Source organism: Chryseobacterium sp., assembly GCF_019236175.1.
Classification (GTDB): domain Bacteria; phylum Bacteroidota; class Bacteroidia; order Flavobacteriales; family Weeksellaceae; genus Chryseobacterium.
The window spans coordinates 115,344-173,014 of record NZ_JAFAJM010000001.1; the positions used below are offsets into that span (position 1 = coordinate 115,344).

Here is a 57,671-nt window from a genome sequence, read left to right on the forward strand (position 1 = left end):
TGGTTAGTCTGGCTGCTTGCATAAGTTTTAATAATCTGAGCATGGGATAGGCTATTCATCACGAATACTAATAATGTCAGTATTATCGTTTTTAGTCCGTTCGGATTTGTTGATACATTTATTTTCATGGATTAAAGTTTTTTTAATGGGTGTTCTTTGTATACCTGGCAGATTCAAAGAAGAAATGAGATCTGTTTTTAATAATAAAAAAACAGCAGACGATAATAGGTCTGCTGTTTTTGTAAGTTATCTGACAAGGATTTTCTTAGAATATGTTTTTCCTTCTTTAGTTTGAATATTGAGAATGTAAACCCCTTCTGTCTGACCGGACTCAAATGAGTTTGATCTCAGCTTTGAGCGGTAGACTTCTTTTCCTGAAGTATTGGTTAATGTAATTTCAGATCCCTCTAAAGGAATATTGCCTCCTAAAGTAATCTGTCCGTCTTTGCTGTGAGCGGTAAGGGTAATCAATGGATCCTGATATGCATAATATATTCTGAACCCGCCGCCAAGACTAAGAACTCCGCCGGTTAGGCCAATTCTTATGCCATCATAAGGTTTTGCCGGTTTAAATTCTACAGTTCCTCTATTGGGTGTTGCTCCCAGCTTAAGAAGGCTTACATCGATAGTTCGGCGGTCATCATTAGAGCTGCCCCCGTTCATGGTTTCCAACGTTACACCACTTAATAGCTGTACAGATAAAGGAATGTTATCTGTTCCGATTCCTACAACCAGTCTTGTGTCTGATCTTAAATCAGGAAAGCTTAGCGTTTGCTGAATTCCGCCTAATAAAACTGTACCTAAAACCAGTGTTGAATAATCGTCTTCATTGTCACCAATTGCGTTTTGTGGGTTATCCACACGGCAACCCAGACATGCTACACCAAATACCCCTGAACTTTGGGCGTGAGCATATATTCTGCTTTGTCCAAAAGAAAGTGTATGGGCTGCAAATAAAATTAAAGCTGTTAAAACAGTTTGGAATGAGAATCGATTTCCCGGGAGTAAATTAAGTTTCATATGATTGATGTTTAGATGAATAATAGTTTTTTCAAATGTAAGCATTAATCACAAAAGTAGGAAATAATATTTCTATTATTGGTGATATTTCCAATATGATATATTATTAAGGTAAATGAGGTACGAATAAATAAAATTTTAATATTTTATTTGATTTTAAAGTAAAGATTATAGGGTTTTATTGCGCCTGCAAAGTATAAAGTAAATGTAGGGAGTAAAATGTACGATATTATATACGAATGCATCAGAATGGGAGAGAGCTAATGAGTGATGAAGTATATAAACAAAAAAAAGGACTTTCGAAAAAGTCCTTTGGTAGCCCGTAGGGGAATCGAACCCCTCTTACCAGAATGAAAATCTGAGGTCCTAACCGATAGACGAACGGGCCCTCTATCTTCCACTACCGAAGTAATGTGTTAGTTTTTGTTTTTATAAGTGTCAACTCTTAGTGTTTGTAGCCCGTAGGGGAATCGAACCCCTCTTACCAGAATGAAAATCTGAGGTCCTAACCGATAGACGAACGGGCCTACTATATAATTACGCTAACTTGTTAACGTGCTTAGTTAATTTGCTTTTTAAGTTAGCAGCTTTGTTTTTGTGGATAATATTTTTCTTAGCTAATTTATCCAATAAAGCGATAACTTTTGGCAGTTGCTCTGTCGCAGCAGCTTTGTTTCCCTCATTTCTTAAGGCTTTCAATGCTGTTCTAGCAGTCTTGTGGTAATATCTGTTACGAAGTCTTCTAGTTTCGTTTTGTCTGATTCTCTTTAGTGCTGATTTATGATTTGCCATATCGTTCAAATGTGAGTGCAAAACTATAAACTTTTTTTTAAACTACCAAATTTATTTTCAAAAATTTTTAATTTTCTTCTGAAAGGTATTTTCTAAGTTTATTTATTGCCTGTTCTATTTTTAAATTTTCTTGTTCCTTTTCTAATTTCTTGATTGTGTTTCCCAACATAATCATCGCATTGTTCCATTCTCCAGTCGTATTGGTGAAAGTGAATTCATCTATTGTTACTTCAAAAGCAACCCTTTCTCCGGTCCGGTAAAGTCTGAAACTTATCTTATCATCCCTGCCTGCAATCCCGTCTTCATTGATTTTTAAATCATAACTTTTTGGGTTAGAGTGGATTTTCTTAAAAAGCAATTTTGCTTCTTGTATTTTTAAATCCGGCATGATATCAAATTTGGTAGCCTATAGGGGAATCGAACCCCTGTTGCAAGAATGAAAATCTTGAGTCCTAACCACTAGACGAATAGGCCAAATTTTGAGGTTGCAAAAGTAATAATTAACTTTTAAACTTCAAAATTATTTTTTAAAATTATTTGTAGATTTTTTGTATAACCGTGTTTTTGATGCCTTTAGCTTCAAGATCTTTTTGAAGTTTGACAGCATCTTCCAGGGTATATACCTTCCCATAGGTGTAATAAAATACTCCGTTGTCTTTTTCTCTTTCTACGTCTTTCAGATTTTGAAGGATATAAGAATTTCCGTTCAATTTATCTCCGGTATACACTTCTATCGTATAATATCCCATGCTGATTTTCTGATTAGGCATAAATCCTACAGCAAAAGCATTCCTAAATCCTGCGTCTTTAGCAGTTTTAAGATTGATATCTTTTACAGAAGCCATGTTGGTTACTGCATAGTAGTATTTGTACTGTCCGTTTTCTTTAAGCGTCAGAATATAATTCAGGCCTTTTAAAGCAGGATCTCCATCGTTATATTTGGTAGGGGAACTCATTAGTAATATCCTGAAATCGTTTTTCAGAGGTACCTCTGCAGGTTTTTCCGGTTCAGGCTTTTTAAACGCACTGGATCCGCCTGTCTTTCTGTCAATCGCTTTCTTATAGTCAATGATAGCATCATAAATACTTTCGGCAATTTCATTTTGTCCTTTATCGGAAGCTATATAATGGCTTTCTTCAGGGTGATTGATAAATCCGGTTTCAATAAGTACCGAAGGCATGGCATTCATACGAAGAACGTGAAGGTTTTTCTGAAATACCCCTCTTGAAGATCTTTTGTCCTTATTGACAAAGTTGTCCTCTACCAGTCCTCCTAAAAGAAGACTGGATTCCAGATATTTACTTTGCTGAAGTTTGAGTGCAATTAATGATTCCGGAGAATCGGGGTTATACGAACCAAAGGTTTGCTTATCCTTTTCATCAAGGAAAATTACGTCGTTTTCTCTTTTAGCGACTTCCAGGTTTTCATTGTTCTGGTTGGGACCTTGTACATAGGTTTCGGTACCATAAGCCGTAGGTCTTTGAGAAGAATTACAGTGAATCGATATAAAAAGGTCCGCCTTACTTCTGTTAGCCAGGTTGGTTCTGTCAGATAACGACGGGTATTCATCAATTTTACGGGTGTAAATCACTTTGAAATCTCTGTTTTTCTCAAGCATTGCTCCCAACTTTAGGGTGATGGCAAGTGTTATATCTTTTTCGGCTACTCTTCCAATGTCTGCATATGACCTGTTAGCTCCATGATCACTCCCTCCGTGTCCCGCATCCAGAACGATTGTAAACTTCTTTTGAGAGAAAAAAAGGTTGCTGGTGAGGATAAGGAGAAATGATAAAATTATTTTAAAATTTTGTTTGTGCATCTTACAGTTATAAAAATTATATTAATTTTGGGCCTTAATATATAGAATAAAATTGGCCAAAACCGTCTCCAAAAATATACTACAAATTTTAATTATCCTAATTTTTAACAATTTTTTAGCACAGAAAACTCCTGAAAAATTGCCTAAAAATGCGGTTAATGATACTATTTCCAAAAAGGATACCATAGTTGCAAAAAAAGAAGCTTTGGATGATATTCTTCGTACAAAAGCCGACGATCAGAGAAGAGATATTCCTAAAAAGATGACATTCCTGAACAAGAATGCCCAGGTGAAGTACCAGGATATGGAAATTAATGCAGATTATATTTCTATTGATGATGATAAGCATCTGATCTACGCTCGTGGAAAACAAGACTCATTAGGGAAAATTATTGAGCCTGTGATTACTATGCAGGGTGGTAAAAAGTACGAAACCAACGAATTTAGTTATAATACAAAAACTAAACAGGCCATTGCTTTCAATGCCAGAACCGAAGAAAGTGAAGGGGTAATCATCGCTCAGAAAACCAAAAAGTACAGTGATACTGTCTACGCGATGAGAAGAGCCGATTATACTACTGATGATTATTTCATCAAGAAAAAAGATACGGCTGCGGATTATTTTATGCGTGCCGCTTATATTAAGCTGATTAAAACTAAAAATAAATCACAGATTGTAACAGGGCCAATACAAATGTATATCGAGCAGGTTCCTACACCACTTATCATGCCTTTTGCCGTTCTTCCGTTTTCAGCTAAAAGAGCAGCCGGTATTCTGATCCCGAGCTTCGGAGAAAGAGAGGATGTAGGATTTTTCCTGAATGGAGTAGGATATTATCAGCCGATCGGAGAACACTTTGATCTTAAACTGCTTGCAGATGTTTACACAAAAGGAAGCTGGAACATTCGTCCACAGATGAATTACCAGAAGAAATACCGCTACTCGGGAAGCTTTAATGCGGATGTAGGAACTATGGTAAGAGGAATTAAAGGCCTGGATGATTACACTAAAAACAGTACCTATAGAATTAACTGGACCCATACACAGGATTCAAAAGCAAATCCATTCCTTACGTTTAGTGCTTCCGTAGATATTACAAGTACAAAATTCTATAACAATACGTTGAACAATAATTATATTTTCAACCAAAACGTCCTGAATACCCAGCAGAATTCAACGGTAACCCTTACCAAAAGATTTCTGAAACTTCCGGTGACTATTACCGGAACGGCATCTTATTCCCAAAACTTTGCGACCGGATCGTCAGATCTTCGACTTCCGCAAATGAACGTGGCTATCAATCAGTTTTATCTGTTCAAATCTAAAACAGGAGTAAGACAGGGACTTCTTGAGAATATTACAGTGAATACCGGGTTTAACCTTACCAATTTTGTTTCTACACAGGAAAGCGAACTGTTTACAAAAGCGATGTGGGACAAAATGCAGACAGGGCTACAGAATAATATTGCTTTAGCAACAAACACTACTTTGGCAAAGTATTTTACATTCAGTTTAAGTGCAAATGTTAATAATGCTTTTACAACAAAAACCCTGAACAGATACTACGACCCTGTACAAAATATTACCGTAGATCAAATTGACAAGAAATTTGCAGGATATTCTTATTTCTCTACTACAGCCAGTATTCAGACAACGCTTTACGGGATGATGAAATTTAAGAAAGGATCTACTATTGAGGCGATAAGACATATGGTAATACCAAGTATCGGATTTACCTATTCTCCTGATTTTTCAAGCCCCGGTTTCGGATATTATAAAAATTATTATAATGCGACGGGTGCTATTACCCCTTATTCTATTTTTGAGAAAGGAATTGTAGGAAATCCGCCAAGCGGAATGCAAGGATCTTTAGGATTCAATATCGGGAATAATATCGAAATGAAAGTAAAGTCCAAGAAAGACTCAACCGGGGTGAAGAAGTTTAAAATCTTTGAATCTTTAAACCTTTCAGGAAGTTATAACTTTGCAGCAAAAGACCATCCTTGGTCTATTTTATCAATCAACGGACAGTCTTCTTTCTTTAATAATAAGCTTAATGTAAATACCAGTCTTACCCTTGATCCTTATAAAATCGCATTCATTCCGGGGCAGGATACCGGTATCAGAACGGAACAATTAGGCGGATTCAGTGTACAGGGATTCAATATTCAGCTGTCTTATCCTTTAAGCAGTGAGCTCTTTGGTGAAAAAACCGATTATGCTAAAAAATATTCCTCAAAAGGAGAAGTGAGAAATGAGAATTATTATTTTGATGATGATCATTATGCGCATTTCGATCAGAGCTGGACCCTGAATGTGAATGCCAACTATGCCTATTCAAAAGGTCTGAACAGATTCGGCAGTAAAATTGCTTCAATAGGTTTAGACGGAAGTATTAAACTGACCCCTTACTGGAATGTGAACGGAAGTACGCACTATGATATGGTGACCAAACAGCTGGCTTATACCCGAATCGGTTTTTCAAGAGATCAGCGAAGTTTTACCATCAACTTTAACTGGGTTCCTTTCGGACAATACAAAGTATATGACTTCTTTATCGGTATTAAGGCCAATATATTAAGCGATGCTCTGAAATATAAAGACAGAAGTTTTACACAGCCTAATGCTCCTTTCTAATATCAGATTGGCATTTGAGAATATAAATTTTATATTTGCAACCGAAATCAATTCTAATAATATCACTGCCTGAAAAAATTCCGGGCAATAAAAAACAGTATTCAGCGATTGAATATGAAAAAAAATAAATATCCACATATGAAACAAATAATCAACACAGCGAATGCACCTGCAGCTATCGGGCCTTATTCACAAGCTAATATGGCTAACGGAATTTTGTACATTTCCGGACAGATTCCTGTAGATCCTGCAACTGGTAAATTGGTAGAGGGAATCGAAAAAGAAACGCATCAGGTAATGAAAAACCTTGAAGCCATTCTTACAGAAGCAGGAATGACTTTTAAAAACGTTGTAAAAGCTACCATCTTCCTTAAAAGTATGGATGATTTTGCTGTGATGAATGATATTTATGCTTCTTATTTAGATGCAGACAGCTATCCGGCACGTGAAACAGTACAGGTTTCTTGTCTGCCCAAAAATGTAGATATTGAAATTTCTATGATTGCACATCAGGATTAATGAATTTTATAAGAAATACAATTGCGGTGTTGATAGGCCTAGGAATTACAGGGCTTATTATTACTCTTGGTATAAGAGCATTTCCGCAATGGGTTACCTTTGAAGCTTTTGCTCCGTTTGAACATTGGCAAAGGTTCCTTTTCAGTATGAAAGATGATAAGGCTTTCTTCGGCTTTCTTTTGTTTATTTCCGGATTGGGAACAACAATAGGGGGTGTTGCTACGGCAATTATTGTTAAATACGCTAAAGTAGCTTACGCTATTCTTATCGGTTTTATTATGCTGTTTATAGCCATGCTGGATATTATTATATTCCCTTACCATCCTACATTCTATAAGATTTCTATCTTCCTTACCTTTTTTCCGTTTTCCTGGATCGGAGGTAAAATCGTAGAAGTTATTTACGAAAGGAATAAGAAAAAACGGATTGCTGAAAAAATGAATAAACCCAAATAAATAAAAAAGCGCTGCAAATTTTGCAGCGCTTTTTTTGTTGATATGAAAAGACTATTGTCTGTTTTTAATTAAGGCATTTTGAATCCTCTTTGATAATTTCTTCCGTAATCATCCATATATTTTATCTGGCCCGTTCCTGAGAATTTATTTAGTAAGGTTTCCACATCCTTCTGAGAATTTACAGGCTTGCCGTTAATTTCAGTGATGATATAACCTTCTACAATACCGGCTTTAGCTATTTCGCTTCCTTCAATAACATTTTTAGCCATAATTCCACTGGTTAGACCATAATATGCTTTAGTTCTGTCATCCAGACTCTGAAATTCAGCTCCCAGTTTTTCAGTAACACTAAGGTCTGCTTTTGTTCTGGTAGAAGTACCTCCTTTCTGGTCTCTAAGGGTTACATTAGTAGTTCCTTCTTTGCCGTTTCGAGAATAGGTTACCTGAACTTTGTCTCCGGGACGCTTGCTTCCGATAGACATCGATAAATCAGCAAAATCTGAAATGTCATAATTGTCTATTTTGGTAATAACATCTCCTTTTTTCAGTCCTGCATCTTCAGCCCCGCTGTTGTCTCCAAATCCTGTAACATATATTCCGGAACCTGATTTAAGATTGGTTTTGAATTTCTGATTATACATAGCTACCTGCTGGTCATCTGAAAGATCCAATGACTGAACACCTAAGAATCCTCTCTGTACAATTCCGAATTTCTTGATATCTTCAATGATTTTTCTGGCCAGATTTGAAGGAATAGCAAACCCGTACCCCTGATAATATCCCGTGGTAGACTGAATTGCAGAGTTGATCCCGATAAGATCTCCATTGGTGTTAACCAGCGCACCTCCTGAGTTACCCGGATTAATTGCAGCATCCGTCTGGATAAAGCTTTCAATTGGGTTAGCTGCTTTTCCCTGGCTTCCAAGAATACCAATACCTCTTCCTTTTGCTGAAACAATACCCGCAGTTACTGTAGAGTTTAATCCGAGCGGATTCCCTACGGCAAGCACCCATTGTCCTACTTCAATATTGTCTGAATTGGCAAAATTTAAATACGGAAGTCCTTTTTCTTCAATTTTCAATAGAGAAATGTCCGTATTAGGATCAGTTCCTACTAAAGTTGCAATGTATGATTTTTTATTGCTTAATACAACTTCCAGCTTATTGGCACCTGCTACTACGTGGTTGTTGGAAATGATATATCCATCAGGCGAGATGATGACACCGGATCCCATTCCTGAAGGCATATTGTCCGGAGCCTGCTGCTGTTGCTTTTGTCTCTGCTGGCCTCTTCCTCCTCCGAAAGGATCTCCGAAGAAGAAATCAAACAGATCCTGTTCCGATGCTCTGCTGGATGTTTTATTCTGGTAATTCTTAATTGTAACTACAGCCGGTACGGTTGTTTTTGCCGCCTTAACAAAATCATCACCTGCAGCACCAGTATTCATTCCTGCAAATGAGGCGGTGGGTGCTGATGTTGTAAAATAAGACTGATCTCCATTATTGGTACCATGTCCGAAATATTGTATGGCTCCAACGGTAGTAGCTCCTGAGATAACTCCGACTACTGCAAATGGTAATAGTTTTTTTAAAGTACTCTTCATTGTATATCTTTCTTGTTTATTAATTAATTTCTTTTTTATGTTTTTGAGTAAACAAATTTAATGTTAAATAAGTAAGCAATTAGTATGCTATGTTTCACTTTTAACTAAAATTTAACGGGTATTATATCATTTTATATATTATGTCGTAATTGTGAACATTCATATTAACAAAAATTAAAAAATTCTTAAAGAGAATAATGCTTACCGGTATCTTCATACACCGATAAGAATAGCTATTGATGGGTTGTTATCAGATGAGCTCTTCGGCCTTATAAATATACTTAATTAAAAAATGATTACCTTTGCAAAAATTATTTTTCTCACTTAAAACGTTTATAGCATGCAACTGTATAACACCTTAAGCGCAGAAGAAAGAGCTCAACTTATTGAAGAAGCTGGTAAGGAACGCCTTACATTGTCTTTCTATGCGTATGCCAAAATTGAAAATCCCCAACAATTTCGTGACGATTTATTTATAGCCTGGAATGCACTGGATGCACTTGGCCGTATTTATGTTGCCCATGAAGGAATTAATGCTCAGATGAGTGTTCCTGCTGATCAGTTTGAGGCTTTTCGGGATACGCTGGAAGTTTACGATTTTATGAAAGGTATCCGTTTGAATGTAGCGGTAGACCAGGATAATTATTCGTTTTTAAAATTAACAATTAAGGTCAGAAATAAAATTGTTGCAGATGGTCTGAATGATGATACTTTTGATGTGACCAACAAAGGGGTTCACTTAAGAGCCCAGGAGTTCAATGATATGCTCTCTGATCCTAACACCATTGTTGTTGATTTCAGAAATCACTACGAAAGTGAAGTAGGCCATTTTGAAGGGGCTATTACTCCGGATGTGGAAAATTTCAGAGAAAGTTTACCAATTATCAATGACCAGTTACAGGATTTTAAAGAAGATAAAAACCTGTTGATGTATTGTACAGGTGGAATTCGTTGTGAAAAAGCCAGTGCTTATTTTAAACATCAGGGTTTTAAAAATGTTTTTCAGCTGGAAGGGGGAATTATAGAATATACCCGTCAGATTAAAGAAGAGGGAATAAAGAGCAAGTTTATTGGTAAAAATTTTGTATTTGACCACCGTTTAGGAGAACGAATTACAGATGATATTATTTCACAATGCCACCAGTGTGGTAAACCTTGTGACAATCATACGAATTGTTCTAATGATGCCTGTCATTTATTATTTATCCAATGTGATGAATGTAAAGCAGCCATGGAGAACTGTTGTTCTACGGAATGCCTTGAAACTATTCATCTTCCCTGGGACGAACAGGTGAAATTAAGAAAAGGACTTCAGGTTGGAAATAAAGTTTTCAGAAAAGGAAAATCTGATGCTCTGAAGTTTAAGAACTCCGGAGATTTGTCTACTCAGACTTTAGGAAAGGCGGAAACAAAAAATATCCGTCAGAAAATATCCGTTAAAAAAGTTTTAATTGGTAAAGCAGAGCATTATTATTCAAAATCAAAAATCGCACAGTTTTTAATTGAAAATAAAGAGCTTTCATTGGGGGATAAAGTGCTGATTTCTGGGCCTACAACAGGAGAACAGGAAGTTGTCATTACTGAGATGTATGCTAACGGCGGACCTTGTGAAACAGCTAAAGCTGGCGATCAGATTACTTTTGAGCTTCCGTTCAGAGTTCGCTTGTCAGACAAATTATATAAAATTGTACAGCCTGCTGAAAATGCATAATGTAGAAAAGCGGGTTTGATGAAAAATATTTCAGTTAAAAGAAACGCTTATGTTAAAAGCTGAACTTAGAAAAAAATATATGCAAAAAAGAAAAGCCTTGTCTAGCGATGAGGCTTTCTTGTTATCTGAAGAGATTTTAGAACATTTCCTTACTTATTTCCGGCCTTATTCAGGGCAGAAGGTCCATATTTTTATTCCTATTGAGAAGTTTAATGAGGTGGATACCAAAATCTTTATTCAATATTTTTTGGCGCAGAATATCCGTGTATATGTGCCTAAAATAGTGGAGGGCCAATTAATAAGTATTGAGGTGTTTGAAGATACCGTATTTGAACACAACAGCTGGGGAATTTCTGAACCTTTGTCCAATGTGGATTCCGGGGAAAATAATTTCCATTATGTCATTACACCCTTATTGTATTGTGATGGAAAAGGGAATAGAGTAGGCTATGGGAAAGGTTTCTATGACGGTCTTTTTCAAAATATTTCTGCAGAGACAAAAAAAATCGGAGTCAATTATTTTGACCCCGAAGAAAATATTGATGATGTCTGGGAAAATGATATTCCTTTAGACTATTTGGTAACTCCTGCAGACGTGCTGTCTTTCTTTAATGGTCTGGAATAAAAATCCAGAAAATAAAACTTAAATTCTTTTTTCAGTTTTGGGGTAGAGAGAAGAATATACTGAGCGTTTTTTTCAAAGCTTCCCAATGATTTATTCTTGCCGTCAAAATATTCCACATTGAATTTAGCATAATCTAAAGTGTCTTTTTTATAGAACTCTTTATATACATTGAGGTTATTTACTTTCACAGATCTTACTTTCATACTGTCCAGCTCCTTCAGAAGCCTCTTAAACGTTAAAGAGTCCGGTTTGTGGAAATAACTTTGCATCTGTGAATAGATGACAGTGTCGATTTCCGTATTTCTGTTTCCGGATAAATAAAGAGTGGAGAGATCCAGCAATTCCTGAACTTTTTGTTTTGTGATGGAATTAATAGCCTGCATACTGTCCATCTGTACAGCAGGGTAGCTTTTGGTATTATTGCTGTTTCTGAGTTTTTCCAGATCACTTATTTCTGTTTTTTTATTGCAGGCAACAATTGCGAAAAGAAGGACTGCAAAAGCTAAAAAATTATTTATTTTTTTCATCTGTGGTTGCGATTTTAAATTTGATAGATATGATTTTACCATTGGTGTCCTTTTTCATTTCTATTACATTCAGATTTTTTAATGATGTAGTAGGGGTCGTTACCAGGGTGATGTATTTTTGTTTATCCAGTCTTTCTATACCATAAGTGTCATTGTCATAGACCTGGTAAATGATAGCATTATTGCTGATTAAGTTTTCTAATTGATTCCTTTTTTGTTTGATCAGAGCTACCTGCTCTTCCGGATTGCCTCCTTTAATATCTTTAATAGAGAAGTAGTAGGCTGCCATCTTATAATCATCCGGTTTAAGTTCTATTTTCTCTTCTTCAGGGGCGTTTTCCAGGTTTCTGTTAACATCCAGAGGTTCATAGAAAGGAGCTGTAATACGCATCTTCAGATTTTTGTCCTTAGTTGAGTAGAAAAAGCATTCCCCGGGTTTGATTTTATACATAATCGGAGACTCGTTTTCCTTCATGACCATAATATCCAGTGTGTTGATGACATTAACACCTCTGTCTTTATCAATGAAACAATATTTATAAGTCTTTGAGAAAAGTACATCTTTAAATCCCAGAATACCGGTGATGGCTATCAGCACGGAAGTAACAAGAGCCCAGGCATTCTTTTTTACGAAATTTTTCTTTTTAATTTCAGATGATTTTTCAGGTTCAGTTGAAATTGTCGGATTTGTTTTAACTTGCTGATTGTCAGTATTTGATTTTTGTAAATCAATGTTTTCGAGAGCTTTTTGCTCTGCATATTTGACCGTGTTTTCAGTTTTTGGGAGTTCAGGGGCAGAAGCAACCGTTTTCTCAAGTTCACTAATTTCATCTTCTTCTACATCTTCATTCTCCTGTAATAATTCTCCTGCAAAAAGATGCTGTTTTTTGAATTCGTACCAAGAGTCATAACCCGCATAAATACTCAATAAATTGAGCATATCGATTCTGGGTAATTTAGTGACCGGTGATGTTTTGAAATAGGTATAAAATGACTTTTCACTGATGTTTCCTTTTGCTTTTTTGCGAAGGTCTTCCTGAAAATATATAATATCTATACCCTTCCATTTTGAAATATCATCATAGGAAGGGGTGTATTCTTTTAAATATTGACCCTGAACGTCCTTTTTTAGCTGTTCAAAGTGTAGTAGATCTAAATCTGTCAATTTTTTTAAAAATAATTAAATTGTTGATTATCAGCTATGTTTTTTTGTAAAACTATTTTACAAAGGTATTACAATTATTTTTCATAGACAAACTTTCTAACTGCTCTACCTTTGTCTTGTTCAAATAACAGAACAGAAGAAAAATTTTATAAAACAATATTAACAAAATTAAATTTAATTTATTATGAAAAAGTCATTATTCGTAGCTGCTATCGCTGCAATCTCTTTAGTTGCTTGTAAAAAAACTGAAGCTACTTCTACTGAAGGTGCTACTGATTCAGCTGCTGTAACTGCTGATTCTGCTGCTGTTGTAGTTGATTCTGCTGCTAAAGTTGTTGATTCTGCTGCTACTACTGCTGTAGGTGCTGCTAAAGATGCTGCTGCTGCTACTACTGCTGCTGGAGCTGAAGTTGCTAAAGATGCTGCTAAAGGAGCTGCTGATGCTGCTAAAGGAGCTGCTGACGCTGCTAAAGGAGCTGCTGATGCTGCTAAAGACGCTACTAAAGAAGCTGCTAAGAAATAATTTTAGCTTACGCTTAAAAATAAAAGGACCGTTTCACCCAGTGAAACGGTTTTTTTATGCTTTACAGCCGGCAGTGATCTTAGTCTGAAATAAAGTTGCTTCAAAAAGACATGAGGCTGCTGGTGGTATCGTTTATCCTTTTCTTTGCTTTAATGATTCATAGCAGGTAATGGCCACGGCATTACTCAGGTTTAGAGAATCTATACTTCCAGCCATCGGAATCAGGGTGTTTTTTCCTTTCCCTATCCAGAATTCACTTAATCCCGAATGTTCTGTTCCGAACAAAACAGCAGAACGCCGGGTGAAATCTCTTTTATAAAGATCTTCCGCAGTTTCATCCATAAGGGTGGTATATATATTGAATTTATTTTTCTGAAGAAATTCCAGTGTTTCTTCGTTTTCTGCCTGATAAACTTCCATTCCGAAAAGACAACCCACACTGGAACGGATTACATTAGGGTTATAAAAATCCGTTTTTCCGTCGGCGACAATAAGGGCATCAATTCCAAATGCTTCACAGCTTCTTAAGATCGCTCCTAAATTACCGGGTTTTTCGACTCCTTCCACAATAATAACCGTAGCATTTTCCTTAGGGATAAATGAAGATAAAGGAGTTTCCTTAGCCTGATATATCCCGATAATCCCTTCAGAACTGCCTCGGTAAGCTATTTTTTCATATATTTTCTCACTTACATAATGGATTTTCCCTTCAGGGAGCTTTCCTGTAAAGATATTTTCAGAAATAAAGTACTCCAGAGGCTCAAAATGATACCGGGCAGCTCTTTCATTCTCCTGTTGCCCTTCTACAACAAATACGTTTGATTTTTTACGGAATCGGTTGTCAGTAAGAAGTTTAGTGACATTTTTTATTTTATCGTTTTGAAAGCTTTCTATCAACATTCCGCAAAATTATGCAAAATTTATGATTGTATTTGCCTGGTTTTTATAAAAAGGTTTTTCCTGGTAATCTGAAAGGGTTTATTTTTTCTTTTTTTATCATACACCGTTAAGGTAACAATCAATACAAGTGAAATAAGTTTATATAGGTTGCCGTATAGATTTCCCGAAACATTGTCTGAAACATTAAAAAGTTCCCAATAGAGGTTCATAAAGAAATGGATGAATATGGCTGTCCAGATATTGAATTCCTGTTCAGAATATACCCATGCAAAAAATACAGAGCCTAAGAATGTGATCGCAAAGATTTCTGTAAGTTCCATTATATCACGGCTCTGATACAAATGAACCTGAGCAAATAATAAAGATCCTAATACCACGGAAGATAAGAATCCCAGCCTGCTGAATCTGAATAAAATTCCGATCAGATATGCTCTGAAGATAAGTTCTTCAAAAAAAGCAGAAGAAATGGTATTGATGAATAAGGATTCAAAATCTATTTTGGAAATCAGACGAAAATGAATCATATATCCTGTGATCATGGGAAGAGTTCCTGCAAATGCCAGTATGAGTCCTTTTATTAAGGAATTGTTTAAAGAAAACAGATCAAAAATATTTCTTTCAGGAAATAAAATTTTTAAAGCAATGATCAATGGAATTAAAGTAACGGAATAGGCGATAACATGGGCTGCAGCTTTGCTGTGAAATACCGTTTTTGAAAAATTCTGAATGCTTCTGAAACAGAAGAGATCAAAGAAGTAATAGATCAAAAATCCAAAGATGAAAATTGAAAAAAAGAGGATGGGTTTGCTTGATTTAGTCATTTTTCAACAAAAATGCGACTTTAAGAATAAGCTGTCAAATAGAAGTGATGAATGACAAAAAATAGTGACCGGTGACAAATTTTATTTCCTGTATTGTTTTAATTCAGGGATAATTGTCGAAATGAAACTTCGGGAAACCGGCACTTCAATATCATTTTCAGGTAACGTCAGTCTGTAGCCCTGCGCATTTCCTTTACTATGAATTACCTTGTTTAAATTAACAATATAAGAGCGGTGACATTTTTTGATAGCAGGGGATTCAATCTGATCCAGAAGATTTGCAAGGCTGATTCTGATCATATGTTTTTTTATAGTCTGATTTTCTGAAAAGAAAAGTATGCAATAGTTTTCCATAGATTGGGCATAAAGAAAACAATCTTCAGGGATGCTTAATTTTTCATTACCAGCGGAAATAATAACCTGTCTGCTTTCAATGACGGTTGTTTTACCGGAAAGTGGCTGCGGAATATCTTCAGCGGTTTTTTTATGTAGAGTTTTTAAATAAATATATCGTGACAATACATAAATAACAGAAACCGGAATGCCTATTGCCAGACAATAAAACAGCATATAAAAATAGTTTTCAAAACTTAATTTTACATGACTTAAACAGAGCGTATTATAAAAGTATGCTCCAACAGAACCTAACAATAAAACCGTCCATATTTTTACAAGTTCTGAACCAAGATTCCAATTGCTGAATGAGCTTACCATAACATTTATAATAAGAAAAGCAGTACTGAAAATAATAGTATAGGGGAATAACAGCAGATATTTATAAGGATGCTGAAAGCTTTCGGTTCCAAAAGGCTGAAGACTGATCAGCATGAGATAAATTAAAATTCCGGCAGAAAATGAAGATAGTGAAATCTCTTTAAGAGATTCAGATTTCGGATAGGAATAGGAAGTAAAGGAGAATAAATTAGTCATTTTGCGGTTTTTTAAATATTTTAATCTTCTTTATCAATAGCTCTCATCTATTATTTGAAAAGTCTTATGACTGTTTTTGTAAAAGTAAGTAAAATTTGTAACCGAAAACTGAAAGATGGATGTTTTAATTTTTAGAGTGGCAGCTTATAACAAACCATTCATGTATTCGCTTGGAGTAATGCCTTCAAATTGCTTGAAAACCCTGTTGAATGTCACCTGACTGGTGAAACCTGCTTCTGTATAAATATACATTAAAGTGACCTTATTTAAATCTGAGGTCTTCATCAGCGTCTTTACATGCGCAATTCTTAGTGAATTAATATACTGATTAAAATTTTTATATCCTCTGTAGTCTATAGCCCTCGAAAGATAGTTCACATTTGTGTTCAGATCCGAACATAAGCCTGATATTTTAATAGAAGGATTCGTAAAATAATTATTGTTTCTAATGTAGTTGTCCAATTCCAGGAATAAATTCTCAAGCTTATCATGATCGATAGGAACTTCATTTTTTTGCCTGTCAGAAGTATAGGTAGTGTTTTCATCCAATGAAAAATCCTTCCTGTATTTTTGTTTTTCTTTCAGTTTGCTTTTAATATCATATACAAAAGCTCGGGATTCTAGATGACTTATCTTCAGCTTGTAAAATATAAATAAACAAATAAGCGAAAAATTAGCAGCTACAGCGGCAATATTGGTAGAATGAAGGTATTTTTTATCATACGTATAGAAATGATGGTCAAAATATCTCGCATAAATTACGATGAAAACCATCAGAAAAATAGTATAAAACATATAATAAATCACCATTTTTCTTTTTAAAAATACATAGGCACAAACAGGCATGGGGATAAGCCATATAAATCCTACTATGGAATCATCAATAAAATTCAGGATAATAATAGAAATGTGAAGTGAGCTGAAATGTAGATAAGCATTGACTACCCTTGAAATATTAACATTTCTTCTGATCAGTACATAAGAATAAATATAAAAGATTAAAGCGGCCGCAAAATAATAAATAGGAGCGGTGTTTTTCAGCCAGAACAGATAAATATAAATAGAGATGATATGGAAAATAACCAGAATGAATAAATAAGTTTCTATCAGCTGTTTCTTTAACGTATGTATTCTGTTGTTGTAATATTGACTAATTCTCATTGCAGCGTGTGTTCAGTCAGCTTATATCCGCTTATTTACGATGCCGCAAATATAGCGTCTAAATTTTTTTGTACAAAGTAATTAATCATTTTCATAAAATGATTAGTTTAAAAATCTTATAAACAGTATGTTATCTTGGTTTCAGTCATTTTTCCAATATGATTTTACTGTTGATTTGACAACATATATATAAGTTTTAATTTTGCCCATATAAATGATATGAGAGACTTAGAGGAAATGGTTTAAAAAAAGGATCATATACTCTGCTGATTCTGAAAACATACTGATGACTTCCCATCAATGATAATGAGCAACCGGATTATCGTTGATTTATAATCAAATGATGGAAAAAATTTAAACTAATAATCTTCTACGATATAAGACCTGAAAAACTAAAAATTACAAGTACATTTCGAAGTTTTGATTGTTAATTTAATTTTCAATCTTAATGTTGATCCCGGATACGAATAAAACTATTTTTAAAGTGTCCGGGATTTTTAATTTAATGTATTGTTTTAAATTTTTTTCTGAGACCTTAAAGAAACCAGGTTGCCTATGAAAAGAGTCAGGCAACTGGCTACCCAGAGAAAATATCCGGGACCGTAGCCTGTTACAGGAGATTTGTGCCCGGCCTCATCTGTAGTAATTTCCCCGACAGACAGATAACACAGCATAAGGAAAAGACTAAGAAGACTGAGGAGTAAGGATATTTTTGTTTTACGCATTAAAAAGAAAAGTGCTGTAAAAAAAATGAGCGGATTGGCCAGCCAGGCGATACCACCGCCATCCATTTCTGCCCATCCCAATAAAAGACATGCTAAGCCATACATTGAATCATCTTTGACATACACTGCCGGAAAAGGAAGAGATGCAATAAAAAGAATTAAACTGATCAGAAGAATGAAGTAAGGCTTTTTCATGGGAATTAGTTTTCGGTTTCTATAATACCATTGTCAATGAGGCTTGGTGGCAGATCTTTTTTGTTTTTAATGCCGAGTGATTTCAGTTTCTGTGTCTGAATAATCAGGTTGTCATTCCCGGTATGAAGCTGCTTATAGGCATCATTGTAAACATTCTTGGCCTGATCAAGATTTCTTCCTACTTTTTCAAGGTTTTCCACAAAGCCTACAAATTTGTCATAGAGTTTTGCACCACGCTCAGCAATCTCCATAGAATTTCTGTTCTGATATTCACGCTTCCAGAGATCTGCTATAAGTTTGAGTGAAGTGATCAGATTGCTTGGGTTTAATAACAGTATTCTTCTCTCGTAAGCGTAGTTCCAAAGGTTCTGGTCTGCTTGCATGGCCGCAATATAGGCCGGCTCACTTGGGATGAACATCATGACAAAATCAAGTGATTTTCCGTAATCGTCATAAGCTTTCTGACTCAGCTGATTGATATGGTTTTTTATTGAACCCAGATGTTGATTCAATTTGATAATATATACTTCGGGATCGGTTTCGTCTACCAGATCTGTAAAGGCAGTCAGCGAGACTTTAGAATCAATAATGACATTTCTTTCATCAGGGTATTTTACAACAGCATCAGGGCGCATCTTTTTACCTGAAAATTCAGAAAATAAGGCGTTGTTGTCTTCATCACGAAGCTCATGTTCCAGGAAATATTCCCTGCCTTTTACCAGTCCTGATTTTTCGAGGATGCTTTCCAGAATCATTTCTCCCCAGTTTCCCTGGGTTTTGCTCTCGCCTTTTAGAGCACGGGTTAATTTTTTAGCATCCTCAGAGATCTGCTGATTAAGTTCGGCCAGTTCTTTTACTTTTTCAGCCAGAGAAAAACGCTCTTTATTTTCTTTTTCATAAGCTTCATTGACTTTGTTCTTTAATTCAGCAATTTTTTCCTGAAACGGGTCAAGAATATTTTTTAAATTATTTTGATTTAAAGCCGTAAATTTTTCAGTTTTTTCTTCCAGAATTTTATTAGCTAAATTTTCAAACTGTATTTTTGAATCTTCCTGAATCTTTGTAATCTCTTCTTTTTGAATGTTCAGCGACTGTTGAAGGCTTTCATTTCTAGCTGAAAGATCGGCGTTTTTAGCAAAAAGATCCTGTTTTTCTAAAACCAGTGCATCTATATAAGACGCCTGTTTGATGCTGACCTGTTTCAGTTCCTGGAATTGGGTATTTAGCGAGGTGTGTTCTGCGGAGATTTTAGCAAATTCATTTTTCAGATCATTTAATAAGTCCTGATGCAGAAGATTTTGTTCTTTCTCTTTTTCGTTTCCACGATGTAGTTCCTGAATTTTCAGATCGGCATTTTCCAGATCAGAATTGATTTTTATATATGCACTATTTAGCTGATCATAAGAACTTCTCGAAACCATTGATGATTTTAAAGCAAAATATAAAATAACTGCTCCCAGTATTCCGCCGGCAATAAATCCAATAATTAAATATATCATCTCCATTTTTCAAAATTATGAAAAAAGGCTGGAAGTTGGTATCAGGAGATCAATCCCTGAAGGTTATTTCGTTTTTTCCTGAAGCGATGACTTTCTTATGGCAGTCTCTTTCTCTAAAGAATACCTATATTTATAGGAAATTTCAGAGACATATGAATATTTTGTTGGTAGAGGATGATCAGAGAATTAGTAATTTCCTTATAAAAGGGCTTACCGAAACAGGCTACAATATTACCCTTGCCGACTCCGGAGAAAAAGCAAGAGAAATTATTACCACATATGATTTTGACATTATTTTAATGGATATTATGCTTCCCGGACTCGATGGAATGCAGTTGACACAAATTATCAGGTTTAAAGGAAACTATACCCCGATTATCGTTCTCAGTGCATTAAATAGTCCTGATGATAAAATAAAAATGCTGGATCTGGGAGCAGATGATTACTTATCCAAACCTTTTCATTTTGAAGAGCTTATTTCAAGGATTAAAGCTTTAACCAGACGTAATAAACTAAGCTATCAAAAGGAAAATCAGCTTTTGTCATGTGGAAATATTATTGTGGATACAGATCTGCATACGGTGACACAGAATGGTAAAGAAATCGAATTTTCTCCCACAGAGTATAAGCTTTTTACTTTTCTGATGGAAAATAAAAATAAAGTACTGAGCAGAACCCAGATCCTGCATAATGTCTGGGGAATAGATTTTGACAATACCACGAATGTGGTGGATGTATATATTTCCTATATCCGTAATAAAATTGAAGAAAAGGATCAGAAGATTATTCATACCGTAAAAGGGACAGGATATTTAATTAAAGACTGAAAATGACTCTCAGAAACAGATTTACTCTTATTTCAAGCCTTTCATTTGGCATTGTTTCCATCATTACATTTGCCGTGATATTCTTTGCGTATTATGATAGTACCAAGATTTTTTATTTTGAAAAACTGAGGAATACAGCACTTATTTCCGCAATCTATTATCTTGAAAAAGATGAACTTCCGAAAGACAGACATGCTCAGATCAAAAAAGAATATAATCATCTTATCCAGAACAAAAGAGTAGCGGTTTATAATCAGAATAATGAAGTTACTTTCGGGCAGAATCTGAATGATAAAAATATCAAGAAACAGCATCTGCAGACTGTCAGAAATAACAAAGGACTGCAGTTTATGTCTGATAATAACTTTTATTACGGGATCTTTTACCCGGATAATCAGGGCGATTTTGTTGTTTTTGTAAAATCACCAAACGATTCATTTCAGGCTCAGATGATCAGGCTTTCTATTATTATAATTTCTGTACTGATCCTTGGTTTACTGGCTATTTATTTTCTGAGCAGATATCTTTCGAAAATAGTATATAAGCCTATTTCTAATGTAGTAAAGCGCATTAATGCGGTGGATTATCATGACATTTCTACTGCAATTACTTCTACCAATACCAATGATGAAATTGAAGACTTAATCAAATCTTACAATAAATTATTAAGCAGGATTTCCGAAAGCATGCTGTTGCAGCAGAATTTTATTAATTATGTTTCTCATGAATTTAAAACTCCTTTGGCAGCCATTTCAGGAAATCTGGAAGTCTTTGCCCAAAAGGACAGGACACCGGAAGAATACAGAAAAGTAGCCAGAGAATCTCTTGACCATGTATTTGAGATTGAAAATATTCTTAATAACCTTCTGCTGATGTCCGGAATGACTAAACTTGAGTCGTCACATAAGCAGGTAAGGATAGATGAGCTGGTCTGGAAGATTTATGAAAAACTAGAGTCCAAAGCCAAAGAGCAGCATTCTTCTATTAAGATCCAGCTTCAGGTTGCCAATCCGGCATTGTTAGAATTTCCGGGAAATGAAACACTATTGTATCTTGCTTTATACAATATTGTAGAAAATGCCATCAAGTATTCTCATGATAAGCCTGTTATTATTATTCTTTCTGAAAAAAATAATCTGTTGAATATTGAAGTGAAAGATGAAGGAAAGGGAATTCCTGCTGAAGATCTTGTGAAAATTACCGAAACATTCTATAGAGGTAAAAATGTGGATCGTATTAAAGGTAGCGGGATTGGATTATCTCTTTCTAAAAATATTTTCGACCACCATCATATAGCAATGAATATTAATTCCCTGATAAATGTGGGTACCAATGTTCTGCTTGTCTTTCCTCCCAATGTTTAAAAACAATCGTTTAGCATACTGCCGTATGTATTGAAATATATTTTCTTATAAAAATTCAGCTTTAGACCCTGATTCTAATCAAACTCTAATGTTGGACTAATCGAATTTTAATTTTATTCGAAATTGGGTCTAATACTAAGAGAATAGTTTTGTGGTCCTAAAATATGAGACCTTGAAGAAAATTATATTTACCCTATTTTATATTCATTGCTTCAGTTTTTTTTCTGCCCAAATTTCCGATACTGTGAAAATTACCAGAGAAGAAGCCGAAGCTGTTTTTTTGGCTAAAAACCTGGATCTTATTACTCAAAAACTAGAAATTTCTCAGGCAGAAGCACGTGCTGTTCAGGCTAAATACTGGCCTAATCCTAAGCTAACCGTTAATGAAATCAATTTATGGAGAACCTATGATATTGAGGAACAGCCTGCTCTCATCGGAAACTGGGGTAAGAATACTCAGGTTTCAGCAGAAATTGAACAGGTAATCCAGACAGCAGGAAAAAGGAGAAAAAATGTTGAGCTTCAGAAAATAGAAGTAGAAGGAGAGAAATACGAACTACAGGAAGTATTTCGTGAACTTAAAAAGACATTAAGAAATACGATTACCGAGATCCTTTACAATCAGGAACAACAGAAAATTTATCAGGGACAGATTGCTTCCATTGAGAAATTAACAAAATCATATCAAAACCAATTAAATCTAGGAAATATCAGTAAAGCGGAGTATGTCCGCTTAAAAGCACAAGAGATCGAATTCAAGAAAAAACTGATTTCATTGAAACAGGAAATTGAAGATCAACAAGTGGAACTGAAAGCTTTGCTGATGATTCCGGCCCAGTCCTACCTGGTTATCTCGGATCCGTTTACGATGCCGGAAAAACAACTTTCAGAACTGGAGCTTACGCAATGGCTGGAGAAAGCAAAAGAAAACCGGCCGGATATCCTGATGGCTAAAAATAAAGAAAAACACGCTGAAAAAAATCTTGAAATTCAAAACGCTATGAAGACTCCGGATGTAGCTGTTTCTCTAGGCTATGACCGTGGCGGAAATATTATGAAAGATTTCATCGGTCTGGGAGTGTCTTTTGATCTTCCCATTTTTGATCGCAATAAAGGAAATATTCAGGAAGCGAAGCTTGAGATTCAGAAAATGAAAATTGAAACCCGGAAAAATATGCTGAAATCTGAGAATGAGATTGTTTCTGTTTTCAGAAATTACATCAGAACTCAGGAAGTTTCCGGAGAAATTGATGGTGCTTATGAATCTACGCTGGATGGCTTATTAGTAAGTCATGAAAAGAATTTCAGACTGAGAAACATAAGCATGTTAGAATATATGGATTTTTTAGATGCCTATATCAATAATAAGATGATCATTCTGGATACCAAAAAGGAACTTAATCAATATTACGAAAACCTGCAGTATGTTGTAGGACAAGATTTATAAGATATGAACAGAAATACTACCAAATACATTGCAGCAATTTACCTTTCTGCGTTGCTGGCTTTTACGGGTTGTGCCGATAAAAAAGAAAATAATGAAGTATTAAAAGGATACTGTATCAGTAAAGAACTTAAAAAAGATATTAAACTGGTTAAAGCTGAAGTACTGCCTATTGAAGAAAGTATTACTCTTACAGGAGAAGTGGAAAGTAATTCAGATAAAACAGTTCCTTTTGTCAGTCTGGTAGACGGGGTGGTAACAGATACTTATTTTTCCTTAGGTGATTATGTGAAGAAAGGGCAGGTTCTGGCTAGTGTAAAGAGTACGGCTGTTAATGAAATGCAGGATGATACACAGACTTTACAGGCTCAGCTGGCGGTCGCAAAAAGAAAACTTGCTTCTGTAGAAGCCATGTATAAAGATGATATTGCCTCTCAAAAAGATTTACAGGAAGCGAGATCTGAAGTGGCCATACTACAGTCTAATATTTCAAAGACCAGAAAAAATATGCAGCTGTACTCGGCGGGAGGAAATACAATTCAGATAAAGGCACCCGCAGACGGATATGTGATTTCCAAAAATGTTTCCAAAGGAATGCCGGTTACTGCCGGCGGAGATCAGCTTTTTACAATTTCTAATCTGGATAAAGTCTGGGTAATGGCTAATGTATATGCTACCAATATGAGGAATGTTTATGTAGATCAGCCGGTTGTTGTAAAGACACTGGCTTATCCGGATGAAAGTTTCTCGGGGAAAATCAATACGATTTCTCAGGTTTTCAATGAAAATGAAAGGGTATTAAAAGCAAAAATTATTATGGATAATAACGGAATGAAACTAAGACCGGGAATGTCAGCCGATGTTACTTTGCCGATTAATTCACAAAACAGAACAGCACTGGCTATTCCTGCAAAAGCATTGATTTTTGATAATAATCAGAGTTATGTAGTGGTGTACAAAAAAGACTGTGAGCTGGAAATCAGATCCGTGACAGAAGTTGCTTCTAACAGTCAGCATATTTATATAGAAGGCAATTTGAAACCAGGTGAAAATGTCATTGCTTCTAACGGGCTTTTGATCTACGAAAACCTGAAAAACCAATTAAATAATTCTACAAAGTAATGCGAAAATTTGTACAGAATATAGTTTCCTTCTCTCTAAAGAACTCATTGATTGTTCTTCTGGGAACATTCCTGTTATTGGCCGGAGGAATCTATTCCTATATACATACCCCTATCGAAGCATTTCCCGATGTTACCAATACAAGGGTAAGGGTAATTACCCAATGGCCGGGACGAAGTGCTGAGGAAATAGAAAAATTTGTTACCCTTCCCATTTCCAAAGAAATGAATGCCATTCCGAATAAAACTTCGGTACGATCTATTTCTTTATTTGGGCTTTCAGTAGTTACGGTGATTTTTGATGATCATGTGAATGACTTTTATGCCCAGCAATATGCTTCCAATAAACTGGGGAATGTCAATCTCCCCAATGGTGCGGGATACAGTATTGAGCCTCCGTCCGGAGCTACCGGTGAGATTTACAGATATATTATCAAGAGTAAGTTGCCGATCAAAGAAGTTACAGCAATCCAGGACTGGGTGATTGAAAGAGAATTGCTGGCTGTTCCCGGTGTCGCAGACGTAGTGAGTTTCGGAGGAGAAGAAAAAACCTATGAGATCAAAATCAATCCCACGGAATTACAGAACTATGACCTTTCCCCGCTGGATGTTTATGAGGCGGTTTCAAAGTCTAATATCAATGTGGGCGGAGATGTAGTGGCAAAAGGTGATCAGGCTTATGTAGTAAGGGGAATAGGTCTTCTGGAGAAAAAGGAAGATATTGAAAACATCAAAATTGAAGTAAAAGGCTCTACTCCTATTTTGGTAAAGCATGTGGCTGAAGTTAAAGTTTCTGCCAAGCCAAGATTAGGACAGGTAGGGTACAATAAAGAAAATGATGTTGTAGAAGGAATCATTATTATGCTTCGCGGCGAAAATCCAAGTGAAGTTATCGGGAAACTGAAAGAAAGAATAGAACAGCTGAATGGAGGAGAACTTCCCGGCGATGTTCAGATTGTTCCGATCATTGACCGTACGGAGCTGGTGAATACAACCGTTCATACTGTTTCCAAAAACCTGATTGAAGGGGTGATTCTGGTTTCCATTATTGTATTTATTTTCCTGTATAACTGGAGGACGACTTTTATTGTTGCGTCTGTTATTCCGCTGGCGTTCCTTTTTGCTATTATTATGCTGAAGATTCAGGGGCTTCCCGCCAATCTTATTTCTATGGGAGCACTGGATTTCGGATTATTGCTGGAAGGGACACTGGTTATCGTAGAGCATGTTTTTGTTGCTCTCGAACATAAAGCCAAGCAAATCGGACTTAAAAGGTTTAATAAAATTTCCAAGCTGGGAATCATTAAGAGAAGCGCAGGAAGTGTGGCAAGTTATATTTTCTTTGCCCTGCTGATCCTTATCGTGGCCCTGATGCCGATCTTCTCTTTCCAGAAAGTGGAGGGGAAAATGTTTTCCCCGTTGGCATTTACATTAGGATACGCCCTGCTAGGATCGCTGATTCTGAGTCTGACGTATGTACCTGCAATGTGTAAGCTTTTACTGACTAAAAATATTGAAGAAAAAGAAAACTTTATTTCCAGATTCTTCAGAGTAAATATCTACAGAATTTATGAATTCAGTGATCGTTATAAAAAGGGGTTTATCATAGGCTTTATTGCTTTACTGGCAATTTGTGGATGGAGATTCTCCAATTACGGCTCGGAATTTTTACCTAAACTGAATGAAGGAGCGATCTACATTCGTGCTACGCTGCCCAATAGTGTCAATCTGGATGAATCCGTAAGGCTGACCAAAGAAATGAAGGAGATCCTGATGAAATATGATGAAGTCAAATTTGTCATGACACAGACCGGTCGTCCGAATGACGGAACCGATCCTACAGGGTTTTTTAATATTGAATTTAATATCCAGCTGAAACCGGAAAGTGAATGGAAGAAAAAGATTTCCAAAGAAGGACTGCTGGAAGAGATGCGGGTTTCTCTTGAAAAATATCCGGGTATTAATTTTGGATTCAGCCAGCCGATACAGGATAATGTGGAGGAATATGTAGCAGGAGTGAAAGCTCCGTTAGTGATCAAGATTTTTGGAAATAATCTATTTGAACTTGAAAATTATGCCAATAAGGTCGCTAATTCTATCAGAACCGTTCCCGGAATTTCAGATGTTAATGTTTTTAAAAATATAGGACTTCCTGAACTTAGGATTCAGCTTCATGATGCGAAAATGGCAAAATACGGAGTTTCTACAGCAGATGCACAGGCGGTGATTGAAATGACTATCGGAGGGCAGGCCGCCACCAAGTTTTATGAAGACGAAAGAATGTTTGACGTCATGCTCAGATTCGAAAAGCAATACCGTGATACTCCTGAAAAAATGGGGAACATTCTGATTCCTACTCAGGATAATAAAAAAGTGCCTTTAAAAGAAATTGCAACGATTGATTATCATACGGGACCTTCTTTCATCTACCGTGAGGGAAACAGCCGGTATATTGGGGTAGGCTTTAATATTGAAGGCCGCGATTTGGGAAGTACTATTAAAGAAGCTAAAGCTAAAGTAGAAAAAGAAGTACAACTTCCGAAAAGTCATAAAATGACCTGGGCGGGAGAATTTGAAAGTAAAGAAAGAGCCGCTAAGCAGCTTGCTATGGTAGTGCCAATTTCATTAGTTCTTATTCTGATGTTGTTGTATTTCAATTTCGGGAATGTGAAAGATACGCTGATTTCTTCCATTACACTGGCATTTGCTTTTATAGGAGGATTTTTATCACTTTGGTTTACAGGAACAATCTTCGGAATTTCTGCGGGAATAGGCTTTATTATCCTTTTTGGAGTAGCTACTATAGACGGGATTGTCCTGATCGGGGTCATGAAAGAAAATCTTCAGAACAGGATGTCTCTTAAAAAGGCAATCGCAGAAGGTGTTAAAAGCAGAATCCGTCCTGTGGTGATGATTGCCTTAATGGGATCTATGGGATTATTTCCGGCAGCAATGTCCAACGGGATGGGCTCCGAAATTCAAAAACCTTTAGCGATTATGATTGTAGGAGGATTGATCATCTGTATGTTGTTATCCTTTACCATATTACCGATCGTATTTTATTACGCTTATCGTAAAAAACACAGAGAGACCGTATAGTTTCTCGATATTTTGTTCATTTCATTAGTAAGGCCGGGGTTTTGAGGAGAATCCCGGCCTTTTTGTTGAAACCTTATAATATAAAGGATAATCCAAAAAAGAGATCTTTACCTATGCAAAGATCTCTTTTTTTTATTCATGTTTTCAGAATGAAATCAGCGATATGAAATGCTAATCTTTTATTCTTAAAAATTCTTTTGCTAATTCAATCATTTTTGGATCACCGGTGTATTTACCATGTTCATCAGAAAGCTTTACCGTTGGAATCCATTCTTTATTGGGAGCTTGTACACCGATCAGTTTCATTACAATATTCATAGGTTTTAATCCTACATCGTTGGTAAGGTTGGTCCCAATTCCAAAAGATATTCCAATTTTTCCTTTGCAGTAATTGGTGATTTCCTCTACCTTTTCAAGGTTCAGGGCATCGGAGAAAATAATATATTTAAACATTGGATTGATGCCGTTTTTTTGATAGTGTGCAATGGTTTTATCGGCAAATTGGAGTGCATCACCACTGTCATGGCGTACGCCGTCAAAAAGTTTGGCAAATTTCTTATCAAACTGCTGGAAAAAAACATCTGTGGTATACGTGTCAGATAAGGCTACTCCAAGATCACCTCTGTATACATCTACCCAATGCTCCAATGCCAGTTCATTAGCCATTTTGAAACCATATTCTGCCGCGTGGAACATAAACCATTCATGAGCGTGCGTTCCGATAGGTTTAACTCCGTATTTCATAGCAAAATGAACATTAGAACTTCCGATAAATGTAGAGTTTTTGTTCTTCGTCAGAGCTTCCATCACCAGATTCTGTACTTTATAAGAATGTCTTCTCCGGGTTCCAAACTCTGCAAAAGTTACTCCAAGTCTGCCTAATGAATCTGCTTTTTCAATGGTTTTGCTCATAACCACTTCATTGGAATCTCTTTCCATATGATTCATTTCATAATGTAACTCACTGATCAGGGCCAGTAACGGAACTTCCCAAAGAATTGTTCTGTACCAAAGTCCTTCTACTATTACGGAAAGGTCACCTCCTTCCTGATGGATTTTCACTTCAGACGGATCATAGTGGTATCCTTCTAAAAAATCAAGGTAAGGAAGATCAATATAAGGGCATGTTCTGGCCATAAACTTTTTCTCATCTTTAGTAAGTTTAAGTTCTGCCATTTTATTAACAGCTTCTCTTAATGCAGCGTCAAATCCTTCCGGAAAGTGATGTTTGCCTCTGTTGATAAATTCATATTTTACAATTGAACTTGGAAATAGTTTTACCACCGCATTCTGCATGGTTATTTTATAAAAATCATTATCTAGGATAGAGTTCAGTCTTACGTCATTCATAATATGTGTAATTTTAACGCAAATATAAAAAATTAAAATAAAAATCGCCTAAATGTAAGGCGATTTTTTTGAAATATTTCAATGCTTTTAATTGAGTTATTTTCCAAGATAAGAATTGTACATCCAAACTTCTTTCTCCTGTTCCGTGATGTAGTCGCTCATCTGAGAGTTGGTACCTTCGTCTCCTGCTTCATCGGTAATGTCTAAAAGCTCTCTCTGAAGATCAAGTACTACTTTGAATGAACTTAGGATTTGTTCTACACTTTTAGTGCCATCACTTACTTCTTTACTTTCTTTGATGGTGGCCACTTTTAAATAGTCTGAATAATTGTGTGCCGGTGTAGCTCCTAAAGTCAGAATTCTTTCTGCAATTTCGTCTATCTTTAATACTAAGCTGTTATATAATTCTTCAAACTTCGGGTGAAGGGTGAAAAACTGATCTCCTTTGATATTCCAGTGAGAACCTCTTGTATTCTGATAAAATACAGAGTAGTTGGCTAAAAGTACATTTAATTTTTCTGCTATCTTCTTGCAGTCGGCTTCTTTAAGACCGATAATACTCGCGTTTTTCATATGTATATATTTATTATTTAAGGTCATATGTATTCACCATTTTATCTGCTGCGTACCGCGTATTGATTCATAGTGATTTCATCATTATCTTTTGTGTATAACAAATTTAGGAAATATTGTGCCGAACTGTCCCCATTATTAATAGATGATAACTATAAGAAAATTTTTTAAAATAGTTTGGAAGTATTAATATTGCAGAAGATGAGAAATTTTTTAATAACAGCAGGCATTTTTTTTGGGATGTGTTTAGTCTACATCCTCATTATGCTGTCTACCACTGAGAATTATTTTACCTATATTTTGGATGATGCCTACATACATCTTGCCATTGCCAAAAATTTTGCTCAACACGGAGTGTGGGGAATAACGGAATACGGTTTCTCATCATCATCGTCCTCACCGGTTTTTACATGTGTTGTAAGCGTTCTTATTTTTGTTTTTGGAAATCACAGTCTTATCCCTTTGATTTTTAATTGTATTGCCGCAGGATTACTTGTTTTTTATCTTAATCAATACTATGCTTTGTTTTTTAACCGGGACAGGTATATCATATGGGCTTGCCTCTTTACCCTTCTTTTTGCCTTAGTACATGTGCAGATTGTTTCAGGCATGGAGCATGTACTGCATATGCTCATCATTGCAGTCAATATTTATTTTTTTCAAAAATGGTGGAGCAGTGGTTGCAGAGACAAGGTTTCCACTTATGGATTTTATCTGACAATATTATTCTTAGGCCTGATAAGGTTTGAAACCATGTTCTATTTTGTATCTCTTGCTTTTGTTTTTTTATGGATTAAAAAGTTTCGAGAGGCATTATTCGTGCTTGTTGCCGGCTTTGTCCCCATTTTGGTTTTCGGATACTTTAATTATGCCGGAAGCGGATATTTCTTTCCTAATTCATTAGTGGTGAAAGGTACCTTAATAGATTTTTCCGGAAATGTTTTTTTGCAGGTAGCTGAAATTGCTTTGAAGAAGATTGTTTTTAACGTCAGCTTTTATAAGATTGGGCTGTTCCCTTTAATAATCGGTATTCTTTTACTATATAAGGATTACAGGAAAGGATTCGGTTTTCAGAAAGTAATTATCAGTAATTTTCTGATTATCGTTTGGAGTCTTGCATTATTACTTCATTGCTTATTTAGTGAGATAAAGGGAGTCTTCAGGTATGAAGCTTATCTTTTAGTAGCTTTTTCTATGGTTCTTATACCAAAGCTGAAATTTTTTTTTACAACACCATTTATTGCGTTTAAAAAAGAGAAGATAATAGGTATTATGGTAGCCGTCAACATATTTCTGCTGATTTATAAGTTTATTTATGCACATATGCTGGTATCCGCAAGCAGCGCCAGCATATATTCCCAGCAGATACAGTCTGCCCGATTTTTAAAAAAATACTATAATACTTCCAGGGTCGTCGCTAATGATATTGGAGCAATTTCTTATTTTACCCACATTCATTTGCTTGATTTTATGGGATTAGGGTCCAATGAAATCGTATACTTTAAAGTGAAAAACAAAAAACCTGATCAGAAATTTGAAAATTTTTTAACCGAATACTCCGCTAAAAACCACTATCAGCTTGCTATTGTATACGAAGAATGGCTGGATGGGCACACGCCAAAAAACTGGAAAAAAGTCGCCTGTCTGAAAGTGAAAGGAAAAAACTTTGTATTGGGTGAAGACCATTTGTTTATTTACTCCATTGATCCCGCAATTCATCATTTGCTAAAAGAAAATGTACGAAACTTTAAATGGAACAAGAATGTGGAGGTTACGATAATAGAATAATCTTCACAGTTTCAGTTTATTCACCAATTGTTGAAATTTATTAAAAAATACATAATGATTTATTAATAAACCCTGACCCTTCATTTTTCTAGTTTTGCACTCGAAATCTATAAAAAAGTAAAAAAGCTATGAAAAAAATCTTCTTGTATTTTATCTTATCATTATCCGTTTTCTCGTGCGGAAGTAATGATTCGGAGGCACAGGTGGTCACAAATCCTAAAGTTGAAAATAAATACCAAACTAAAAATGTAGTTCTTCTCGTTGTAGACGGCCCTCGTATCTCTGAAACCTGGGAAGCACCCAATAAAGAAAATATACCGAACAGAGTAAGTTTATTAAGCCAGGGTGTTTTTATCAGTAATTTTAAAAACAACGGAACTACAAACACAAACCCGGGACATAGCGCGATGTGTTCAGGGGTTTATGAAAATATCGTTAACGATGGAACAGAATTACCAGGCTATCCGTCTGTAATGCAACAATGGCTGAAGTTCACAGGCGCAGATAAAACAAAAGCATGGGTTATTGCTTCTAAAGATAAACTGGAAGTGTTGAACGATTGTAAACTGACAGACTGGAAAGGAAAATATCAGCCAAGTGTAGATTGCGGGGTAAGCGGAAATGGATCCGGATATAGAGCTGATGCAGTTACAATGACCAACACGAAGGAAATCATGAAAAAATATAGTCCTAATATGATTGTGATCAACCTTAAAGATGTGGATTCATACGGACATGATAATAAGTATGCAGAATACATTCAGGCTATAAAGACAACAGATGCTTCTATTAAAGAGATCTGGGATTATATTCAGTCTCTGCCTGCTTATAAAGATAAGACTACCTTAATTGTTTCCAATGACCATGGAAGACATTTGGATAGTAAAGGTGGATTCAGAAATCATGGAGATGATTGTGAAGGATGTAGACATATTGAGTTCTTTGCGATGGGGCCTGATTTTAAAAAGAATACTACCATCAGCACAGGAAATTATGAGCAAATTGATATTGCAAGTACAATGGCAGAACTTTTGGGTGTTCCTAAACAATATATGAAAGGAAAAGTAATAAAGGATGCCTTTAAATAATTTTCCAGCTAATCTTCTGATTAAAAAAAGATTCAATAATCTAAAAAGGATGCAGGTTTTGAGCCACTTCGGGAAAAGAGGTGAAAGTTTTTTGAAAGAAATAAAATGCATAACTGCTTGTCAATTAAAAAAATATTACTATTTTTGCAGCCTAAAATAAAAAGCAATTAAATGCCTACTATTCAACAATTAGTAAGAAAAGGAAGAGCCACGCTTGCCAAGAAGAGCAAATCGGCTGCCCTTGATTCTTGTCCACAAAGACGTGGAGTATGTACGAGAGTATATACTACTACACCTAAGAAACCTAACTCTGCACTTAGAAAAGTAGCAAGGGTAAGACTTTCAAACGGTAAAGAAGTTAACGCCTATATCCCGGGCGAAGGACATAATCTTCAAGAGCACTCGATAGTATTGGTTAGAGGCGGAAGGGTGAAAGACCTACCGGGAGTACGTTACCACATCGTAAGAGGTGCATTAGACACAGCTGGTGTAAATGGAAGAACTCAGAGAAGATCTAAGTACGGAGCTAAGAGACCTAAACCAGGACAAGCTGCTGCAGCGCCTGCAAAAGGAAAGAAAAAATAATCATTAAATAAGGTACAGAAGCAATGAGAAAGACAAAAGCGAAAAAAAGACCGTTGTTACCAGATCCGAAGTTTAATGATCAATTGGTAACGAGATTCGTAAACAACTTAATGCTAGACGGTAAGAAGTCTATCGCATTCAAAATTTTCTATGATGCATTAGATATCGTAGAAACTAAAAAAGGAGAAACTGAGAAAACAGCCCTTGAAATCTGGAAAGATGCATTAACAAACGTTATGCCTCACGTAGAAGTACGTTCTAGAAGAGTAGGTGGAGCTAACTTCCAGATTCCTATGCCAATCAGAGCTGATAGAAAAATTTCTATGGCAATGAAATGGTTAATTAGCTACTCTAAAAAGAGAAATGATAAGTCTATGGCTTTGAAATTAGCTAATGAAGTTGTAGCTGCTTCAAGAGAAGAAGGTGCAGCTTTCAAAAAGAAAACTGATACTCACAAAATGGCGGAAGCTAACAAAGCGTTTTCACACTTTAAATTCTAATCTGAAATGGGTAGAGATCTTAAATTTACAAGAAATATTGGTATTGCTGCTCACATTGACGCGGGTAAGACTACCACTACTGAAAGGATTTTATTCTATACAGGGGTAAACCACAAAATTGGAGAAGTTCACGATGGTGCTTCTACAATGGACTGGATGGAGCAGGAAGCAGAAAGAGGTATTACTATTACTTCTGCTGCAACTACTTGTTCTTGGAACTTTCCTACAGATCAAGGAAAACCTCTTGCAGATACTAAACCTTACCACTTCAACATCATCGATACACCGGGACACGTTGACTTCACTGTAGAAGTAAACAGATCTTTGAGAGTATTAGATGGATTAGTATTCTTATTCTCAGCAGTAGATGGAGTAGAGCCTCAGTCTGAAACAAACTGGAGACTTGCTGACAACTACAAAGTTGCTAGAATGGGATTCGTAAACAAAATGGACAGACAAGGTGCTGACTTCCTTAACGTGGTAAACCAGGTTAAAGACATGTTAGGATCTAACGCAGTTCCAATCGTTTTACCAATCGGTGCTGAAGAAGACTTTAAAGGTGTTGTAGACTTAATTAAAAACAGAGCGATCATCTGGGATGAAGCTGGACAAGGTGCTACTTTCGAGGTAGTTCCAATTCCTGAAGACATGAAAGATGAAGTTCTTGAATATAGAGAGAAATTAGTAGAAGCTGTTTCTGAGTATGACGAAACTTTGATGGAGAAATTCTTTGAAGATCCGGATTCAATTACAGAAGAAGAAATCAATGCTGCATTGAGAGCTGCTACTATCGATTTATCTATTATCCCAATGACTTGTGGTTCTTCATTCAAGAATAAAGGAGTACAGTTTATGTTGGATGCAGTATGTAAATACCTGCCTTCTCCATTGGATAAAGATGATATCAAAGGTACTGATCCAAGAACTGACGCTGAAATTACAAGAAAGCCGTCTGTAGACGAGCCTTTCTCTGCATTAGCATTTAAGATTGCTACTGACCCATTCGTGGGAAGATTGGCATTCTTCAGAGCTTATTCAGGAAGACTAGATGCAGGTTCTTATATCCTGAACACTCGTTCAGGAGATAAAGAAAGAATCTCTAGAATCTATCAGATGCACGCTAACAAGCAAAACCCGGTAGAATATATTGAAGCTGGTGATATTGGTGCAGCGGTAGGATTCAAGTCTATCAAAACTGGTGATACGATGTGTGACGAGAAAAACCCAATCGTTCTTGAATCGATGGTTTTCCCTGATCCGGTAATCGGTATCGCTGTTGAGCCTAAAACTAAAGCTGACCAAGATAAAATGGGTAACGCTCTAGCTAAATTGGCTGAAGAAGATCCAACGTTTACTGTAAGAACTGACGAGGCTTCTGGACAAACGATCATCTCTGGTATGGGTGAGCTTCACTTAGATATCATTGTAGACCGTATGAAGAGAGAGTTCAAGGTTGAAGTAAACCAAGGACAACCTCAAGTAGAGTACAAAGAAAACTTAACAAAAGTTGCTCAACACAGAGAAGTTTACAAAAAACAATCTGGTGGTAAGGGTAAATTTGCTGACATTGTATTTGAACTAGGACCTGCAGACGAAGGTAAAGTTGGTTTAGAATTCATCAATGAGATCAAAGGTGGTAACGTTCCTAGAGAATTTGTTCCTGCAATTGAAAAAGGATTTAAAGCTGCAATGAAGAACGGTCCATTGGCTGGTTTCGAAGTTGAAGGTATTAAAGTTACTCTTAAAGATGGATCTTTCCACGCGGTGGATTCTGATGCTCTTTCTTTCGAAATGGCTGCTAAATTAGGATTTAAAGAAGCGGGACGTGCTGCTAAGCCAGTAATTATGGAGCCTATTATGAAACTGGAAGTTGTAACTCCGGAAGAATATATGGGTAACATCATTGGTGACCTTAACAAGAGAAGAGGTACAATCAGTGGTCAGGAAGAGAAAAACGGAGCTGTTGTAATCAAAGGTTCTGTTCCACTTTCTGAAATGTTTGGATATGTAACAACTCTAAGAACACTTTCATCAGGAAGAGCTACTTCTTCTATGGAATTAGAGAAATACCAAGCTACTCCACAAAACGTTGCTGAAGAAATCATAGCTAAAGCAAAAGGTTAATTTTTAAATTAAAGAAATGTCACAAAGAATCAGAATAAAACTAAAATCTTACGATTACAACTTGGTAGACAAGTCTGCTGAGAAAATCGTAAAAACGGTAAAGGCTACTGGTGCTGTTGTAAACGGTCCTATTCCATTACCTACGAATAAGAGAATCTTCACAGTGTTGAGATCTCCGCACGTAAACAAGAAAGCAAGAGAGCAGTTCCAACTTTCAGCTCACAAGAGACTAATGGATATCTACTCTTCTTCTTCTAAGACGGTTGATGCTCTAATGAAATTAGAGTTACCAAGCGGTGTAGACGTTGAAATTAAAGTGTGATAACTGCATACTTTGCAATGATTATACAATCCGTCCCTGAAAAGGGACGGATTTTTTTTTTGCTTTTCGGCTATTAAAAATGATCTTTTTGAATTTTGTTATTTATAATCATAAAGGTGGTTTGGGGGCAGATGAGTATTCATCTGATGTATCTTTTAGCTTATTTTGATTCTTTCTAAATTGTGATTAATGATTCGATATTGATTAGTCTTCTTCAGGTGACATATGTCAGTTTGATTAATTTATTTAGAATTAATAAAAATAATAAATTTGCAAAAAATTATCAGATGAATAAAGTAGTATCCTTTTCTCTGCTGTTATTGGGTGGGGTTTTTGCCAACGCACAAAAAGCAAACGATTCAATCAAACATAAAAAAATTGAAGAAGTGGAACTGTTTGGCGACAGAAAAAAACAACCTGAAGGTCTTGAAGCCATTACAAGACTGCCCTTGAAAACCAGAGATCAGATCCAGAGTATTTCTGTGATTTCTTATAAAGTAATTGAGGACTTAGGCGGACTTACAGTAACAGATGTTGCTAAGAATGTACCCGGGGTAACTCAGTTCGGTAGTTATGGAGGAGTCAGAGAAAGTATGTCTATCAGAGGATATAGAGGAGTTCCTGTTTTGAAAAACGGAGTACAGATGGATTCTGATTTCCGTACTGCAGGAATGATGACGGATATGCAGGGTGTTGAAAGTATTCAGGTAATCAAAGGATCTGCTGCCGTAACTCAGGGGATTGGAGACGGATTAGGTTCTGCCGGCGGAGTCATCAATGTGGTAACGAAGGTTCCTAAGTTTATTGATCAGACGAATGTTGGCTTCAGATATGGAAGCTGGGACTTTTACAGACCTACTGTAGATTTTCAGAGAGTTTTGGATCCACAGGGAAAAATTGCAGTCAGATTAAATGCAGCATATCAAAACAGTAATAGTTTCAGAAGATTTGTCAATACAGATCGTATCTACGTAAATCCATCCATTGCTTTCCGTCCGGATGATAAAACGGAAATCGTTGTTGAAATGGATTATATGCATAATAATACCACACCGGACAGAGGAACTGTTAACCTTGCAAAAGGAGATACGGAAGCAATTTATAAAATGCCGGGAAGAAAATTTCTTGGATTTTCAACAGACAATGCGAAAATTGAAACATTCAATTTCTCTACCACAGCTACAAGAAAGCTGACTAAAAATTTAAAATTAAGAGCTGCGTTTATGAGCTCTTCCTATCAGTCTGAAACTATAGGGGCTGCACTTGCCCCGGTTGATCGTAAAAACCCGAATGAATATCGTGACCGTACTTTAACAAGATCGGACAGAGAGGATTTAAACAAAGTATTCCAGTTTGATTTTATCGGATCTGATGTGATGACAGGTTTCATGAAACATACCTTCCAGGTAGGTTTCGACTGGAAAGAATCCAACGTTACAACAACATCTTACGACGCTAAAAAAGTTGACCGAATCAACGTTCTTGAAGAAATCAATAATTTCCTTCCGGCTAACGTGGACAGAAATAATTTTACGATGAGTAAGAATCAGCCTGTTAATGCCGTAAATCCAACAATAGGATTAATGGCTCAGGATGTTATTACATTCAACAAATACATCAAAGCTCACCTGGGAATTCGCTACAGTAGCCTGAATGGTTCGGATAAAGATACCAATCATGCATGGAATCCTTCATTAGGGATTATGATCTCACCAATCGAGAACATGAATGTGTTCGGATCTTATACCAGTACAACTTCTCTAAGAAGTTCTAATAATCCGTTAGCAGGAGGGGGAACGGTAGGTGCTTCTACAACAAAACAATGGGAAGCGGGAATTAAATCCGACTGGCTTAACGAAAGACTAAGATTTAATGTGACATTCTTCAACATTAATACAGATAACCTGTCTTATGAAGTTCTAGGAAATAACGGCCAGGGATTAGGGGTTTACGCCTTAGCAGGAGAACTTAAAAGAAAAGGAATGGAAGTAGAGTTAATCGGAAAAATTCTTCCAAACCTTCAGGTGATGACAGGTTGGGCTTATGTGGATGCTCAATATAAAGACAGCCCTTCATTTGTCAGCGGATCAGCACCTATTAACACTCCGAAACATACTGCTAACGCATGGCTTAATTACAAATTTAATGCAGGTACTTTAAACGGATTTGATATCGGAGCTGGAATTTATTATGTAGGACAAAGACCTGTAGATGATTATAAACTGGAAGCCATTATTGACAACGGTCATGTGAATGGAACACAGCCAGGAGAGAAACCGTTTAATATGCCCAATTATACAACGGTAGATGCTCAGGCAGGATACTCATTTAAAAACGGTATGGGAGTACGCGCTTTCTTCAATAACATTTTTAATGCAGTGGGGTATAATTCTTATTTCAGAGGCGGATACATCGATCAGATTCAGCCAAGAAACTTTGCAGTACAGGTAAACTATAAATTCTAATTACACAAATCATCAGATATGAAAAACGTTAAAGTATTATTTCTTGCCATAAGTCTTGGAGCTGTTTTCGCTTCATGTTCTGGCGACAAAAAGAAAGGAATAGATTACAATCAGTTTAAAACAGAAGTAAAGCTTAAACCTGAGCAGGAAAAAAGCTTTGACGAGATCACAACGAAGTACCAGCAGTTACAGGAGCAGAACTTCCAGGCAGCAAAAGCTCAGGGAGGAAATATGGACCGCGTAGCTCTGGGAATCAAAAACGAAGAACTGAGAGCACAGCAATCAGTTGAAATGGCAAAAGTATTAGATGGAGTGCAGATAGAGAAATTCAACAAATTTGTTGACGAAAATTCCAGAAAAAGACCAAGATATGACAATGCTCTTCTGGAAAAGATTAAAGTTGAAGCTCAACTTTCGGAAGATGAATTCAAAGTAGTAAATGCTGCGAATGATGCATTTGAAAAAGCATTCAATGATGCACATGATGTGTACCACGGAAATAATGACTTAGCCAAAGAATATTGGGAAAAGTTCGACGGGCAGAGAAAAGCGGTAATTCAGAAAGCACTGACTCCTGAACATTTCACAAAATTCGAACAAATCGTAAAAGATATTCAGTTTAAAGGAAGAAAATAACACGCTTGTTTTCTAGTTTCTTTACACATTAAAAATCACATTTCATATCAATTTTAATTTAAAAACATTAAGATGTCCCAACCATCTTAATGTTTTTGTTATAAGCCATGAGATTATTTAAAAGCCTTTACAGGAAAAGAAGAAAAAATGAATCGGTCACGAAATACCTGATGTGGCTTATTCATCTTTGGTTGGGATTGCTGTCGAGCGGTATTGTTTTTGTGATGTGTCTTACAGGATGTTTATATGCATTCAAAAATCAGGTGATCGATTTTACAAACAGGGACAAAGTGTACATCAGTTCATCACCCGATAATGCTAAAAATCCGGACCAGATCAGGAAAGAACTTTCACAACAAAATAAAGAACTTACGTCTTTACTGATTTCTGATCAAAAAACAAAAAGCTACATAATAGGATATCGGGAAAATCTGCTGGATAAAAGCGCTTATTATAACCAATACACCGGCGAAATTCTCGGGCAGGCCGACATAGGAGCTAACCGTTTTTTTGATGTAATTCTCGATATTCACAGAAATCTGATGATGGGAAATGCCGGGCGTCAGATTGTGGGCGGATCGGTATTGGTATTTTGTGTCCTCCTGATTTCAGGGTTTGTTCTGTGGCTTCCGAAAAAAATGAAGTTCCTGAAGCAGGGACTTACCATCATGCTGAAGGCGAAGTTTCAGAGATTCAATTATGACCTTCATAATACACTTGGATTCTATGTCTTTCTGATCCTTTTCTTTATTGCGGTTACAGGATTATATGTTACCTATCCCTGGGTTAAGAATAGTCTTATTCTGAGTTTGGGAGGGAGTTCAATCAATACTATTTCCGGAGATAATGAAGAGGATGCTTTCGGAGGACTGATGGAAGATATGCTGAAAAAACAGGATGAAAAGAAAAATCTAAAAAATTCAGCTTCAATCAATACAATTCTACAGCTTGCAGATCAGCAATTGCCCTATTCTGCAATAACCGGTATTGAGTTTCCCAATAAAGACAATCCGCGATATGTGGTGATTAAAACAAACACACAAAATCTGTTGGGAATGATGCTTCCGGATGAAGTAACTTTTGATAAGACCGGAGCTTTTAAAACAAAAGAATTATTCTCTGATAAACCTCTCTATAAACAGTTCACAGCGCTGGCAAAACCTTTACATACCGGAGAGATCATGGGGTTGCCGAGTATTATTGTATATTTCCTGGTTTCTCTTGCCGGATGTTCGCTGCCGGTTACGGGCTTTTTGATCTGGTGGCACAGATTGAAGAAAATGAAGTAGAAATAGTAAAAGATACCATATCTCATTTGAAAATCAGATTTTATTAATCCTCAGCTCATGTTAATTTTATAAATTTAATAGATAAAATAACTTACGCATGGGAAATAAAAATCATAATTTATTTGAGAAATTTTCAAACTGGGCAGTAAAATTTACGGGAAGTCAGACCGCTTTTATCGGAGCTATGCTTATTGTGATCATTTGGGCAGTCACCGGGCCATTCTTTCATTATTCGGAAACATGGCAGCTGGTGATCAATACAGGAACTACCATTATTACTTTTTTAATGGTATTTCTCATTCAGAAAGCACAGAATAAAGATTCAAAGGCTATTCAAATTAAATTGAATGAGCTCTTGGCAGCTCATGAAAAAGCGAGCAACAGAATGGTGGATATTGAAGACTTAACGGAGAAGGAACTGGATCAGCTTCATTGTTATTATGAGAATCTGGCTCAGTTTGCTAAAAAAGATGCGGATATTCATACTTCGCATTCCATTGATGCAGCCCAGCGAAATCAGGATTATAAACATGAATTTTTCAAAAGAAAACATGAAGAGTGGTTACAAAAACAGGGACAGAAAAATGAATAAGCTTTTTTATTTAAAATTTTTCTTTAAAATAAATTTATACGTTTAAAATTTTAATTAATCACATATTTTTAAGAGGGTTTTAAGTAAAATAATAACAATTTTGCCGTTTTCAGTTGATTTGGTTCGGTGGAAGTGTAATTTTGTTATACAGAATATATCAATATGAAAATAAAATTATTAGGTTTGCCATTGGTATTGTTACCGGCAATACTCAATGCACAATGGAGTAAGACTTTGCCCAAAAGGGACACCGGAAAGAAAAATGATCATGCGGTCTATTACAGACTTGATATTGACCAGATGAGAACGCAGCTGCTAAGGACTTCAAAAGTGGGCGAAGGCTCTGCAATTACAATCAGAATTCCTACACTGGACGGAAAAGTGGAACGGTTTGCAGTAAGCAGTTTTCCGGTAATGGATGAAACCCTGGCAAAGCAGTATGAGCTGGGATCTTATGTTGGTGCGGGTATTGATGATCCCTCAAAATATATCAGATTCAGTGTGGCTCCTAATGATTTTCAATCCATGATTATCGGCAGTGAAGGTAAATATGAATTTATTGAATCTGTCGCCGGTGATAAAGGACAATACCGGGTACACGGGAAGACCAGCCGAAACGGCCATGCTTTTGTCTGCAGTACCCATGAAGGAAAAGATGCTGTAGATCAAATGAAGGAAATGCAGAACTATTCAGACAGAACAGCCTTTACCAGAAGAAGTGGAAATCAGAGGTTCCAGACTTTAAGGCTTGCCCTTTCTACCACAGGAGAATATACACAGTTTTTTGGAGGACTTCAGGGAGCGCTGACTCAGATTAATGCCACGCTGACGAGAGTGAATGGTGTTTTTGAACAGGAATTCAATGTTCATGTCAATATGATCAATAATACGGAGCTTATTTTTACAGATCCTGACCACGATCCTTATAGCCTGGTCACCAGTCTCTATTCTCCGCCATCATCCTGGAATACCGAGCTGATGAATACATTGCATGGAGGATACGGAACTACAGATGCTGATTTTGATATCGGTCACTTGTTCGGAGCGAGTGGTGGAGGAGGAAATGCAGGCTGTATCGGTTGTGTCTGCAATAATAGTTTAAGTGTGGGCGGCGGAGCCAATTTTAGTTATAAAGGTTCAGGGATTACATCTCCCGGAGTAGATTATTATGCCGGCGGAAGCTGGAATTCTCAAAGCACGGCACAGCTGCCTCCAAGCGGAGATGGTTTTGATATTGATTTCGTAGCCCATGAAATGGGGCATCAGCTCGGAGATACACATACCTACAGCTATAATGATGATGCGGCAACAACTACAAAAGTAGAACCGGGTTCGGGATCTACAATCATGGGGTATGCAGGAATTACAGGAGCATCTACCGATGTCCAGAAACACTCTGAGCTCTTCTTTCATTCCGTAAGTATTGATCAGGTGCAGGCGAATCTTCTCACTGGAGCAAGAGCCAATTGCGGAACCATTACAACAATCAGTAATAATCCTCCTGTGGTAGCAGCAATGTCCACTACATATACCATTCCGAAAAGTACCGCATTTGTTTTGACAGCCAATGCAACGGATCCGGATGGAGATATTCTGACCTATTCATGGGAACAGATGAATCCTAGCAGTTTATATGGTGGTATTACCAAATTCAATATCGGAAATACAACTTCAGGGGCAAGTTTCAGATCCTGGGCTCCCACTACAAGTCCTACAAGATATTTCCCTAAGCTTTCCACCGTTTTGGATGGCTCTGTCAAAAACACTGATGATTTTGAAGCGGCAAGTACCGTGGCAAGAACGACCAATTTTAGAGTAACGGTAAGAGATAACAGACCGGGACAATCTCAGTCTGCTTATGCTACCCAAACAATTGTTGTAGGATCTGCGGCTCCGTTTACGGTGAATGTTCCTTCTCTTACCTCTGACAGAAACTCGGACATTACATGGGCTGTTTCCGGAACGAATACTGCACCTTATAATGTATCTGATGTGAAAATTGATTATACGGACGATAACGGAACCACTTGGTACAATCTGGCGGCATCTGTACCCAATACCGGAACTGCAAGTGTTTTCATTCCTGCTGCCTTAGCAGGAAAGACGATTCATGTGAGGGTATCCGCAATAGGAAATGTTTTCTATGCTGTAAATAAGACCACGGTGGCGGGAACGTTGGCAGTATCTGAATCCGGACGTATAAAAACGGTTCAGATATATCCTAATCCTGTAGATGATTTGCTGAATGTGGTTAATGCCTCTCCCAATTCATCTTATGAAATTTTTAATGCTCCGGGGCAACTGATTTCGAAAGGAACAATCGGTGACGGTACAATTACAGTGAACAATTTGGTGAAAGGAATTTATTTCATTACTATTAATAATAATGGAGAAAACATTAAAACAAAGTTTGTTAAAAAGTAAGGTTTATCAAATAATAAAAATAAAAAACCTCTGATAGGATTCAGAGGTTTTTTTATGGATGATATTATCTCATGAAGTAATTAAAATAGGTACAGCTTCCCATCAGGTTCTTTGCTGTTTCGGTATCCGAATATTGAGTTTTCAGCTGGGCAAAGTAGGTTCTGTATTTCTGGTTTCTTATCTGGTTCAGTTCCTTTTGATGAGCCTCTTCTTTTTCAGACCATTTCGGATCGTTATAATCGTAAGTCAGTTGGTTTTTGGTTTCGTACTGATAATATTTTCCTTGTTCGGCACTTGCCATCTGGAAAAGAATTCTGGCTTTATCTTCCTTATTGCCGGAAAGTGTAAGCGCCTTTTGATAATAGTTAATCGACAGGTCAAAATTATCCGGTTCAATATATGTTGTATCCAGGAAGTTCTTGTAATAATACTTGTATGGGTTTTTTCGGTCTGTATTCCAGAAGTTGTATTTTCCGCCATTGCTATTGTCGATATCCATAACGAATAGCTGTCTGTAATATCCTAAGATAGAAGTGTTGTAAAGTAAATTTCCGATAAGCTGATTCGCTTTTGCTGCTTTTTGATCAGTTCCGTTTCCGATTTTCTTGAGCTGGATCAGAATATCGGCCAGTTCAAGTTTGTTCATATTCGTTTTAATGAACGGGAAGTCAGACAGATTTTCAGGCTTCATGCTTTCGTTGTCTGAGCTCTGAAAACTTTCCCATACATTATGTCCGAAAACAAGATCGGAAATATTGTTGAACCCGTTATATTCTTTAGTCTCGTATTGCTTGGAAGTGATCTTTTGCCCGTCCTTTTCAGTCCATTCATAATTCAGTCTTGGGATTCCTGCGAAGTTTTGTGCCTTTTGATAATAAGATTTTGCCTTTTCGAAGTCTGCCTGTCTCATCGCTCTGTCACCGTAAATGGTACTGAAAAATGCATCAATATTTCCTACGTTGTCAAGATTTTTAGCAATGATTTGCTGTTCAAATTTGGTTTTGTCTGGTTTTCTGTAGAAATCTTCAACACTTTTTACAAGGCTTGAGTTCGGATTGTACTGAAGATCGGAAAGCTTATTATTCATCAGGAATGATTTTCCGTCTTCCCCCTGGAGGAAATAACGGTTCGCCAGAACATCTTTAAGGAAGTCTGCAGTAGAAGGTACTTCGCCATAATAATCAAAATTATCAGTAGTGGCTGTATCTTTTTTTACCTGTTTTTCCATGAAATATTCAGGATAATCCTTCATCAGATGATCTTCGTAAGCGGCGTCTATTTTAGGCTGGGAAACAATATCATTAAGAACTTTCATTCTTTTGATTTCTTCCAGATATTCAGGATTGGTCGTTTTGATATCGTTCAGAATTTCCGTACTGCCTTTATAATCTTTTTTCAAAAATTTAAGATAAGCATTCGCGATTTTCCAGTATTCATCCTTAGACTTATCCATTGTTTTTTCGGTGAATTTTTCCAGATCATCCAGATAATCCTGTGTCTTATCATCGTAATAATAAGCGTTTCTGTTATAGAACGGAATTCTGTCCGGATTGCTGAATAATTCATCATCACTTTGATCGGCTTTAGCTCCTTCAGCGGTCTTGTCAGAGGTTGAGCCCCCGAAAAGATTTTTAAAGAACCTTACGATTTTTTGCCAAAAAGAAAGTTTTTCCTCTTTTATTTCTGTTGTTGCCTGTGTTCCTTTTGAAGAATGGGTATCCTGTGTTGCCTTTTGAGCTGACGGATTGTTAGCCGCTGCTTCTGAAGTATAATAATAAATAGGAAGGTAACTTCTTTCCAGTTCATTGATGCTTCTTACTGCCATTACTTTCAGCATTTCGGAATCAGGATTGATGTCATACATTTTCTCCATGACCGGAATGGGGTTATTGAAATCCTGATATCCCAAAAGGAAATACGCCATGTTTTTTTCTTCATTCGTATTCGCTCTTTTCATAATATTACTGAAAGAAGCAGTATCCGAAAGCTGCATCGATACAAAAGCAGACTCCTTACGATCCCTGCTGTTCATAAAGACCTGGAAGAAATTCCAGTTGGCATCACTTTTCATATCCAGTCCTCTCTGGGCGCCGGCCAGCTGGTCCAGTGCCATAAAATAAACAGCCCCTTTCAGTTTGATGGGTTCTATATAAGTTTTAAATGCCTGTACAGCAGAATCGTAATTTCTTGTATAGTGGTTAAGACGCACCAGTTGATATCCGTAACGTTGTTTGATTTCAGGATTTCTGGCTGCATTATATAAAGATGTTAATGCTGCAATTGTTTTATGATAATCAAGTGCAGTGGCATTTTTTCTATTCTCATTCCTGTCATAATAAAATGAATTTTCACTTTCAACATAATTAATGCTCATGTAAGGTTCCAGGTACTTGGCCTCAATTAAATAATCAATTCCCTCACGGTACTTTTGGTAAAATCCGGAACCCAGTTTTTGTAAGACCGGATTGGACGTTGTTCCGGTCTTGAGTGCATTCAGATCGCTCATACTCATTTTGTAGACAAGATCATAAGCATCTGCCTGACTGAGCTGGCCATTAAAGTACTTTTTCCAGGCTTCAAGATTATCATCAGGAATTAAAGAAGCTTTATATCCGGTGTAAAACCTGGTTGAATAACTATGTAGAAAAGGGAGATAAGACTTATCCTTGATGATGCTCTGAGTGAAAAGATTAAAATATTCATAATCCGGATCAGACCAGGCACAGGCATCGGATTTCGTATAAAAAAGGGATGCGACTGCAAGTGAAAGAATATACTTTTTCATATGGAAATGGTGTTTTTAAATTTTTAAATGGGTAATAATTAAATTCCTGCAGAGATTACACGATCTGCGATGGTTTAAAATTTTCGGCCCGATACAAATTTACTATCTAATTGATAATAAATAATATTAAAATGCGGGATTTTTTTCTCAAGAAAATGAGTGACTTCTTCGAGCTGTTCCTCTGAGATTTCTTCTGTTTTTATCGTGAAACCTTTATTGAGGTAATTGCCAAAGTAAAATCCGTCTTTCATGATTTCAGCTTCGTTTTTTGAAATCTTTTTAAAATTGGGATTGTCAAGATCTTTTTCAGACAAGGCATTGATTAGTTTATGCTTTTCCAGATGATTGGTAACAATTCCCCAGGAATAGATAGGCAGTGCCACTGCAATATTTTTGACAGGATAGTCTTCCATTTTTGAAAGATAGTTTTTCAGTACACTGATGTCCAGTATTGAATTTTTATCCGATTTTTCCAATGGAGAAGAAGTGGAGTAGCACATAAGATATACTTTTTCTACCGGTGGAATGCCCGTTTGTTTTTTATCTTTAACCTGATGAAGCCGCAGAGTACAGGTGATGTTTTTTCCGGAAACTCTTTTCAGCTCTTTCAGGAATTTAAAATAATCATCCCGCGTACCGGCGGTCCAGTCACAGTCAATCTGAATCTCATTATTGGTTTTAAAATGGTATTCATTAATTTTCTTTTGAAGCAGATGATGAATACTTTTGGCAAGAAACTTAATCTCTTCCGGATTTATATTCAATAAAGTCTGATTGGTAATAAAAACCGTAGGAATAATCTGTTTACTGGTCTCAAAACTTTTGTCTCTGGTAATAACAGCCACCGGCTGAAATTTGTCATCAGCTTTATCCACGTCAAAAAATCGGGTATACAAATAAGGTACGCTAGCCTGGTCTAATGTTTTCTTCTCCTCCCGGGTAAGCTTCAGGTTGGTTTTCCAGTAATAGAATGTATAAGGATGATCTTCTTTTTTACTGCAGGAAGTAATAAACAATAAAACCCCTAAAATCTTTAGTAGTTTCATACTGTAGTGTACATAATTAATTCTTCAAAAATAAAGATATTTATACAAACGGCGCACCGTAAAATCACGGGGATTGGTTGTTGCATCAGTTTTTTATAGATTGCTGATGGAATAATCTGATTTTCTTATTACGAAAAAACCACTTCCGGGGGAAGTGGTTTTTGATTTCGTCAAGTTGTGCATTAAAACACTGTCATCGCAAGCTGAATCCTTGCAAATTTATTAGATGGGTTCCACATGGCCATCATATAAACAGGAAGGCTGTAATGCTCTGTAATTTTAATAACTTTTCCTGCTTTTACTCCTACATTGACAATGTCAAAGCTGTTTTTACCATTTCCATAAAGGAAGGTTCTGTCATTAAGTGCAAATCCGGCTCCTACAAAAGCGTCCAGGTTTACTTTTTGATCTTTGATTACCGGATAACTTGCCTGAACGTAGGTAGAGTATCTGTTTTTCTTATAACTTCCGTCCGGTTCCAGAATAACTTCTCCTGCATTGGCTCCTCCATAGAGCATAATGTCTGCTTCAATATTAATAGGGAAAGAAGGGCCGAAAGTATAATTGGTTCTTAGATCAATAATATGGGCGGTTCTTCTTTGTGAATAACTGAAGATATCATCTGCCGCCACAGCCGTGTTGATATTTCTGGAGTTGTAGAGATCCCATAATCCGATATACAGACGTCCGTCAGAATACTGAACGTAATAATTAATTTCTTTATAATGGGTATTATCTTTATCGTCGGCTAAGGCTGATGCTCCCCAGATTCCTACTTTCCATTTCTTTTCTGCATCCAGTGCATACGAAAGGTTTCCCATAACAACAGGTTTATCCGTAATAATTAACCCTCTCCATAAATGGTTGTTCTGGATGTTAGCTGTAAAATCAAGTCTGCTTTCCTTGGTCTCAGTGGTTTCCTGAGAGAATAATCTTCCTGTTCCCAGAGCAAGCAGAAAGATGGCTTTTAAAATTCTCATCATTGGTATTGTTTATGTTAAGAGTCCATATAAAACAGCGGCTAAAACAGCTCCGATCACTGGTCCCGCTACTGGTATCCAGGAATAGCTCCAGTCACTGCCTCCTTTCACAGGGAGAATTGCATGCATAATTCTTGGAGCAAGATCTCTTGCCGGATTTATCGCATATCCTGTGGTTCCACCCAGTGACAGGCCTATAGCCCATACAAGAAACGTAACGGGAATTGCACCTACGGAACCTAATCCTACTTTGGCAGTCGGATCAGTATGGATCGAAATACTTGGATCTGAGAAATGGAAAATAACAAAAACAAGTACAAACGTTCCTATAATCTCACTGATAAGATTTGAAGAGGTCTTTCTGATGGCCGGTGCTGTACAGAAACAGGCAAGCATTCCCGGCTCGTCTTCGGTGATGGCGAAATGATCTTTATGGAAAAGCCATACCAGAAATGCACCAAGCATTCCTCCGATCATCTGCGCTGCGATATACGAAGGAACCAGATCCCAGGAAAACTTTCCTGCAGTGGCAAGTCCGATCGTAACTGCCGGGTTCAGGTGTGCACCACTTACAGGGCCTGCAACGGTAACACCAATGAAAACGGCTAATGCCCATGCGGTGGTAATTACAATCCAGCCGGAGTTATTTCCTTTTGTTCCTTTCAGAACAACATTGGCTACAACGCCGTTGCCTAGTAATACCAGGAGCATTGTGCCTATTAATTCTGCGATAAATGGGGTCATATGAGTTTTTTTAAGGTCAGGGAATTAATCTTCTATCCAGTTTTGTGCACGTGATACGGCTCTTTGCCAGGAGTGTACCATTTTATCAACGTGTTCTTTTTCCAATTGAGGATGGAAATCTTTGTCTACAATCCATTGAGCCTGTATTTCATCAATGCTTTTCCAGTATCCCACGGCAAGACCGGCAAGGTAAGCGGCTCCAAGAGCGGTGGTTTCCAGGGTTTTCGGTCTGGTTATTTTAAACCCGAATAAATCGGACTGGATTTGCATTAATAAATTACTCGCTGAAGCACCTCCGTCTACTCTTAATTCAAGGCTGGCTCTTCCGGAATCTGCTTCCATAGCTTTTACAATATCATAAACCTGAAATGCAATTCCTTCGAGTGTTGCTCTTGCAATGTGAGCATCAGTAGTTCCTCTGGTGATCCCGACAATAGTTCCTCTCGCGTATTGGTCCCAATGCGGTGCGCCTAATCCGGTAAGGGCCGGAACAAAGTAGACTCCTCCGTTATTCTCAACAGAAGCTGCCAAATCATTTACTTCTTCTGATGAATGAATGAGTTTAAGACCATCTCTCAGCCATTGGATAGCGGCTCCTCCCACGAATACACTGCCTTCAAGGGCGTAATTTACTTCTCCGTTAATCTTCCAGGCTACCGTTGTAAGCAGGTTGTTCTTAGAAGAAACGGCTTCTTTTCCTGTATTCATTAATAAGAAGCATCCTGTTCCGTAAGTGTTTTTTACCATTCCGGGTGACGTACACATCTGTCCGAATAAAGCGGCCTGCTGGTCTCCGGCAATCCCCGCGATAGGGATTTTGGTAGAGAATAAAGTAGTGGCTGTTTCTCCATATACTTCGCTGCTTTGTTTTACTTCAGGAAGAATGGCTTCAGGAATGTTGAAGAGTTTCAACAGATCGTTGTCCCATTCCAGCGTGTGGATATTCAGAAGCATCGTTCTGCTGGCGTTGGATACATCAGTGATAAACATTTTTCCACGCGTTAGCTTCCAGATAAGCCATGTATCTACGGTTCCGAAACATAATTTTCCGGCTTCAGCTTTTTCTCTTGCCCCTTTTATGTTATCCAGGATCCATTTTAATTTAGTTGCGGAGAAGTAAGCGTCTAGTACAAGTCCTGTTTTGTTTCTGATTGTTTCGGCGTGGCCCTGCTCCTTCAGTTCATCACAATACTTGGAGGTCCTGCGGTCCTGCCATACGATGGCATTGTAAATCGGGTCACCGGTTTCTTTGTCCCAGACTATAGTCGTTTCACGCTGGTTGGTAATACCAATGGCAGCTACTTCCAGTCCGGAGATTCCTGCTTTGGCAATAACTTCTGCTGCTACGGAGATTTGTGATGACCAGATTTCATTCGGATCATGCTCTACCCAACCCGGAGTAGGGAAGATTTGTCTGAAGTCTTTCTGAGATACATATTTTATTTCTCCACTGTGATTGAATAGAATCGCTCTGGAGGAAGTTGTTCCCTGGTCGAGAGCGAGGATTAATTTTTCATTCATGTAGTCTGATTAAATTAGGTTAATAACTTTAGGCGAATAAGGAGTCAGTAAATATCCTTTCGCCAACTCGATGAATTCATTTTCTTGTTGTTGTGCCCATTCTTCAGGATGTCCTTTTTCCTCAGCAATGATTCTGGAAACGGCGTGGGTGCTGTCGATAGCTGCTCTTGCGTCCAGGAATAATAAGCGGACTCTTCTTGCTAAAACATCTTCAATGGTTTCTGCCATTTCATGTCTTACAGCCCATACTACTTCTGCAACGGTAAAAGGATGATCCGGATGGATTTTTTGTAAATATTTAGGATTGCTGTCTTGTAGAGCTTTTATAGCCGGAATATCCGATCCGTACACATACAGGTGATTGCTTCTGTCTACCTGCTCGGGTTTTACATTCCCATGAATAGATAAATGTTCTGTTTTAGATGTAGTGTTTCCGAGTTTATGCACTTTCATGGCTTCGTCTACCGTGTCCTCTGCCATTTTACGATAAGTCGTCCATTTTCCTCCTATAATAGAAATTAATCCCGTATCCGAAGCAATCACTTTGTGGCTTCTGGAAACCTCTTTTGTACTTTTGCTTCCGTCTTTAGGAGCCGCAAGAGGGCGAAGTCCGGCGAATACAGATTTTACATCTTCACGGGTAGGTTTTTTAGCCAGGTATTGTCTGGCTGTATTTAAAACAAAATTGATCTCTTCTTCTAATGCACGGGGTTCAAAACTTTCGCTTTCCAAAAGGGTATCGGTAGTTCCTACCAGTGCTCTGTCATGCCATGGGACGACAAATAAAACCCTTCCGTCCGATGTTTTAGGAATCATGATGGCATCATCACTCTTCAGGAAAGATTTATCTAATACCAAATGAATTCCCTGGCTTGGTACAACAAGTTTACCATGCTTAGGATTGTTCATATTCAGAATGTCATTCGTGAATACTCCTGTGGCATTGATGACCACTTTACCATGAATCTGATATTGCTGTTTGGAAAACTGGTCTTCTGCAATCACGCCAATTACTTTATCGGATTTGTCTTTCAGAAGATTAACCACCTTGACATAATTCACGGCACTTCCACCTTTTTCAATGATCGTTTGAGTTAAGTTGACCGCAAGTCTTGCGTCATCAAACTGACCATCCTGGTAAACCACTCCGCTTGCCAGATGATTCTGTTCTATAGTCGGAAGTTTTTCGATTGTTTTGGCTTTGCTGATGTATTTTGTTTTACCCAGACTTAATTTTCCGGCAAGGAAATCATACACAGATAATCCTATTTTATAATAGATTCCTCCCCACCAGGTGTAATTAGGAATAATAAAAGATTGATTTTTTACAATATGTGCTGCATTTTTTGCTAATAAACCTCTTTCCTTTAATGCTTCTTTTACCAATCCGACATCTCCCTGGGCAAGATATCTTACTCCACCATGTACTAATTTTGTACTTCTGCTGGAAGTTGCTTTTGCAAAGTCATGAGATTCAAGTAGTAATGTTTTGAATCCCCTGCTCACGGCATCTAATGCTGAGCCTAAACCACTGGCTCCTCCTCCTATGACTATAAAGTCCCATTCCTTTACATTGGTTAACTGACTGAGTTCTTCGTTTCGTTTCATAAATGTTTCGTTTATGTTTCGTTTTCAAATATATAAATTAAAAATGAAAGCAAAAAGAAAATAAATGAAATTTTATGGTCTGAAAAAAAAACGTTAATTTTGGTGAAACGAATAAAATGGAGAAGTTAATCCCAAGGCATGATGAAATATTAAAAGAACTGAATGAGAAAGGTCATGTTCTTGTTCAGGATTTATGTGAAAAGTTTAATGTGTCTTCGGTTACGATTCGAAAGGATTTGAACTATCTCGAAAGTTTAGGGCTTCTTTTCCGTAATCATGGCGGAGCAAGTAAGCAGGTAAGGTATGCTTATGAGAAGAATGTAGGAGAGAAGGAGAATATCAATGTGGAAGCTAAACAGGCAATTGCAAAGGCTGCGCTGCCATTGATTCAGGAAAATGATTGTATTATTCTGGCTTCCGGAACTACGATGCATTATCTGGCAAGAATGTTGGTGAACTTTGGCCCGCTTACCGTACTGACGTCTTCTTTAAGAGTGGCGATTGAGCTTTGCAATAATCCTAATATTAATATTATTCAACTGGGAGGCGAGGTTCGGAAGAGCTCTACTTCTATAGTAGGATCTATTTCAGAAGGGATACTGAAGCAGTTTTCCTGTAATAAACTTTTTCTGGGGGTGGACGGAATTGATCCTGAATTCGGAATCAGTACATCCAATGCTGCGGAAGCTCATCTTAATCAGGTGATGATTGAATGTGCTGATCAGACTGTAATTCTTGCAGATTCCTCCAAGCTTAATAAGAAAGGCTTCGGTAAAATTGCTTCACTGGATCATATTGATTATCTGATTACAGATAGCGGTATTTCTGATGAAGACAGAGCCGGATTGGAAGAGGTGGGGGTAAATGTTATGGTGTAAGCAGACTTCTTCTTGATTTCTTTTTAAAAATCAAAATAATTCTTAGGGAAATTCATTCTGAATTTTTTCAAAATCATCTAATTGATTAAAAATCAAAATATTTTAGTTGAAATATTTGTCGGTTACAAAATTATTCGTAGATTTGCACACTCATTTTAGGGGCGTAGTATGCCTATATCAAAAGTAGAAATTGCTTCAGACTTCCGAAAAATGGGAAAAATAAAGGATAAATTTTATTATAATATAAACAATGTCAGGTATTATTGGTAAAAAAATCGGTATGACATCTTTGTTTAACGAAGAAGGGAAAAACATTCCTTGTACAGTTATTCAAGCTGGTCCATGCTCGGTTTTACAGGTCAGAACCTTAGAAAAAGACGGTTATAAAGCTGTTCAATTAGGTTTCGATGACAAGAGTGAGAAGAACGTTGGTAAAGCGTTAGCTGGTCATTTTAAAAAGGCTGGTTCTGCTCCTAAAGCTAAATTAGTAGAATTCTACAGAGAATTCGTTGATGAAGTAAAAGTAGGAGAAGAAGTGAAAGTTGATTTATTCACTGAAGGTGAGTATGTTGACGTAACAGGAACTTCAAAAGGTAAAGGCTTCCAGGGTGTTGTTAAAAGACACGGATTTGGAGGTGTAATGCAGGCAACTCATGGTCAGCACAACAGACTTAGAGCTCCAGGTTCTATCGGTGCTGGTTCAGACCCTTCAAGAGTATTCAAAGGGATGAGAATGGCTGGAAGAATGGGAGGTAAGCAGGTAACTGTTCAAAACCTTCAAGTGTTAAAAGTTGATCAAGAACAAAATCTTTTAGTAGTAAAAGGTGCTGTTCCGGGAGCTAAAAATTCTTATGTAATTATCAGAAAATGGAACTAGTAGTATTAAATACATCAGGAAAAGAGACCGGAAGAAAAGTAACTCTAGACGAAACAGTATTCGGAATTGAGCCAAATCAGCACGCGGTTTACTTAGAAGTTAAACAGTATCTTGCTGCTCAAAGACAGGGTACTCATAAAGCAAAAGAGAGAAGCGAAATTACGGCTTCTACTAAAAAGCTTAAGAAGCAAAAAGGATCAGGATCTGCTAGATACGGTGATATCAAATCTCCAGTATTCAGAGGTGGAGGTAGAGTATTCGGACCAAAACCAAGAGACTACAGATTCAAATTGAACAAAGCTCTTAAGAGATTGGCTAAGAAATCTGTTTTATCTCAGAAAATGAGAGATAACAGCATTAAAGTTTTAGAAGATTTGAGCTTTGGTGCTCCTAAGACTAAAGATTTCATCAATGTATTAAACGCATTGGAACTTAACGGTAAAAAATCTTTATTCGTTCTTCCTGAAGCTAACAAGAATGTGTATTTATCTTCAAGAAACTTACCTAAAACTAAAGTGATGAACTTCAACGAGATCAGTTCTTACGATTTAGTAAATGCAGGTGAAATCATTTTCTTAGAAGGTGCAGTTGAAAAATTCCAGGAAAATTTAAAGAAATAAGTCATGTCAGTTATTATTAAACCAGTTATTTCAGAAAAGGCTAATTACCTTACAGATTTGAGAGGTTCTTATTCTTTCTTAGTTAATCCTAAGGCGAATAAAATCGAGATCAAAAAGGCTGTTGAAGCAGCTTACGGTGTAAAAGTAGCAGACGTTAACACAATGATTTATGCTCCGAAGGTTTCTTCAAAATACACTAAAAAAGGTCTTCAAGTAGGAAAGACAAACAAATTGAAAAAAGCGGTAATCAAACTTGCTGAAGGTGAGGTTATCGATATTTTTGCTGTAAATTAATTATTAATTATAAATAATAGTAATGTCTGTTAGAAAATTAAAACCTATCACCCCGGGACAGAGATTCAGAATTGTAAACAATTTTGAGGAAATTACTACCAACAAACCAGAGAAATCTCTAACAGTTGGTATTAAAAAGTCAGGTGGACGTAACCAAACAGGTAAAATGACCATGCGTTACACCGGAGGTGGACACAAAAAGAAATACAGAATTATTGACTTCAAAAGAAACAAAGCAAACGTTGAAGCCACTGTAAAATCTGTAGAATACGATCCAAACAGAACTGCATTTATCGCTTTACTAGAGTATGCTGACGGAGAGAAGAGATATATCATCGCTCCAAACGGTATCAAAGTTGATCAGAAAGTAATTTCTGGTGATAGCGTAGAACCAAATGTAGGGAACGCAATGAAGTTGAAAAACATTCCATTAGGTACTGTGATTTCTTGTGTTGAAATGAAGCCTGGTCAAGGTGCAATTTTAGCAAGAAGTGCTGGTTCTTCAGCTCAATTAACGTCTAGAGATGGTAAATATGCAATCATTAAATTGCCTTCAGGAGAATCAAGAATGATCCTTACTGAATGTTATGCAATGATTGGATCAGTTTCCAACTCAGACCACCAATTAACTGTATCAGGTAAGGCTGGTAGAAGCAGATGGTTAGGTAGAAGACCAAGAACAAGAGCGGTTGTAATGAACCCAGTAGATCACCCAATGGGTGGTGGTGAAGGACGTTCTTCAGGAGGTCACCCAAGATCTAGAAACGGTAAACCGGCTAAAGGTTACAAAACTAGAAAGAAAAACAAAGTGTCTAACCGTTACATCGTATCTAAAAGAAAATAATTATGGCAAGATCACTTAAGAAAGGACCGTTCATTCATCATACTTTAGATAAGAAGGTTCAGGCAAATATAGAGTCTGGTAAGAAGACAGTTATCAAAACTTGGTCTAGAGCATCGATGATCTCTCCGGACTTCGTAGGACAAACTATTGCTGTACACAACGGGAAATCATTTATCCCTGTATATGTTACAGAAAACATGGTTGGTCACAAGTTAGGCGAATTTTCTCCAACAAGATCTTTCAGAGGTCATGGTGGTAACAAAAACAAAGGAAGCAGATAATCATGGGATCAAGAAAACAAGATAGTTCAATCGCAAGAAAAGAAGCTAACAAAGACGTTGTAAAAGCTTCATTAAATAATTGCCCGTCTTCTCCAAGAAAAATGAGATTAGTTGCTGATATCATTAGAGGAGAGCAGGTAGACAAAGCACTTTATATCTTAAAATATTCTAAGAAGGATGCTTCTAACAAGTTAGAAAAATTACTTCTTTCTGCTATGGCTAACTGGCAAGTGAAAAACGAAGGTGCTGACATCGAGGAAGCAAACCTTATCGTTAAAGAAATATTTGTGGATAGTGCAAGACAATTGAAGAGACTAAGACCAGCTCCGCAAGGTAGAGGGTATAGAATCAGAAAAAGATCTAACCACGTTACATTAATCTTAGGTAACAAAGAAAATTAATCAAGGTATGGGACAGAAGACAAATCCAATTGGTAACAGATTAGGTATCATCAGAGGATGGGATTCTAACTGGTTTGGTGGAAACGATTATGGAGACAGAATCGCTGAAGACTACAAAATCAGAAGATACCTTGAAGCTAGATTATCTAAAGGTGGTATTTCAAAAATTTATATTGAAAGAACTTTAAAATTAGTTACAGTAACTATTACTACTGCTAGACCGGGACTTATCATCGGTAAAGGAGGTCAGGAAGTTGATAAATTAAAAGAAGAATTGAAGAAACTTACAGGTAAGGATATTCAAATCAACATTTTCGAAATCAAAAGACCTGAATTAGATGCTGTACTGGTTGCTGATAGTATTTCTAAGCAAATTGAAAACAGAATCTCTTACAGAAGAGCTGTTAAAATGGCAATGGCAAGTACTATGAGAATGGGTGCTGAAGGTATTAAAGTTCAAATCTCTGGTAGATTAAACGGAGCTGAAATGGCAAGATCAGAATCTTTCAAAGAAGGAAGAATTCCATTGTCAACTTTCAGAGCTGATATCGATTACCACTGGGCAGAAGCTCATACTACTTACGGTAGACTAGGAGTGAAAGTTTGGATCATGAAAGGTGAAGTTTACGGTAAAAGAGAACTTTCTCCACTAGTGGGACAACAGAAAAAAGGAGGTCAGTCAGACAGAGGAAACAGAGGAGGAGACAGAGACAACAGAAGACCTAGAAAAAACAACAACAATAACAATAATAATTAAAATTTTAGATTAGAAATTTTGAATTTTAAATTACCGTTACTTTTTTAAAATTAAAAAAAATCTAAAATCTAAAATCTAAAATCTAAAATTTAGAAATTATGTTACAACCAAAAAGAACCAAATTCCGTAGAGTTCACAAGATGAAGATGAAGGGGAATGCCCAGAGAGGTAGTCAACTTGCATACGGAACTTTTGGGATCAAAGCAACGGAAGGAGCTTGGATCACTGCAAGACAAATTGAAGCGGCTCGTATCGCTGCGACAAGATATATGAAGAGAGAAGGTCAACTATGGATCAAAATCTTCCCGGATAAGCCAATTACTAAAAAACCTGCGGAAGTACGTATGGGTAAAGGTAAAGGTGCTGTTGAATACTGGGTAGCTGTAGTAAAGCCAGGTAAAATTATGTTCGAAGTAGGAGGTGTTCCTTACGAAGTTGCGAAAGAAGCTCTTAGACTTGCGGCACAAAAATTACCAGTAGTTACTAAATTCATCGTTGCTAACGATTTTGTTAAACCTCTATAATCTTTGAATACAATGAAAAATGCTGATATTAAAAATTTAAGCGCGGGTGATATTCAAGCTCAATTAACTGAAGCAAAAGCTCAATATTCTAAATTGAAATTGGCTCATGCAATCAGCCCAATTGAAAACCCGATTCAAATCAAAGATTTGAGAAGAACAATCGCAAGACTAAACACTGAGTTAACTAACAAACAATAATTTCATTTTACAATGGATAGAAATTTAAGAAAAGAAAGAATCGGAGTGGTTTCCAGCAATAAAATGGAAAAAACTATTGTTGTTAGTGAAAC

The 57,671-nt window shown here is 36.8% G+C and carries 55 protein-coding genes and 3 tRNA genes (2 of these 58 cut by a window edge); 33 read left to right on the forward strand and 25 right to left on the reverse strand.

Annotated elements, in window-relative coordinates:
- From JO178_RS00475 to JO178_RS00510, 8 genes are all read right to left on the reverse strand, one after another.
- Positions 1–128 carry the 5' end (the start) of a T9SS type A sorting domain-containing protein gene (locus tag JO178_RS00475; protein WP_291930316.1) on the reverse strand. 655 nt of this gene lie to the left of the window's left edge, so the window shows 128 of its 783 coding nt (coding positions 1–128); it begins with the start codon at positions 126–128; its stop codon lies off the left edge, out of view.
- Between the two features lie 118 nt (positions 129–246).
- Positions 247–1,020 (reverse strand): T9SS type A sorting domain-containing protein, encoded by a 774-nt coding sequence (locus JO178_RS00480; protein WP_291930317.1) that lies wholly within the window; start codon positions 1,018–1,020, stop codon positions 247–249.
- A gap of 313 nt (positions 1,021–1,333) precedes the next feature.
- A tRNA-Glu gene (locus tag JO178_RS00485) sits at positions 1,334–1,408 on the reverse strand.
- 67 nt (positions 1,409–1,475) lie between these two features.
- A tRNA-Glu gene (locus JO178_RS00490) sits at positions 1,476–1,547 on the reverse strand.
- 10 nt (positions 1,548–1,557) lie between these two features.
- The gene (rpsT, locus tag JO178_RS00495; RefSeq protein WP_291930318.1) at positions 1,558–1,812 is read right to left on the reverse strand and encodes a 30S ribosomal protein S20; all 255 of its coding nucleotides are present in this window, start codon (positions 1,810–1,812) and stop codon (positions 1,558–1,560) included.
- Positions 1,813–1,879: 67 nt separating this feature from the next.
- Entirely contained in the window at positions 1,880–2,200 is a 321-nt protein-coding gene (locus JO178_RS00500; protein ID WP_291930320.1) for a hypothetical protein, read from the reverse strand.
- A gap of 11 nt (positions 2,201–2,211) precedes the next feature.
- Positions 2,212–2,286 (reverse strand) — tRNA-Glu (locus tag JO178_RS00505).
- Between the two features lie 59 nt (positions 2,287–2,345).
- Positions 2,346–3,632 carry an N-acetylmuramoyl-L-alanine amidase gene (locus JO178_RS00510; protein ID WP_291930321.1) on the reverse strand — a complete coding sequence of 429 codons (1,287 nt, stop codon included), beginning with the start codon at positions 3,630–3,632 and terminating at the stop codon, positions 2,346–2,348.
- A gap of 52 nt (positions 3,633–3,684) precedes the next feature.
- Here JO178_RS00510 and JO178_RS00515 point away from each other — a divergent pair, with 52 nt between their 5' ends.
- The 3 genes from JO178_RS00515 to JO178_RS00525 all read left to right on the forward strand — a co-directional run bounded on the left by JO178_RS00515 (position 3,685) and on the right by JO178_RS00525 (position 7,244).
- The gene (locus tag JO178_RS00515) at positions 3,685–6,270 is read left to right on the forward strand and encodes a putative LPS assembly protein LptD (RefSeq protein WP_291930323.1); all 2,586 of its coding nucleotides are present in this window, start codon (positions 3,685–3,687) and stop codon (positions 6,268–6,270) included.
- A gap of 138 nt (positions 6,271–6,408) precedes the next feature.
- A complete protein-coding gene (locus JO178_RS00520) occupies positions 6,409–6,789 on the forward strand; it encodes a RidA family protein (RefSeq protein WP_291930325.1) in 381 nt (126 codons plus the stop codon).
- Positions 6,789–7,244 (forward strand): hypothetical protein, encoded by a 456-nt coding sequence (locus JO178_RS00525; protein WP_291930327.1) that lies wholly within the window; start codon positions 6,789–6,791, stop codon positions 7,242–7,244. Before JO178_RS00520 ends, JO178_RS00525 begins: the two co-directional genes overlap by 1 nt.
- Positions 7,245–7,312: 68 nt before the next feature.
- Here the strand turns inward: JO178_RS00525 and JO178_RS00530 are convergent, their stop codons facing one another.
- On the reverse strand, positions 7,313–8,848 hold the full coding sequence (locus tag JO178_RS00530) for a trypsin-like peptidase domain-containing protein (protein ID WP_291930329.1): 1,536 nt from the start codon (positions 8,846–8,848) through the stop codon (positions 7,313–7,315).
- A 340-nt stretch (positions 8,849–9,188) separates the two neighbouring features.
- Here JO178_RS00530 and JO178_RS00535 point away from each other — a divergent pair, with 340 nt between their 5' ends.
- On the forward strand, positions 9,189–10,559 hold the full coding sequence (locus tag JO178_RS00535) for a rhodanese-related sulfurtransferase (RefSeq protein ID WP_291930331.1): 1,371 nt from the start codon (positions 9,189–9,191) through the stop codon (positions 10,557–10,559).
- A 49-nt stretch (positions 10,560–10,608) separates the two neighbouring features.
- Entirely contained in the window at positions 10,609–11,184 is a 576-nt protein-coding gene (locus JO178_RS00540; RefSeq protein ID WP_291930333.1) for a 5-formyltetrahydrofolate cyclo-ligase, read from the forward strand.
- Here JO178_RS00540 and JO178_RS00545 read toward each other — a convergent pair.
- Both JO178_RS00545 and JO178_RS00550 read right to left on the reverse strand, forming a co-directional pair.
- Positions 11,133–11,711: a hypothetical protein gene (locus JO178_RS00545; RefSeq protein ID WP_291930336.1), complete on the reverse strand. Its 579-nt coding sequence runs from the start codon at positions 11,709–11,711 to the stop codon at positions 11,133–11,135. The genes JO178_RS00540 and JO178_RS00545 overlap by 52 nt on opposite strands.
- A complete protein-coding gene (locus JO178_RS00550; protein WP_291930338.1) occupies positions 11,695–12,876 on the reverse strand; it encodes a hypothetical protein in 1,182 nt (393 codons plus the stop codon). The genes JO178_RS00545 and JO178_RS00550 overlap by 17 nt, the downstream gene beginning before the upstream one ends.
- Before the next feature lie 184 nt (positions 12,877–13,060).
- Between JO178_RS00550 and JO178_RS00555 the strand changes: the two genes are divergently transcribed.
- Positions 13,061–13,399 carry a hypothetical protein gene (locus JO178_RS00555; RefSeq protein ID WP_291930340.1) on the forward strand — a complete coding sequence of 113 codons (339 nt, stop codon included), beginning with the start codon at positions 13,061–13,063 and terminating at the stop codon, positions 13,397–13,399.
- Positions 13,400–13,531: 132 nt separating this feature from the next.
- Here the strand turns inward: JO178_RS00555 and JO178_RS00560 are convergent, their stop codons facing one another.
- The 6 genes from JO178_RS00560 to rmuC form a co-directional block, all read right to left on the reverse strand.
- Positions 13,532–14,299, reverse strand: a complete 768-nt coding sequence (locus tag JO178_RS00560; protein WP_291930342.1) for an RNA methyltransferase — start codon at positions 14,297–14,299, stop codon at positions 13,532–13,534.
- Positions 14,300–14,319: 20 nt separating this feature from the next.
- Positions 14,320–15,120, reverse strand: coding sequence for a CPBP family intramembrane glutamic endopeptidase (locus tag JO178_RS00565; RefSeq protein WP_291930344.1), 801 nt, complete (start codon positions 15,118–15,120; stop codon positions 14,320–14,322).
- 81 nt (positions 15,121–15,201) lie between these two features.
- Entirely contained in the window at positions 15,202–16,050 is an 849-nt protein-coding gene (locus tag JO178_RS00570) for a LytTR family DNA-binding domain-containing protein (protein ID WP_291930346.1), read from the reverse strand.
- 144 nt (positions 16,051–16,194) lie between these two features.
- Positions 16,195–17,211 (reverse strand): AraC family transcriptional regulator, encoded by a 1,017-nt coding sequence (locus JO178_RS00575; protein WP_291930348.1) that lies wholly within the window; start codon positions 17,209–17,211, stop codon positions 16,195–16,197.
- 515 nt (positions 17,212–17,726) lie between these two features.
- Positions 17,727–18,131: a hypothetical protein gene (locus tag JO178_RS00580; RefSeq protein WP_291930350.1), complete on the reverse strand. Its 405-nt coding sequence runs from the start codon at positions 18,129–18,131 to the stop codon at positions 17,727–17,729.
- Positions 18,132–18,136: 5 nt separating this feature from the next.
- The gene (gene rmuC, locus JO178_RS00585) at positions 18,137–19,636 is read right to left on the reverse strand and encodes a DNA recombination protein RmuC (RefSeq protein ID WP_291930352.1); all 1,500 of its coding nucleotides are present in this window, start codon (positions 19,634–19,636) and stop codon (positions 18,137–18,139) included.
- A 146-nt stretch (positions 19,637–19,782) separates the two neighbouring features.
- Here rmuC and JO178_RS00590 point away from each other — a divergent pair, with 146 nt between their 5' ends.
- From JO178_RS00590 to JO178_RS00610, 5 genes are all read left to right on the forward strand, one after another.
- The gene (locus tag JO178_RS00590; protein ID WP_291930525.1) at positions 19,783–20,457 is read left to right on the forward strand and encodes a response regulator transcription factor; all 675 of its coding nucleotides are present in this window, start codon (positions 19,783–19,785) and stop codon (positions 20,455–20,457) included.
- A gap of 2 nt (positions 20,458–20,459) precedes the next feature.
- Positions 20,460–21,821 carry a HAMP domain-containing sensor histidine kinase gene (locus JO178_RS00595; protein WP_291930354.1) on the forward strand — a complete coding sequence of 454 codons (1,362 nt, stop codon included), beginning with the start codon at positions 20,460–20,462 and terminating at the stop codon, positions 21,819–21,821.
- A gap of 244 nt (positions 21,822–22,065) precedes the next feature.
- Positions 22,066–23,268, forward strand: coding sequence for a TolC family protein (locus JO178_RS00600; protein WP_291930356.1), 1,203 nt, complete (start codon positions 22,066–22,068; stop codon positions 23,266–23,268).
- Positions 23,269–23,271: 3 nt separating this feature from the next.
- Positions 23,272–24,387 carry an efflux RND transporter periplasmic adaptor subunit gene (locus JO178_RS00605; protein WP_291930359.1) on the forward strand — a complete coding sequence of 372 codons (1,116 nt, stop codon included), beginning with the start codon at positions 23,272–23,274 and terminating at the stop codon, positions 24,385–24,387.
- The gene (locus JO178_RS00610; protein ID WP_291930361.1) at positions 24,387–27,485 is read left to right on the forward strand and encodes a CusA/CzcA family heavy metal efflux RND transporter; all 3,099 of its coding nucleotides are present in this window, start codon (positions 24,387–24,389) and stop codon (positions 27,483–27,485) included. The genes JO178_RS00605 and JO178_RS00610 overlap by 1 nt, the downstream gene beginning before the upstream one ends.
- Positions 27,486–27,656: 171 nt before the next feature.
- Here the strand turns inward: JO178_RS00610 and pncB are convergent, their stop codons facing one another.
- A complete protein-coding gene (pncB, locus tag JO178_RS00615; RefSeq protein WP_291930363.1) occupies positions 27,657–28,835 on the reverse strand; it encodes a nicotinate phosphoribosyltransferase in 1,179 nt (392 codons plus the stop codon).
- Positions 28,836–28,931: 96 nt separating this feature from the next.
- Complete coding sequence (locus tag JO178_RS00620; protein WP_101238460.1) at positions 28,932–29,408, reverse strand: Dps family protein; 477 nt, start codon at positions 29,406–29,408, stop codon at positions 28,932–28,934.
- Between the two features lie 201 nt (positions 29,409–29,609).
- On the opposite strand from JO178_RS00620, the gene JO178_RS00625 reads away from it, so the two are divergent.
- From JO178_RS00625 to JO178_RS00675, 11 genes are all read left to right on the forward strand, one after another.
- Entirely contained in the window at positions 29,610–31,196 is a 1,587-nt protein-coding gene (locus tag JO178_RS00625) for a hypothetical protein (protein ID WP_291930368.1), read from the forward strand.
- A gap of 128 nt (positions 31,197–31,324) precedes the next feature.
- Positions 31,325–32,284, forward strand: coding sequence for a sulfatase-like hydrolase/transferase (locus tag JO178_RS00630; protein WP_291930370.1), 960 nt, complete (start codon positions 31,325–31,327; stop codon positions 32,282–32,284).
- Positions 32,285–32,455: 171 nt separating this feature from the next.
- The gene (gene rpsL / locus JO178_RS00635) at positions 32,456–32,869 is read left to right on the forward strand and encodes a 30S ribosomal protein S12 (protein WP_002983146.1); all 414 of its coding nucleotides are present in this window, start codon (positions 32,456–32,458) and stop codon (positions 32,867–32,869) included.
- Between the two features lie 23 nt (positions 32,870–32,892).
- Positions 32,893–33,369: a 30S ribosomal protein S7 gene (gene rpsG / locus JO178_RS00640; protein WP_027371737.1), complete on the forward strand. Its 477-nt coding sequence runs from the start codon at positions 32,893–32,895 to the stop codon at positions 33,367–33,369.
- Between the two features lie 6 nt (positions 33,370–33,375).
- Complete coding sequence (gene fusA / locus JO178_RS00645) at positions 33,376–35,493, forward strand: elongation factor G (protein ID WP_185288808.1); 2,118 nt, start codon at positions 33,376–33,378, stop codon at positions 35,491–35,493.
- Between the two features lie 16 nt (positions 35,494–35,509).
- Complete coding sequence (gene rpsJ, locus JO178_RS00650) at positions 35,510–35,815, forward strand: 30S ribosomal protein S10 (RefSeq protein ID WP_002661363.1); 306 nt, start codon at positions 35,510–35,512, stop codon at positions 35,813–35,815.
- A 287-nt stretch (positions 35,816–36,102) separates the two neighbouring features.
- Positions 36,103–38,280: a TonB-dependent siderophore receptor gene (locus JO178_RS00655; protein WP_291930377.1), complete on the forward strand. Its 2,178-nt coding sequence runs from the start codon at positions 36,103–36,105 to the stop codon at positions 38,278–38,280.
- An 18-nt stretch (positions 38,281–38,298) separates the two neighbouring features.
- A complete protein-coding gene (locus tag JO178_RS00660; RefSeq protein ID WP_291930379.1) occupies positions 38,299–38,916 on the forward strand; it encodes a hypothetical protein in 618 nt (205 codons plus the stop codon).
- A gap of 107 nt (positions 38,917–39,023) precedes the next feature.
- Positions 39,024–40,205, forward strand: coding sequence for a PepSY-associated TM helix domain-containing protein (locus tag JO178_RS00665; protein ID WP_291930381.1), 1,182 nt, complete (start codon positions 39,024–39,026; stop codon positions 40,203–40,205).
- A gap of 97 nt (positions 40,206–40,302) precedes the next feature.
- Complete coding sequence (locus tag JO178_RS00670; protein WP_291930383.1) at positions 40,303–40,797, forward strand: low affinity iron permease family protein; 495 nt, start codon at positions 40,303–40,305, stop codon at positions 40,795–40,797.
- Positions 40,798–40,959: 162 nt separating this feature from the next.
- Positions 40,960–43,221: a reprolysin-like metallopeptidase gene (locus tag JO178_RS00675; protein WP_291930386.1), complete on the forward strand. Its 2,262-nt coding sequence runs from the start codon at positions 40,960–40,962 to the stop codon at positions 43,219–43,221.
- A gap of 64 nt (positions 43,222–43,285) precedes the next feature.
- Here JO178_RS00675 and JO178_RS00680 read toward each other — a convergent pair whose 3' ends face one another.
- From JO178_RS00680 to JO178_RS00705, 6 genes are all read right to left on the reverse strand, one after another.
- A complete protein-coding gene (locus tag JO178_RS00680) occupies positions 43,286–46,006 on the reverse strand; it encodes a hypothetical protein (RefSeq protein WP_291930388.1) in 2,721 nt (906 codons plus the stop codon).
- Positions 46,007–46,080: 74 nt separating this feature from the next.
- Positions 46,081–47,052 carry a hypothetical protein gene (locus JO178_RS00685; RefSeq protein ID WP_291930390.1) on the reverse strand — a complete coding sequence of 324 codons (972 nt, stop codon included), beginning with the start codon at positions 47,050–47,052 and terminating at the stop codon, positions 46,081–46,083.
- Positions 47,053–47,234: 182 nt separating this feature from the next.
- Positions 47,235–48,035 carry a hypothetical protein gene (locus JO178_RS00690; RefSeq protein WP_291930394.1) on the reverse strand — a complete coding sequence of 267 codons (801 nt, stop codon included), beginning with the start codon at positions 48,033–48,035 and terminating at the stop codon, positions 47,235–47,237.
- A 9-nt stretch (positions 48,036–48,044) separates the two neighbouring features.
- The gene (locus JO178_RS00695; RefSeq protein ID WP_291930396.1) at positions 48,045–48,776 is read right to left on the reverse strand and encodes an MIP/aquaporin family protein; all 732 of its coding nucleotides are present in this window, start codon (positions 48,774–48,776) and stop codon (positions 48,045–48,047) included.
- Between the two features lie 24 nt (positions 48,777–48,800).
- The gene (glpK, locus tag JO178_RS00700; RefSeq protein WP_291930398.1) at positions 48,801–50,297 is read right to left on the reverse strand and encodes a glycerol kinase GlpK; all 1,497 of its coding nucleotides are present in this window, start codon (positions 50,295–50,297) and stop codon (positions 48,801–48,803) included.
- A 9-nt stretch (positions 50,298–50,306) separates the two neighbouring features.
- The gene (locus JO178_RS00705; RefSeq protein ID WP_291930400.1) at positions 50,307–51,905 is read right to left on the reverse strand and encodes a glycerol-3-phosphate dehydrogenase/oxidase; all 1,599 of its coding nucleotides are present in this window, start codon (positions 51,903–51,905) and stop codon (positions 50,307–50,309) included.
- A 116-nt stretch (positions 51,906–52,021) separates the two neighbouring features.
- Here JO178_RS00705 and JO178_RS00710 point away from each other — a divergent pair, with 116 nt between their 5' ends.
- The 11 genes from JO178_RS00710 to rpsQ form a co-directional block, all read left to right on the forward strand.
- Complete coding sequence (locus tag JO178_RS00710; protein ID WP_291930402.1) at positions 52,022–52,783, forward strand: DeoR/GlpR family DNA-binding transcription regulator; 762 nt, start codon at positions 52,022–52,024, stop codon at positions 52,781–52,783.
- Positions 52,784–53,033: 250 nt separating this feature from the next.
- Complete coding sequence (gene rplC / locus JO178_RS00715) at positions 53,034–53,660, forward strand: 50S ribosomal protein L3 (RefSeq protein WP_050020602.1); 627 nt, start codon at positions 53,034–53,036, stop codon at positions 53,658–53,660.
- Positions 53,651–54,280: a 50S ribosomal protein L4 gene (rplD, locus tag JO178_RS00720; protein ID WP_065400321.1), complete on the forward strand. Its 630-nt coding sequence runs from the start codon at positions 53,651–53,653 to the stop codon at positions 54,278–54,280. The genes rplC and rplD overlap by 10 nt, the downstream gene beginning before the upstream one ends.
- Positions 54,281–54,283: 3 nt before the next feature.
- Positions 54,284–54,574: a 50S ribosomal protein L23 gene (gene rplW / locus JO178_RS00725; protein ID WP_002983204.1), complete on the forward strand. Its 291-nt coding sequence runs from the start codon at positions 54,284–54,286 to the stop codon at positions 54,572–54,574.
- A 22-nt stretch (positions 54,575–54,596) separates the two neighbouring features.
- On the forward strand, positions 54,597–55,418 hold the full coding sequence (rplB, locus tag JO178_RS00730) for a 50S ribosomal protein L2 (protein ID WP_101238445.1): 822 nt from the start codon (positions 54,597–54,599) through the stop codon (positions 55,416–55,418).
- Between the two features lie 2 nt (positions 55,419–55,420).
- Positions 55,421–55,699, forward strand: coding sequence for a 30S ribosomal protein S19 (rpsS, locus tag JO178_RS00735; protein WP_002983209.1), 279 nt, complete (start codon positions 55,421–55,423; stop codon positions 55,697–55,699).
- Between the two features lie 2 nt (positions 55,700–55,701).
- Positions 55,702–56,100: a 50S ribosomal protein L22 gene (rplV, locus tag JO178_RS00740; protein ID WP_002983214.1), complete on the forward strand. Its 399-nt coding sequence runs from the start codon at positions 55,702–55,704 to the stop codon at positions 56,098–56,100.
- A 7-nt stretch (positions 56,101–56,107) separates the two neighbouring features.
- Positions 56,108–56,857 (forward strand): 30S ribosomal protein S3, encoded by a 750-nt coding sequence (gene rpsC, locus JO178_RS00745; protein ID WP_034694675.1) that lies wholly within the window; start codon positions 56,108–56,110, stop codon positions 56,855–56,857.
- Positions 56,858–56,955: 98 nt separating this feature from the next.
- Entirely contained in the window at positions 56,956–57,381 is a 426-nt protein-coding gene (gene rplP / locus JO178_RS00750) for a 50S ribosomal protein L16 (protein ID WP_002983219.1), read from the forward strand.
- Between the two features lie 12 nt (positions 57,382–57,393).
- Entirely contained in the window at positions 57,394–57,579 is a 186-nt protein-coding gene (rpmC, locus tag JO178_RS00755; protein ID WP_027371716.1) for a 50S ribosomal protein L29, read from the forward strand.
- 12 nt (positions 57,580–57,591) lie between these two features.
- Positions 57,592–57,671: the start of a 30S ribosomal protein S17 gene (gene rpsQ, locus JO178_RS00760; RefSeq protein WP_027371715.1), read on the forward strand. The gene runs 175 nt beyond the window's last position; 80 of the gene's 255 nt are visible here — the first part of the coding sequence; the start codon lies at positions 57,592–57,594; its stop codon lies off the right edge, out of view.

Bases quoted from the DNA above. Each gene is read 5' to 3' on its own strand.
- JO178_RS00605 (WP_291930359.1), top strand. From the start codon at position 23,272: ATGAACAGAAATACTACCAAATACATTGCAGCAATTTACCTTTCTGCG.
- JO178_RS00620 (WP_101238460.1), bottom strand. From the start codon at position 29,408: ATGAAAAACGCGAGTATTATCGGTCTTAAAGAAGCCGACTGCAAGAAG.
- JO178_RS00675 (WP_291930386.1), top strand. From the start codon at position 40,960: ATGAAAATAAAATTATTAGGTTTGCCATTGGTATTGTTACCGGCAATA.
- JO178_RS00520 (WP_291930325.1), top strand. From the start codon at position 6,409: ATGAAACAAATAATCAACACAGCGAATGCACCTGCAGCTATCGGGCCT.
- JO178_RS00655 (WP_291930377.1), top strand. From the start codon at position 36,103: ATGAATAAAGTAGTATCCTTTTCTCTGCTGTTATTGGGTGGGGTTTTT.
- rplW (WP_002983204.1), top strand. From the start codon at position 54,284: ATGTCAGTTATTATTAAACCAGTTATTTCAGAAAAGGCTAATTACCTT.
- glpK (WP_291930398.1), bottom strand. From the start codon at position 50,297: ATGAATGAAAAATTAATCCTCGCTCTCGACCAGGGAACAACTTCCTCC.
- rplD (WP_065400321.1), top strand. From the start codon at position 53,651: ATGGAACTAGTAGTATTAAATACATCAGGAAAAGAGACCGGAAGAAAA.
- JO178_RS00630 (WP_291930370.1), top strand. From the start codon at position 31,325: ATGAAAAAAATCTTCTTGTATTTTATCTTATCATTATCCGTTTTCTCG.
- rplV (WP_002983214.1), top strand. From the start codon at position 55,702: ATGGGATCAAGAAAACAAGATAGTTCAATCGCAAGAAAAGAAGCTAAC.
- JO178_RS00705 (WP_291930400.1), bottom strand. From the start codon at position 51,905: ATGAAACGAAACGAAGAACTCAGTCAGTTAACCAATGTAAAGGAATGG.
- JO178_RS00560 (WP_291930342.1), bottom strand. From the start codon at position 14,299: ATGTTGATAGAAAGCTTTCAAAACGATAAAATAAAAAATGTCACTAAA.
- JO178_RS00610 (WP_291930361.1), top strand. From the start codon at position 24,387: ATGCGAAAATTTGTACAGAATATAGTTTCCTTCTCTCTAAAGAACTCA.
- JO178_RS00555 (WP_291930340.1), top strand. From the start codon at position 13,061: ATGAAAAAGTCATTATTCGTAGCTGCTATCGCTGCAATCTCTTTAGTT.
- JO178_RS00625 (WP_291930368.1), top strand. From the start codon at position 29,610: ATGAGAAATTTTTTAATAACAGCAGGCATTTTTTTTGGGATGTGTTTA.
- JO178_RS00565 (WP_291930344.1), bottom strand. From the start codon at position 15,120: ATGACTAAATCAAGCAAACCCATCCTCTTTTTTTCAATTTTCATCTTT.
- JO178_RS00590 (WP_291930525.1), top strand. From the start codon at position 19,783: ATGAATATTTTGTTGGTAGAGGATGATCAGAGAATTAGTAATTTCCTT.
- rplB (WP_101238445.1), top strand. From the start codon at position 54,597: ATGTCTGTTAGAAAATTAAAACCTATCACCCCGGGACAGAGATTCAGA.
- JO178_RS00695 (WP_291930396.1), bottom strand. From the start codon at position 48,776: ATGACCCCATTTATCGCAGAATTAATAGGCACAATGCTCCTGGTATTA.
- JO178_RS00660 (WP_291930379.1), top strand. From the start codon at position 38,299: ATGAAAAACGTTAAAGTATTATTTCTTGCCATAAGTCTTGGAGCTGTT.
- JO178_RS00690 (WP_291930394.1), bottom strand. From the start codon at position 48,035: ATGATGAGAATTTTAAAAGCCATCTTTCTGCTTGCTCTGGGAACAGGA.
- JO178_RS00580 (WP_291930350.1), bottom strand. From the start codon at position 18,131: ATGAAAAAGCCTTACTTCATTCTTCTGATCAGTTTAATTCTTTTTATT.
- JO178_RS00665 (WP_291930381.1), top strand. From the start codon at position 39,024: ATGAGATTATTTAAAAGCCTTTACAGGAAAAGAAGAAAAAATGAATCG.
- JO178_RS00510 (WP_291930321.1), bottom strand. From the start codon at position 3,632: ATGCACAAACAAAATTTTAAAATAATTTTATCATTTCTCCTTATCCTC.
- rplC (WP_050020602.1), top strand. From the start codon at position 53,034: ATGTCAGGTATTATTGGTAAAAAAATCGGTATGACATCTTTGTTTAAC.
- JO178_RS00595 (WP_291930354.1), top strand. From the start codon at position 20,460: ATGACTCTCAGAAACAGATTTACTCTTATTTCAAGCCTTTCATTTGGC.
- JO178_RS00535 (WP_291930331.1), top strand. From the start codon at position 9,189: ATGCAACTGTATAACACCTTAAGCGCAGAAGAAAGAGCTCAACTTATT.
- JO178_RS00670 (WP_291930383.1), top strand. From the start codon at position 40,303: ATGGGAAATAAAAATCATAATTTATTTGAGAAATTTTCAAACTGGGCA.
- JO178_RS00500 (WP_291930320.1), bottom strand. From the start codon at position 2,200: ATGCCGGATTTAAAAATACAAGAAGCAAAATTGCTTTTTAAGAAAATC.
- fusA (WP_185288808.1), top strand. From the start codon at position 33,376: ATGGGTAGAGATCTTAAATTTACAAGAAATATTGGTATTGCTGCTCAC.
- JO178_RS00685 (WP_291930390.1), bottom strand. From the start codon at position 47,052: ATGAAACTACTAAAGATTTTAGGGGTTTTATTGTTTATTACTTCCTGC.
- rpsL (WP_002983146.1), top strand. From the start codon at position 32,456: ATGCCTACTATTCAACAATTAGTAAGAAAAGGAAGAGCCACGCTTGCC.
- pncB (WP_291930363.1), bottom strand. From the start codon at position 28,835: ATGAATGACGTAAGACTGAACTCTATCCTAGATAATGATTTTTATAAA.
- JO178_RS00545 (WP_291930336.1), bottom strand. From the start codon at position 11,711: ATGAAAAAAATAAATAATTTTTTAGCTTTTGCAGTCCTTCTTTTCGCA.
- JO178_RS00540 (WP_291930333.1), top strand. From the start codon at position 10,609: ATGTTAAAAGCTGAACTTAGAAAAAAATATATGCAAAAAAGAAAAGCC.
- rpsT (WP_291930318.1), bottom strand. From the start codon at position 1,812: ATGGCAAATCATAAATCAGCACTAAAGAGAATCAGACAAAACGAAACT.
- rpsC (WP_034694675.1), top strand. From the start codon at position 56,108: ATGGGACAGAAGACAAATCCAATTGGTAACAGATTAGGTATCATCAGA.
- JO178_RS00570 (WP_291930346.1), bottom strand. From the start codon at position 16,050: ATGACTAATTTATTCTCCTTTACTTCCTATTCCTATCCGAAATCTGAA.
- rpsJ (WP_002661363.1), top strand. From the start codon at position 35,510: ATGTCACAAAGAATCAGAATAAAACTAAAATCTTACGATTACAACTTG.
- rmuC (WP_291930352.1), bottom strand. From the start codon at position 19,636: ATGGAGATGATATATTTAATTATTGGATTTATTGCCGGCGGAATACTG.
- JO178_RS00710 (WP_291930402.1), top strand. From the start codon at position 52,022: ATGGAGAAGTTAATCCCAAGGCATGATGAAATATTAAAAGAACTGAAT.
- rpsG (WP_027371737.1), top strand. From the start codon at position 32,893: ATGAGAAAGACAAAAGCGAAAAAAAGACCGTTGTTACCAGATCCGAAG.
- rpmC (WP_027371716.1), top strand. From the start codon at position 57,394: ATGAAAAATGCTGATATTAAAAATTTAAGCGCGGGTGATATTCAAGCT.
- JO178_RS00525 (WP_291930327.1), top strand. From the start codon at position 6,789: ATGAATTTTATAAGAAATACAATTGCGGTGTTGATAGGCCTAGGAATT.
- JO178_RS00530 (WP_291930329.1), bottom strand. From the start codon at position 8,848: ATGAAGAGTACTTTAAAAAAACTATTACCATTTGCAGTAGTCGGAGTT.
- JO178_RS00480 (WP_291930317.1), bottom strand. From the start codon at position 1,020: ATGAAACTTAATTTACTCCCGGGAAATCGATTCTCATTCCAAACTGTT.
- rpsS (WP_002983209.1), top strand. From the start codon at position 55,421: ATGGCAAGATCACTTAAGAAAGGACCGTTCATTCATCATACTTTAGAT.
- JO178_RS00575 (WP_291930348.1), bottom strand. From the start codon at position 17,211: ATGAGAATTAGTCAATATTACAACAACAGAATACATACGTTAAAGAAA.
- rplP (WP_002983219.1), top strand. From the start codon at position 56,956: ATGTTACAACCAAAAAGAACCAAATTCCGTAGAGTTCACAAGATGAAG.
- JO178_RS00680 (WP_291930388.1), bottom strand. From the start codon at position 46,006: ATGAAAAAGTATATTCTTTCACTTGCAGTCGCATCCCTTTTTTATACG.